Annotated in this window: 43 protein-coding genes (1 of these 43 running past the window's edge); 26 read left to right on the forward strand and 17 right to left on the reverse strand. The window is 51.4% G+C overall.

Annotated features, from left to right (window positions below):
• The 8 genes from KF749_11800 to glgA all read right to left on the reverse strand — a co-directional run.
• A partial coding sequence (locus KF749_11800; GenBank protein MBX2991834.1) for a polyprenyl synthetase family protein occupies positions 1 to 434 on the reverse strand: 434 nt, incomplete at its 3' end.
• A 139-nt stretch (positions 435 to 573) separates the two neighbouring features.
• Entirely contained in the window at positions 574 to 1,326 is a 753-nt protein-coding gene (gene tatC / locus KF749_11805) for a twin-arginine translocase subunit TatC (protein ID MBX2991835.1), read from the reverse strand.
• A gap of 66 nt (positions 1,327 to 1,392) precedes the next feature.
• Positions 1,393 to 2,547 (reverse strand): PorV/PorQ family protein, encoded by a 1,155-nt coding sequence (locus KF749_11810; protein MBX2991836.1) that lies wholly within the window; start codon positions 2,545 to 2,547, stop codon positions 1,393 to 1,395.
• A 24-nt stretch (positions 2,548 to 2,571) separates the two neighbouring features.
• Positions 2,572 to 3,870, reverse strand: a complete 1,299-nt coding sequence (locus KF749_11815) for a serine hydroxymethyltransferase (protein ID MBX2991837.1) — start codon at positions 3,868 to 3,870, stop codon at positions 2,572 to 2,574.
• Between the two features lie 62 nt (positions 3,871 to 3,932).
• Complete coding sequence (locus tag KF749_11820) at positions 3,933 to 5,195, reverse strand: hypothetical protein (protein MBX2991838.1); 1,263 nt, start codon at positions 5,193 to 5,195, stop codon at positions 3,933 to 3,935.
• Positions 5,196 to 5,203: 8 nt separating this feature from the next.
• A complete protein-coding gene (locus KF749_11825; GenBank protein ID MBX2991839.1) occupies positions 5,204 to 6,409 on the reverse strand; it encodes a DNRLRE domain-containing protein in 1,206 nt (401 codons plus the stop codon).
• Positions 6,402 to 6,992 (reverse strand): D-glycero-beta-D-manno-heptose 1,7-bisphosphate 7-phosphatase, encoded by a 591-nt coding sequence (gmhB, locus tag KF749_11830; protein ID MBX2991840.1) that lies wholly within the window; start codon positions 6,990 to 6,992, stop codon positions 6,402 to 6,404. Before gmhB ends, KF749_11825 begins: the two co-directional genes overlap by 8 nt.
• 1 nt (position 6,993) lies before the next feature.
• On the reverse strand, positions 6,994 to 8,469 hold the full coding sequence (gene glgA, locus KF749_11835) for a glycogen synthase GlgA (GenBank protein ID MBX2991841.1): 1,476 nt from the start codon (positions 8,467 to 8,469) through the stop codon (positions 6,994 to 6,996).
• A 410-nt stretch (positions 8,470 to 8,879) separates the two neighbouring features.
• Here glgA and porU point away from each other — a divergent pair, with 410 nt between their 5' ends.
• From porU to KF749_11865, 6 genes are all read left to right on the forward strand, one after another.
• A complete protein-coding gene (gene porU / locus KF749_11840) occupies positions 8,880 to 12,917 on the forward strand; it encodes a type IX secretion system sortase PorU (protein ID MBX2991842.1) in 4,038 nt (1,345 codons plus the stop codon).
• Positions 12,918 to 12,963: 46 nt separating this feature from the next.
• The gene (gene porV, locus KF749_11845; GenBank protein MBX2991843.1) at positions 12,964 to 14,115 is read left to right on the forward strand and encodes a type IX secretion system outer membrane channel protein PorV; all 1,152 of its coding nucleotides are present in this window, start codon (positions 12,964 to 12,966) and stop codon (positions 14,113 to 14,115) included.
• An 80-nt stretch (positions 14,116 to 14,195) separates the two neighbouring features.
• Positions 14,196 to 17,375, forward strand: a complete 3,180-nt coding sequence (locus tag KF749_11850) for a T9SS type A sorting domain-containing protein (protein ID MBX2991844.1) — start codon at positions 14,196 to 14,198, stop codon at positions 17,373 to 17,375.
• A 16-nt stretch (positions 17,376 to 17,391) separates the two neighbouring features.
• Positions 17,392 to 17,781 (forward strand): hypothetical protein, encoded by a 390-nt coding sequence (locus KF749_11855; GenBank protein ID MBX2991845.1) that lies wholly within the window; start codon positions 17,392 to 17,394, stop codon positions 17,779 to 17,781.
• 49 nt (positions 17,782 to 17,830) lie between these two features.
• Positions 17,831 to 21,040, forward strand: coding sequence for a PD40 domain-containing protein (locus KF749_11860; protein MBX2991846.1), 3,210 nt, complete (start codon positions 17,831 to 17,833; stop codon positions 21,038 to 21,040).
• Positions 21,041 to 21,059: 19 nt separating this feature from the next.
• On the forward strand, positions 21,060 to 22,001 hold the full coding sequence (locus KF749_11865) for a hypothetical protein (protein ID MBX2991847.1): 942 nt from the start codon (positions 21,060 to 21,062) through the stop codon (positions 21,999 to 22,001).
• A 45-nt stretch (positions 22,002 to 22,046) separates the two neighbouring features.
• Here the strand turns inward: KF749_11865 and lptG are convergent, their stop codons facing one another.
• Positions 22,047 to 23,132, reverse strand: coding sequence for an LPS export ABC transporter permease LptG (gene lptG / locus KF749_11870; GenBank protein ID MBX2991848.1), 1,086 nt, complete (start codon positions 23,130 to 23,132; stop codon positions 22,047 to 22,049).
• Positions 23,129 to 24,595 (reverse strand): LptF/LptG family permease, encoded by a 1,467-nt coding sequence (locus KF749_11875; GenBank protein MBX2991849.1) that lies wholly within the window; start codon positions 24,593 to 24,595, stop codon positions 23,129 to 23,131. Before KF749_11875 ends, lptG begins: the two co-directional genes overlap by 4 nt.
• A 373-nt stretch (positions 24,596 to 24,968) precedes the next feature.
• On the opposite strand from KF749_11875, the gene sprA reads away from it, so the two are divergent.
• The 14 genes from sprA to KF749_11945 all read left to right on the forward strand — a co-directional run bounded on the left by sprA (position 24,969) and on the right by KF749_11945 (position 41,771).
• Positions 24,969 to 30,143 (forward strand): cell surface protein SprA, encoded by a 5,175-nt coding sequence (sprA, locus tag KF749_11880; protein MBX2991850.1) that lies wholly within the window; start codon positions 24,969 to 24,971, stop codon positions 30,141 to 30,143.
• On the forward strand, positions 30,124 to 31,980 hold the full coding sequence (locus KF749_11885) for a hypothetical protein (protein MBX2991851.1): 1,857 nt from the start codon (positions 30,124 to 30,126) through the stop codon (positions 31,978 to 31,980). The genes sprA and KF749_11885 overlap by 20 nt, the downstream gene beginning before the upstream one ends.
• Before the next feature lie 80 nt (positions 31,981 to 32,060).
• On the forward strand, positions 32,061 to 33,629 hold the full coding sequence (locus KF749_11890; protein ID MBX2991852.1) for a response regulator: 1,569 nt from the start codon (positions 32,061 to 32,063) through the stop codon (positions 33,627 to 33,629).
• On the forward strand, positions 33,626 to 34,057 hold the full coding sequence (tsaE, locus tag KF749_11895; protein MBX2991853.1) for a tRNA (adenosine(37)-N6)-threonylcarbamoyltransferase complex ATPase subunit type 1 TsaE: 432 nt from the start codon (positions 33,626 to 33,628) through the stop codon (positions 34,055 to 34,057). The genes KF749_11890 and tsaE overlap by 4 nt, the downstream gene beginning before the upstream one ends.
• Positions 34,054 to 34,737 (forward strand): tRNA (adenosine(37)-N6)-threonylcarbamoyltransferase complex dimerization subunit type 1 TsaB, encoded by a 684-nt coding sequence (tsaB, locus tag KF749_11900; protein ID MBX2991854.1) that lies wholly within the window; start codon positions 34,054 to 34,056, stop codon positions 34,735 to 34,737. The genes tsaE and tsaB overlap by 4 nt, the downstream gene beginning before the upstream one ends.
• A gap of 14 nt (positions 34,738 to 34,751) precedes the next feature.
• Positions 34,752 to 35,591 carry an acetyl-CoA carboxylase, carboxyltransferase subunit beta gene (gene accD / locus KF749_11905; GenBank protein ID MBX2991855.1) on the forward strand — a complete coding sequence of 280 codons (840 nt, stop codon included), beginning with the start codon at positions 34,752 to 34,754 and terminating at the stop codon, positions 35,589 to 35,591.
• A 64-nt stretch (positions 35,592 to 35,655) separates the two neighbouring features.
• The gene (rocF, locus tag KF749_11910) at positions 35,656 to 36,561 is read left to right on the forward strand and encodes an arginase (protein MBX2991856.1); all 906 of its coding nucleotides are present in this window, start codon (positions 35,656 to 35,658) and stop codon (positions 36,559 to 36,561) included.
• A gap of 8 nt (positions 36,562 to 36,569) precedes the next feature.
• The gene (gene panC / locus KF749_11915; GenBank protein MBX2991857.1) at positions 36,570 to 37,418 is read left to right on the forward strand and encodes a pantoate--beta-alanine ligase; all 849 of its coding nucleotides are present in this window, start codon (positions 36,570 to 36,572) and stop codon (positions 37,416 to 37,418) included.
• A gap of 7 nt (positions 37,419 to 37,425) precedes the next feature.
• Positions 37,426 to 38,181, forward strand: coding sequence for an NTP transferase domain-containing protein (locus tag KF749_11920; GenBank protein ID MBX2991858.1), 756 nt, complete (start codon positions 37,426 to 37,428; stop codon positions 38,179 to 38,181).
• A 69-nt stretch (positions 38,182 to 38,250) separates the two neighbouring features.
• A complete protein-coding gene (locus tag KF749_11925; GenBank protein MBX2991859.1) occupies positions 38,251 to 38,757 on the forward strand; it encodes a hypothetical protein in 507 nt (168 codons plus the stop codon).
• Between the two features lie 190 nt (positions 38,758 to 38,947).
• Complete coding sequence (locus KF749_11930; GenBank protein ID MBX2991860.1) at positions 38,948 to 39,355, forward strand: LytR C-terminal domain-containing protein; 408 nt, start codon at positions 38,948 to 38,950, stop codon at positions 39,353 to 39,355.
• A gap of 35 nt (positions 39,356 to 39,390) precedes the next feature.
• Positions 39,391 to 39,831, forward strand: a complete 441-nt coding sequence (gene rsfS, locus KF749_11935; GenBank protein MBX2991861.1) for a ribosome silencing factor — start codon at positions 39,391 to 39,393, stop codon at positions 39,829 to 39,831.
• Positions 39,828 to 41,459: an arginine--tRNA ligase gene (locus KF749_11940; protein MBX2991862.1), complete on the forward strand. Its 1,632-nt coding sequence runs from the start codon at positions 39,828 to 39,830 to the stop codon at positions 41,457 to 41,459. Before rsfS ends, KF749_11940 begins: the two co-directional genes overlap by 4 nt.
• Positions 41,460 to 41,552: 93 nt before the next feature.
• The gene (locus tag KF749_11945; GenBank protein ID MBX2991863.1) at positions 41,553 to 41,771 is read left to right on the forward strand and encodes a DUF2283 domain-containing protein; all 219 of its coding nucleotides are present in this window, start codon (positions 41,553 to 41,555) and stop codon (positions 41,769 to 41,771) included.
• A gap of 37 nt (positions 41,772 to 41,808) precedes the next feature.
• Here the strand turns inward: KF749_11945 and KF749_11950 are convergent, their stop codons facing one another.
• Positions 41,809 to 42,729, reverse strand: coding sequence for a DUF72 domain-containing protein (locus KF749_11950; protein MBX2991864.1), 921 nt, complete (start codon positions 42,727 to 42,729; stop codon positions 41,809 to 41,811).
• Between the two features lie 252 nt (positions 42,730 to 42,981).
• On the opposite strand from KF749_11950, the gene KF749_11955 reads away from it, so the two are divergent.
• The 5 genes from KF749_11955 to KF749_11975 all read left to right on the forward strand — a co-directional run bounded on the left by KF749_11955 (position 42,982) and on the right by KF749_11975 (position 46,216).
• Positions 42,982 to 43,632, forward strand: a complete 651-nt coding sequence (locus KF749_11955; GenBank protein MBX2991865.1) for a helix-turn-helix domain-containing protein — start codon at positions 42,982 to 42,984, stop codon at positions 43,630 to 43,632.
• Positions 43,633 to 43,723: 91 nt separating this feature from the next.
• Positions 43,724 to 44,341, forward strand: coding sequence for a nucleotidyltransferase domain-containing protein (locus tag KF749_11960; protein ID MBX2991866.1), 618 nt, complete (start codon positions 43,724 to 43,726; stop codon positions 44,339 to 44,341).
• Positions 44,334 to 44,738 (forward strand): hypothetical protein, encoded by a 405-nt coding sequence (locus KF749_11965; protein MBX2991867.1) that lies wholly within the window; start codon positions 44,334 to 44,336, stop codon positions 44,736 to 44,738. The genes KF749_11960 and KF749_11965 overlap by 8 nt, the downstream gene beginning before the upstream one ends.
• Positions 44,739 to 44,786: 48 nt before the next feature.
• The gene (locus KF749_11970; protein MBX2991868.1) at positions 44,787 to 45,203 is read left to right on the forward strand and encodes a DUF3224 domain-containing protein; all 417 of its coding nucleotides are present in this window, start codon (positions 44,787 to 44,789) and stop codon (positions 45,201 to 45,203) included.
• A 197-nt stretch (positions 45,204 to 45,400) separates the two neighbouring features.
• Positions 45,401 to 46,216 (forward strand): hypothetical protein, encoded by an 816-nt coding sequence (locus KF749_11975; protein ID MBX2991869.1) that lies wholly within the window; start codon positions 45,401 to 45,403, stop codon positions 46,214 to 46,216.
• A 114-nt stretch (positions 46,217 to 46,330) separates the two neighbouring features.
• Here KF749_11975 and KF749_11980 read toward each other — a convergent pair whose 3' ends face one another.
• From KF749_11980 to KF749_12005, 6 genes are all read right to left on the reverse strand, one after another.
• A complete protein-coding gene (locus KF749_11980) occupies positions 46,331 to 47,341 on the reverse strand; it encodes a DUF72 domain-containing protein (GenBank protein MBX2991870.1) in 1,011 nt (336 codons plus the stop codon).
• 158 nt (positions 47,342 to 47,499) lie between these two features.
• Positions 47,500 to 48,741 (reverse strand): DUF1015 domain-containing protein, encoded by a 1,242-nt coding sequence (locus KF749_11985; protein MBX2991871.1) that lies wholly within the window; start codon positions 48,739 to 48,741, stop codon positions 47,500 to 47,502.
• Between the two features lie 138 nt (positions 48,742 to 48,879).
• Positions 48,880 to 52,800, reverse strand: a complete 3,921-nt coding sequence (locus KF749_11990; protein MBX2991872.1) for a T9SS type A sorting domain-containing protein — start codon at positions 52,798 to 52,800, stop codon at positions 48,880 to 48,882.
• A gap of 51 nt (positions 52,801 to 52,851) precedes the next feature.
• The gene (locus KF749_11995) at positions 52,852 to 54,465 is read right to left on the reverse strand and encodes a T9SS type A sorting domain-containing protein (protein MBX2991873.1); all 1,614 of its coding nucleotides are present in this window, start codon (positions 54,463 to 54,465) and stop codon (positions 52,852 to 52,854) included.
• A gap of 111 nt (positions 54,466 to 54,576) precedes the next feature.
• Positions 54,577 to 55,512 carry a D-2-hydroxyacid dehydrogenase gene (locus KF749_12000; GenBank protein MBX2991874.1) on the reverse strand — a complete coding sequence of 312 codons (936 nt, stop codon included), beginning with the start codon at positions 55,510 to 55,512 and terminating at the stop codon, positions 54,577 to 54,579.
• A gap of 42 nt (positions 55,513 to 55,554) precedes the next feature.
• Entirely contained in the window at positions 55,555 to 56,625 is a 1,071-nt protein-coding gene (locus KF749_12005; protein MBX2991875.1) for an alanine--glyoxylate aminotransferase family protein, read from the reverse strand.
• Positions 56,626 to 56,990: 365 nt separating this feature from the next.
• Here KF749_12005 and KF749_12010 point away from each other — a divergent pair, with 365 nt between their 5' ends.
• Positions 56,991 to 57,671, forward strand: the 5' portion of a protein-coding gene (locus KF749_12010; GenBank protein ID MBX2991876.1) for a hypothetical protein. 396 nt of this gene lie beyond the right edge of the window; only the first 681 of its 1,077 coding nucleotides appear in the window; the start codon lies at positions 56,991 to 56,993; its stop codon lies beyond the right edge, outside the window.

The raw sequence follows: 57,671 nt of genomic DNA on the forward strand, positions 1-57,671 counted from the left end.
GAGAGCAGAGAGGCCGTCTTATCGCCGATGATTTTCATATACGTCGACTCATCCATGTCGAGCTTGCGGCTTTTCAGGATTTGGTGGATTTCCCCCTCACTCATCCGCTTCACTGCCGTAGATGTAATCTTCAGGAATTCCACATCATCGTTGTCGAGCGAAAGCAGCAATCCCTTTGAGAGCAGATAATCTCCCATTAAAACGGCAATCTTATTCTTCCACACCGCATTGATGGAAGCGAGGCCGCGTCGTGTATCGGCATCATCAACAACATCATCGTGTACGAGCGTTGCCGTGTGAAGAATTTCGACAAGCGTCGCGCCGCGATAGGTTTTGGTATTGACTCCGCCGCACAGTTCCGCACTGAGCAGAACAAGTATGGGCCTGACACGCTTTCCTTTTTGTTTGATGATATATTTCGTGATGAAATCCATCAACACGATTTTGGATCTGATGGATTCGGCGAACACATCTTCAAACTGATCAAGATGGTGCTGTATGGGAGAGGATATCTGTTTAAGATCCAAGAATGAGATGTACTTTCAAGGGATGTGAATGATTGATTAGCCGGCGTTACTCTCCGGTTGCTGCACGTTTTCGCTTGCCGCGCCATGCAAGCGCCGAGATGCCGATGCTGAGTTCGTACAACACAATAAGCGGAACAGCGAGTAGAATTTGACTTACAGGATCGGTTCCCGGCGTGAGTACTGCGGCAAGCACAAACACTCCGACGATCGCATGTCGCCGGTAGTGCCGCATGAATGCCGGTGTGAGAATGCCCAATTGCGAAAGAAACCACGACACCATCGGCAGTTCAAACACAACTCCCGCCGCCAGCATAATACTGATGACGAAGTTCATGTACTCGTTGATGGCAATGTTGTTTTCGATCTCTGCCGAGCCGAAGCCTGCAAAGAACGACATCGCCGAAGGCATCATGATAAAATAGGCAAACGCAATTCCCGCAAGAAAACAGAACGATGAAAAGAATACAATGGACTTGATGTACCGCCGTTCTTTCGGCATCAGTCCCGGAGCAATGAAGGCCCATATCTGATACAAAATGTTCGGAATGCTGAGAATGACACCGCCCGCAATTGCCACTTGCATGTACAGGAACAACTGTCCGAACGGCTTCAGGTTCTGAAGATGTATCGGCTGCTGTCCTTCGGCGAGGTTGGCGTTCAGGTTCTTCACCGGCTGCAACAGGACTTTGTCCATGATGAAGTCTATGAAAATCCAGACAACGATTGTTGCAATCACCACTCCTGCCAACGCCCAGATCACACGCCAGCGCAATTCCTCGAGGTGGTCGAGGAATGTCATTTCTTTCTCTTCTCCTGCTTCGTTTTCTTGTGCAGGATTGTCGTACGCCGCTTCGTTCACGCGTGCTTAAAAGAGTTCATACTCGTATTGAATGCCGAGGGAGAATGCTGCAAGGGACTTCTTCTTCTGTGAAAAGAACGGAATGTCGTTGACCGGAATAGATGTGTAATCCGCATCAATCACGATCGGGATGCCGGCGCCAAGTTTCTTCAACGGTGCATGGAGGCCGAAGCCATACCTTGCTGCGGCTGCTCCCTCGTTTCCGTAAATGGAAGTGTATGGGTTAATCGTTCCACCAATTCGAACCGAAGCGATCTCGAACACCGTTACTCCGATGCCGAAGCCCCAATAGTCCTTGCGGGCATACCTGCTGTTGGCGGCATTTTTGTATTCCCCGGCGACATGCACACTAATGGGGTCAAGCGCTTCAAACGAATCGCCGTGCATCGAATAGCAATATGAGAATCCCAAGCGCAAGTAATGTGGCATTGTTATAGTGCTACGCGATGTTGCTTGCGTTGCGAGTATGGTTGTTTGCCGCTCTTGTTTGAGTGCCGATCCGATATTTTGAACGCTCAAGCCCAGATTCAATTGATGGAGAAAGCTGCTGTTCTCGTCGTTGAATGGGATGACATAGAGAATGCCGAAGTCGAACAAAACCGGCAACTGTGTTGTCTTGGCAAAAGCATTTGCGGAACCGGCACTTGGTCCTTGAACCTTTGCAATGGAGTTGAATGTTTTGACTGAAAGTCCGAAGCTCAGGTGATCATCATATTGCTTTGCCAGCCCTACGCCGATGGTGTGATCATACATTGATATTGTGGTACCGTCACCTTCAGGGTTCTGGTTTGTCGTGACCATCAGTTCTCCCATCGAAAATCGATTATACAACAAGCCGATGTTCACGAAGCTGGTAGGAATTGTTGCGGCAAAGGAATAGTACTTCATATCCATACCACTCAACCAATCCATCGCCCTGCGGGAATATGTGAAGGACACATGGGGCAGTCCGGCAAGCCCCGCTGGATTGTAAAACATTGCAGCATTGTTATTGGGTAGCGAGACAAATGATTCCCCCATGGCAATGCCGTGCGGGTCGGTTGGGACGTCAATGGAACGGCCTTTTTCCAGAATAATGTTGTTTTCAAGCTGCTGGGCGGAACTTTGACTGAACAGAGTAACGAGAAGCAGCGTCAGCGGAAACACAAATTTGCTGTTCATGATATTTCTCCAAGAGCAGATTCTTCATTTTGTGAGATCAGGGTACAACGGAAACTTCACGCACAATTCTTCCACCTTCTTCGCAACGGATTTGTACACATCCGGCTTGCCGATGTTGATGATGACTTCGTTAATGAGATCGCCGATGTATTCCATTTCGGCCTCTTTCATGCCGCGTGTCGTCAATGCCGGCGTGCCGATGCGGATGCCGCTGGTAATGAGCGGACTCTTGTCGTCGAAGGGGACGGCGTTTTTGTTGACGGTAATGCCCGCCTCGTCGAGTGCCTCCTGCGCATCTTTGCCCGTCACGCCCTTGCTCCGCAAATCAACCAACATCAAATGATTGTCCGTTCCGGCAGAGATGATGTAGAAGCCTAACTTCACGAGCTTTGCTGCAAGAGTCTGGGCATTCTTGATGATTTGCTGTGCATAGACCTTGAATTCAGGCTGCAGCGCTTCCTTGAAAGTAACCGCCTTTCCGGCAATCACATGCATCAGCGGCCCGCCTTGAATGCCGGGGATAACCATGGAATCGAGCAACTCACTCATCTTCTTCGTGCGTCCTGATTTTGGCGCCACAAGTCCGAACGGATTATCGAAATCCTTCCCCAACAAAATCAAACCGCCGCGTGGGCCACGGAGTGTTTTGTGTGTGGTAGATGTGACGACGTGGCAATGGGGAACCGGATCGTTCAACAAATCGGCGGCAATCAAACCTGCCGGGTGTGCGATATCTGCAAACAGAAATGCGCCGACCTTATCCGCAATCTCTCTGAAAATCTTATAATCGATGTTGCGTGAATAGGCGCTCGCACCGACGGTAATCATCTTCGGCTTCTCGCGCTTTGCAACATCTTCCACTTCGTTGTAGTCGATGTAGCCTGTATCTTTGTTGACGCCATATGCAACGAAGTTGTACATCTGCCCGGAGAAATTCACCGGTGAGCCGTGTGTCAAATGTCCGCCGTGGGAGAGATTCATTCCCATTAGCTTGTCGCCCGGCTTGACGAATGTGAAATACACCGCCATGTTTGCCTGCGAGCCTGAATGCGGCTGAACGTTTGCATACTCGGCGCCGAACAGTTGCTTTACACGGTTGCGTGCCAAATCTTCCACGACATCAACAAACTCGCATCCGCCGTAGTAGCGCTTTCCGGGATAGCCTTCGGCGTACTTGTTGGTGAGCGGGGTTCCTACCGCCTCCAGCACGGCACGGCTGACGAAATTTTCGGAGGCGATAAGTTCGAGTTTGGTGTTTTGGCGGTGGATTTCGTTACTGACTGCGGAAAAAACTTCGGGGTCGTACTTCTGTAGGTTGTTCATGGTGTCCTCAGCGATTGAAATAGAAAGGCTGCGATCTCAGGGAGAAATCGCAGCCGGCAAAGCTACTCTTCTTCGTAGCGGACAAACCACGGTTCGACGATCGTCAGAGAGAACGATACGCGAATGATGTTGTCCTTTACGAGATTTGTCGAAATGAGATTCGGTTGCACAACCGTCGACTTCGACCCGCGTTGGGCATACTCGATTCCAACATTCATACGCGTTTCGCCGGCGACAGGCATTGTAAATCCGCCCGTGAAAGCCCACTCATTGATCGGCTCGCCGTAGATTTGAAAATATGTTTGATTGTAGGAAAACCCGAGGCGATACGTGAGTTTGTCGAACCATCCGCTTGCATCTTTTATCGGCAGTTTCTCTGCGCCAATACCGAAGCGGTTGTTGTTGCGGATGTTGAGAAGCGGCTGTCCGTCATAACGGGCATTCTTCCAAGCCTGCGTGAAATAGTCGGCGGCGACGATCCACCGGTCGGAGAACTGGTACGCAATGCCGACTCCGATTGCCACGGGGATGCTCAACCGTTTCTCGGCGGTGGCAAACGTATCCGATTCGCTGGTGAAGATAATTCTGTTGCTGATGTCCAGCTTCAAGTTCGATTCTGTTGTCACGGCAAATCCGAGCGAAAGGGGTCGCAGGGCTTCGCCAAGTACGCCCAAGCCGTTGTACATGCCGCCAATCGTGAAACTCAATCCGCGTTTCTCCTCGTCGGAGTTGAGCGTACCACCGGACGTTCCCGAGGTAAGGGGGATGAATGTCCGCTCCACAGCGGTTTGCCCGAAAAAGTAATTCACTCCGAGTCCCAGAGAAATATCCTGATGCGGCGCGTACGATAACCCGACAATCGCTTTCGTCAGGCTGCCGCTGCCGATTTCGTTAATCCGGTAGTCAATATTCGCCTGCGAATTCCGGAACGATGTGTTATACCCGACGTAGCTGAATGGAGAAAAGCCGCCGACCAGAACAATTCCGTTTGCAGGAGAAATCGGAAACGCCAGCATCGCTCCGCTGAATAATCCTTTTGCCTGATACAAGGACTTGTTAGACTCTGCTGTGTTAATCCCTTCATAGACGCCGCCCGCTTCGATACGAACCCTGCTGATGCGGGCCCACGACGCCGGCGATAGTGTGTTGATGGTATTCCCTGAAGGCAATCCGAAGGAAGTATAGCCCATGCCTGTACTGCGAACTCCCGGATTATACCGGACATCGCCGATGCCGAACATCGTGTATGCCGAACCGCCGTTTCCCGCGAACACGCTTGTCGCGCAAAACAGCGCTGCACAAACACCCGCAAATACCTTTCTCACATTTCCTCCTAATTCTGAAACACTGAATACTTGATCAGGATACGCGGGCGCAATGCCTGATCGGTCACATTGCTGCTGTAGAATCCGAACAGATCGAGCGTACCGAATTCATTCACTGAAGGTTGTCGAAGGAGCAACCCGTAGTTGGTTCCCCCTTCCCAAATCTGTACCTGACGCCGCACGTCGAATGTGAACGTGTTGGCCGTTCCCGATTTGAGCGCGCCGGGTGAGGAGAAGGCTTCGAAATTGGTGGAATCATCGGTGAGGAGGGCATGAACAACCGGCGCCGGATCGGAAGTGAACTTGCTGACATTTGTTATCAAAGGATTCCGCTGCAACTGCAACTCCGCCGAGTTGATAATTGCGCCCCTCGGAATTTCCGACACGTCGAACCGCAACCTGCTTCGATAGGCAATCCCCGCCTGCGTAACCAGATGTTGCGGATCGAGAGGGAAGGGATCGATATCCGCCACATACGTATCCTGACCGATCTGGCTTTCAAATCGCAACCGGGTTGTGTCCGATACGGGAACATTTGCCCCGCGGGCAACCACTTCCAGCTTCGGCTGAAAATCGGAAGAGTCAAATCCGAATGCGTGAAATCCTCTGATAAGCGATGTGTTGGATGTCGGAACGAGGATGATGCCGTTGTTGGTTGTTGTGTTCGACCGGAACCAACTTGCGACCATTGCAGTATCAATATCAACCGCAATGTACTGCGTGTCCGGGCCAACCGTTCCTGAGTACGACCCCTTGATCGCTGCATCGTAGAAGTTTGTGGAGTCTGCTGTTGGCCACGTAAGTGTGGCCTCTGACCACGACGTGTTCACCCTGTGAACATTGAAGGCGAGCAATCCCGCAGAGTCTCCGCGCCAACTGACGAGCCGTAATGTTATTTTTGCGGAGAGAATATCGAGCGTGTCGATCGGCGAACCGAGCGTGAATCGCATAGCGGCATACGCCTTGTAGTTCCCGCTCTTGCCGACAAGATTCTGACGGAGCACGGTGAACAGACCATCGGGCGGAATGCGCTGCAAAAACGATGTATCACTTGTCGCATACAACACCGTGTCGCGGATGATGACATCCCGTGTCAGAAGCCCCGACCCGGGTGTGTCGGGATTTGTTATTGACTCGCTGCACGATGTGAGCGCGAGTGCTGTCAACAGGCAGCATACCATCAACCGGCCCCGCTGTTTCAACCCATCACTCATTATGATCTCTCACTCCTTTACGTTTGTCCAGTATAAATTCTGTTGCTTCAACAATCGACTCTGCTACGTGCTCTATCGGGATGTTCTGCTCACGGCAGGTGAGCAACGATTGCTTTCCGTATCCTGTTTGCACGAGAATCGTTGTCGCTCCCACGGCAATGCCGGCTTGTATATCCACAACACTGTCCCCCACTACGAAAGAACGCTTCAAATCGAGATTGAATTCCTTTGATGCTCTGATTAACATGCCGGGCTTCGGCTTCCGGCAATCGCAATCCACATTGTAGGGAGCAATACCTGCGGTCGGATGGTGAGGGCAGTAGTAAATGCCGTCGAGCGTTGCTCCCTCGTGTGCCAACTCGGCTCTTAGCTTTGCATGAATCGGCACAATGTCCGCCTCAGTCAGAAATCCCCGCGCAACTCCGGATTGATTCGAGATAACGCATGTTACGAGCCCCGCATTGTTCAGCCGCCGCACCGAAGCCGCTGCACCCTCGATCAGCCGCAACTCGTCCGGTGTGCGAAGATAGTCGACCTCGATGTTGAGTGTTCCATCGCGGTCGAGAAAGACGCCTGCCGCCATGCTAGTGCAGCAGTTTCTTGTACAGGTTAATGTACTTCTTTGCCGACGCCTCCCACGAAAAATCCTTGGTCATCGCGTTCTTCTGAATCTTCCTCCACAGCGTCTGATTGGCGAACTGTTGAACAGCAAGCTGAATAACGGACAGCAATGCCTTGCTATCGTACTCTGTGAACTTGAATCCCGTTCCGGTTCCTTTCGCCGGATCAACCTGTTCAACCGTTTCATCAAGGCCGCCGGTGGCGCGTACAATCGGGATTGTGCCGTACTTCATGCTGTAGAGTTGGTTCAGCCCGCACGGTTCATAGCGTGAGGGCATCAGAAACATATCGCTTCCCGCCTCGATCCAATGCGCCAACTCCTGATCGAAGCGGAGGCAAATGCCGAATTTCTCCGGATACTTCTTCGCTGCTCTTTCGAAGAGGGTGTGATATTTTTTTTCGCCTACTCCCAACAATACGACCTGCGCGTTGAGCTTTGCCAGCTTGTCGATGATCTCGCCGATCAAATCAAAACCCTTCTGGTCGGCGAGCCGTGAAATAATGCCGATGACCGGCGTTGATTCTTTGAACGGCATCTTCATCCGGGCAAGGAGGGCCTTCTTGTTTTCCACCTTCAGCTCGATCTTCTTGATGCTGTATTGCTGGGGAATCAGTTCATCCGTCTCGGGGTTCCATTTCTCGACATCCATTCCGTTCGTTATGCCGACGAGATGGCGCTTTCGCTTCTGGAGGACAGATTGAAGTCCGCAGCCGTATTCCTCTGTCGTGCGGATTTCTTCAGCATACTTTGTGCTGACGGCGGTAATAACGTCGGCGTGCAACAATCCTGCCTTGAGAAAATTAGTTCTCCCGTTGTGGAGAACGTCTTCTTCGAGTTCCGGCGGAAGAAGTGTCTTTGCGAATGAGGTTTTCGGGAAGTCGCCCTGGTACGCGAGATTATGAATGGTGAGAACGCTCTTGGTGTTTTTATAGAACTTATCGTCTTTATAAAGCGTTTTCAGATATGCGGGGATGAGAGCCGTGTGCCAGTCGTTGCAGTGAATAATATCCGGCTGCCATCCCATCTTCTTCAGCATTTCCAGAACGCCGCGGCAGAAGAAAATGAAGCGAATGTCGTTGTCAGGAAACGCTTTCTTGGAATCGGGATGAACGTACAACCCCGGCCGCCCGAACAGGTCGGGATTGTCGAGCAGATAAACCTGTACTTTGGTGAACGTTCCCAGAATGAAGGATGATTTCACATTTGCCTGGAGAACCTTGTCGCCAACGGGAATATCTATTCCTTGTAACCGGATCATGTCGTGCAATTTGGACGGAGAGTTCTTGATGCTTCCATATCGGGGAAGCATGATCCGAACTTCGAGGCCAAGATTGTAGATGGTGTGAGGTAAGGCGCCTGAAACGTCGGCGAGACCTCCGGTTTTTGCAAATGGCTCAACTTCGCTGGAAATGAACAACACCTGAATTGGTTTCGCCATGCGGGCCCGGGTTGTGGAACGTAATTGATTGTGTGATGAAAACAACACAAATCTAATCAAACGGCGGCTGAGAATCAATGAACGCACGAACAGCATGAACCAGACCCGATTACTCGCTCCCGGGCTCGAAACCGAAAATTCTCTTGACATTCAAGTCCACTCTGTCTATATTTTTTCAAATAATTGACGCATGTTCGACTGGAGTGCAGCCTATAGAGTTGTTCGGTAAAGGTTTCGGCAAGAGATGCAGTTAGGGCGTTACTCTTGCAAGAGGTTGGAGATTGACGGGGGGAACCTTTAATGAACACAAGAACCATGGCGGTAGCTCCATTTTTTGTTTGCCGCCGGGTGTTGCAGATTCCGTGTAACGTTCGGCTTTTTGTTTTTGTCAGATTTCGGAAGAGGACAGTATGATACTACGACTCGGAGTTTTTCTGGCGGCAGCGGTTTTCTTCGTGTCCGGGGGCGGAGCGGGAACGAATGAATCGAACGACGTGCGTATTGTGTTTTCGTCAGAACAATCCATTCAACTGGAGTATACCCCAAAACATTTTGCGCCAAACATCGTTAGGGAGAATGCGCGCGAATTTGTTGACTACTCCTTCGAAAACGCCATCCCCCTTGCAGGTATCAGGGAAGCGGGTGTGCCGGATTTGAAGTTCCGGTTGTTGCCGCTCGGTTTTCAATCGACCGGAAACAACTTCGTTCAGGTCGTTGCGGTCGAGTATGAGGATATTTCCAACGTGCTGCTGAAGCCCGTTCCGGCGCTCCATGTGGTGGATGACATGCTGACCGTCAAGGAATATCCAATCGACGCTGTACGATACGGTAGCAACGAATTTCTTCCCGCCGCCGTTGCGGAACTCTCGCCGGTTGAGCAGACCCGCAGTATGTACATTGGAGGAGTAAAGCTATTTCCCCTTCAATATAATCCGGTGACAAGAACCCTCAGGCGTTACAGTCGTATTGTTGTGGAGGTTGTCTACGGCACGGCATCAGGGCAACGGATCCGGAATGATGATGACATGCTGTTTAACGGACTTCTCATTAATAGAGAAACAGCACGGGCCTGGAAATTCGGCGAGCAGCGGGCACTGAACCGCACAACGGGCGCGCCGAGTGTGCTTGCAAGCGGAACGTGGTATCGTCTCACGGTTGCAGACGAAGGGATGTACATTCTCGATGCGAACTGGTTTACGGCCAGCGGCATCAACCTCTCAGGAGTCGACCCGCGCACAATGAAGATTTACGGCAACGGCGGCGAACAGCTTCCCGAGGGTCTTGTGGTTCCCCGGCCTGTTGATTTGGTCGAGAACGCCATCTTCGTGCAGGGTGAGGATGACGGCCAATTCAATCAGGGCGATCATCTGGTTTTCTACGGCAGGGGTGTGCAGGGGATCAAGTATGATGCAACCCGGAAAACCCTCCGGCACTACATCCACAATTACAGCAGAGTCAATTACTACTGGCTGACATTCGGCGGGCAGCCCGGAAAAAGGATGCAACTTCAGGCTTCCGTTACGGATCCGGCAACCGTCATGCCCAACATGTTCATGGATGCCGTATGGGTGGAACCCGACACCGTGAACCTGCTCAAGTCCGGGAAGAGTTGGCTCAGCTTTCCCATCAATCCCGGCGGAACGCAGTTGCGCATGTTTCCTCTCGCCGGTCTCGTCATCAGCGAGCCGAGAACATACCGCTTCACGCTCGTTGCAGGATCAAGCACGGGTTCAACGTTCAATGTGAGGGAAAGCGGAAACCTGATAGGCGCCTACAACATTTTCGGTGTTGGCGGAGAGACGATTGCACGCGATGCGTCGTTTGAACTCGCAGGCGATTTTCCGATTCAGAATAATACCAGCCAGCTCGGCTTCGAATTCAGATCCAACGATCCCGGCGCAAGCGGATGGTTGGATTGGGTCGAGATCGTGTACCGGCGACTGTTTGAGCCGGTGAACAACTACTTGCGCTTCCGTTCCCCCGATACAACCGGGATTGTAGAATACCAGCTTGGTCAGTTCACAGGCACGACGTCTGTATTTGATGTCACCGACTACGCAAATGTGAAACGAATCGGGGCGAGTGCCGGAGTGTTTCGTGCCCAACAATCAGCAGGAGGTGTTTCGGAATACATTGCGCTGGGAACCAACGCGTACAAAGTTCCCTCTGCGGTTGTTTCCATTCCGAACCAGAATCTCCGCGGCAATGCGCAACAGTATGATTTCATCATTATCACATCACAGGAGTTTGCCTCCGCTGCCAACAGGCTGAAGGCGCATCGTGAGAATCCGGCGTACGGTGGATTATCCACTATTGTCGTGGATGTGAATCAGATCTACAACGAATTCAATGCAGGCGTTCCCGACGTGACGGCGATCCGCGACTTTCTCAAGTACGCGTATGAAGAGTGGCCGGCGAATGCTCCGAAATTTGTGTGCTTCTTAGGCCAGGGTTCATACGATTACAAGAGCGTTCTTGGCACAAGAACAAACTACGTTCCGACCTGGCAACGGACGGAGAATCCATATGACGATGTGTATAGTTCTTCGTCCGACGACTTCTTTGTCCGGAATCTGAACAGCAGGCCTTTCATGGTTACCGGAAGACTGAACGCCCGCAACGTACAGCAGGCGGATCAGTTGGTGAACCGGGTGATTGCGTACGATACACAATCGGCGAGGGACAGTTGGAAGTTCCGCGCCTTGTTTGTGGGAGATGATGGATGGGTCGGAGGGGCAAACTCAGAGGGCGATATTCATACGCGAGGGGCCGAAAGCATTGCCAACCTTACGCCGTTGATTTTCGAAAAGAAGAAAGTCTATCTTGAAGAATATCCCACCGTCGTTTCGGCGTTGAGCCGTCGCAAGCCGGGTGCGTACCAGGATATCCTCGATGAAATCAACCGCGGCGTTCTGATTGTGAATTTTGTCGGTCACGGCAACCCGACGGTCTGGACGCACGAGTCTGTCTTCAGCACACAAACGTCGATTCCGCAACTATTTAATGCGAACAAGCTCTCGTACTTCTTCGGGGCAACCTGCAACTTCTCACAATTCGACGATCCAAGCCGGGAAACCGGCAGCGAACTTCTCATGAACAGGCTGGAGGGAGGCGCAATTGGAGTTGTGTCGGCATCCCGTAAAGTTTTCTCAAGCTCGAACGAAGCGTTGAACCGGGGAATCTTCGTCAACATGTTCCGGCAGGACATTCACGGTCGTGTGCTTGTCGATCGTGTAGCAACTGCGTTGTTTTTGTACAAAGCCGCGGGCGGGAGCTTTGACCTTCTTAATGATGAAAAATATCTCGTGTTGGGAGATCCGACACAACACCTGCAATTTCCCCGCGGATATGTCGCCATTGATACGATTAATTCCGAACCTGTTGATTTCGTCAACGGCATGCCGCGTACCTCGCCTATTCAATTGAAGTCGCTTGCCCGCATCAATGTCAAAGGGTCGATTCGGAACGAAGCGAACATTCTCGATTCACTGCGGCAAGGCCAGCTTACTTTGATTGTGAACGATGCTATGCGCTCGATTCTCATTCCTGCATACGGGTGGGGATACTCGACTGTAGGAAGCTTGATCTATCGGGGCCAGAATTCCGTTTCAAACGGAAGGTTCTCAGCCACATTCATTGTTCCAAAAGACATTGCATACGCCGATTCCACGACACGAGGGAGGCTTGTCGGGTATTTCCTGGGCTCTGACGCGAGTTCCGATGGAGTCGGATATACCTCCAACGTTGCGATCAGCGGAACCGACACAACTGCTCAACGCGATACCATCGGACCGACGATGCGGATCATGCTCGGCCACTCCTATGAGAGCAGCCTTTCATTCCGCGATGGCGATGTGGTGAATGAGAATCCGATTCTCTTTGTTGATTTGGAGGACTCAAGCGGTGTCAACACATCAACATCGGGGCTGGGGCATAGAATCGAGGCGTGGTTCAACGGAAGCGCACAAAGCAGGGATATGACGGAGTTCTACACGAGCAAGCTCGACAATTTCCAGGCCGGAACCGTGCGCTACCCCGTACGTGATTTGCAGCGGGGACAGAATTCTGTCAGGGTACGCGCATGGGATACGTACAATAATGCCCGGACGGGCGAGGCGTATTTCCAGGTTCTCTCGAACGAGCAATTACAGGTTGTCGATGTATTCAACTATCCCAATCCTTTAACAACCGGGACAGCATTCACATTCCGCCACAACCAACAGACGCCCGTCAATGCGACAATCAAGATCTACACTATTGCAGGACGGCTCATTCAAACGCTGGAGAGATTCGGTGCAGCCGACTCCTACGTGGCAATTCCATGGGACGGGCGGGATCGTGATGGTGATGTTCTGGCAAATGGTGTATATTTGTACAAAGTCCTTGTCCGTACAATCGACGGCAGGTACAGCAGCGAAACATTGGGCAAGCTCGCAATCGCAAAATAGGAATTGAAACGACGAAAGAACTATTTATCAGGAGGAGAGATAACTCATGAAGGCAATATTCAAAGCATCGTTTGTGTGCGCGTTGACATTTGTGCTTGGCATGCCTGTGCCGCAAGCGGCACAAGCACAGGGAGAATCGGCGGTGCCCTTTTTGCTGATTGCGCCAAACTCACGAGCCGCCGGAATCGGTGAAACAGGTACAGGCTCGGTTGACGATGCCTCGGCGGTGTTCTGGAATCCCGGGGCGTTGGCATTCATGGACGGGCAGGAAGTAACGCTCACGCATGCAAACTGGCTGCCGCAGTTCGGACTTTCCGATCTCTTTTATGAATATCTGAACTACCGCAATCGCATTGATGACATCGGCGGCACCATCGGTGTCAGCATTACGTATCTGAATCTCGGCGAATTCATCCGCACGAATTCCGCCGGACTTGAGGAGGGAAAATTCAAAGCATACGAATTTGCAGTAACCGCCGGTTATTCAACAAAGATCTTCGACGATCTCGGACTCGGTTTCAACGCGCGGTTTATCCGAAGTTCTCTCTCTCCGCTCGGAACAGCGGAAGAGCAAGGGTCAGGAATTGCCAACACCGTCAGCTTCGACATAGCCATGATGTGGCGGCCGTTTGATTTGGGTGTGGATTGGCTCGATAACATGCTCAGCATGGGCTTCAATCTCTCCAATCTCGGACCCAAAGTGACATATGTCGATGCTGCCCAGGCCGATCCGCTTCCGACGAATCTCCGTGTCGGGTTGGGCTACAAGGTGTTTGAAGATGAATACAACAGCCTGACCTACTCGGTGGATGCAAGCCGGTTGCTCGTACGTCGCAGGCCGGAAATCAAAGACAGTCTGGGAAATATCATCCAGGCCGCCTCCGTCGATCCGCTCCCGAAGTCACTCTTCACGGCGTGGGGTGACGGCAGCGGGTTGAAGAAGATCAATCTCAGCATGGGAGCCGAGTACTGGTACGGTTCTCCGCGACTGATTGCAATTCGTGTCGGCCACTTTTTTGAGGATCCGAGTTTCGGGAACAGGAACTTCTGGACGTTCGGCGCGGGCTTGCGCTACGATATTTTCGGTTTCGACTTCAGCTACATTTCCGCCGCAGAAGGGCATCCGCTTTCGGACACCATCCGTTTTTCACTGCTGATTGGCTGGGGCGCTTCAACGGCAGTGAACGTTCCACAATGAGTTCATATTCTGCATGTCGCAGACTGCAAGTCTGCGGCATGCTTGATGCAGCCTCCTCCTTATGTAGAATTTAAATCGCAATGACGTTGACGAAATATCTTCTCCCGCTTCTGCTTGTTTCGGGTTCCCTGTTTGCACAACAACTGAGTCATCCCGTGATGGTTTCGCGGGATGATGCGTTTTCATCACCTCGTCCGTATATCGTGCAACCCGAAACAGTGAATGTACTGGCCGTAATGGTTCAATTCCAGATCGATAACGACGCCGGCACCAGCGGCAACGGGCAGTTCGATCTTTCCACTCCCGCAAACCCGGGATTGGATGCTCCGCCGCGCAATCATCAGTATTTTCTTGACCATCTTACATTTCTTACCAACTACTATCGCAAGGCGTCAAAAGGCAAAGTGATTATACAGGCAACACTTGTCGATTCCGTGTTCACCCTCGGCAGCCAGATGGCGCGATACAGTCCGCCCAAAAGCGGACCCAACACGGCGGTCGGCGACCTTGCCCGCGATTCATGGCAGAAAGTTGACTCATCCGGCTTGGTTCCGGATTTCTCTGTGTACGATTGCTTTGTGGTGTTTCATGCGGGAGTGGGGAGGGATGTTGATGTTGCCGGAACGATCGGCTACGACCCGACGCCGCGCGATATTCCGTCTCTCTATCTTGGGTTGAATGCATTCAAGGAATTTTATGGCGGAACGTACGAGGGCATTCCGGTTCGCAACGGATTCCGAATTACGAACTCCATCATCATGCCCGAAACGGAAACGCGTGAACTTCCGGCAACGCCGACCAACTTCACTCTGACTCTCGGAATCAACGGCTTGCTGTGTGCATCGGTGGGCAATTTTCTCGGCCTGCCGGATTTGTTCGATACGAACACAGGACGTTCGGGCATCGGGAGATTCGGTTTGATGGACGGGCAGGCGATTTTCAGTTTTCGTGGCGCCTTCCCGCCCGAACCTTCCGCGTGGGAGAAATATTGGCTCGGCTGGATTCAACCCGTCACACTCGGCGCGGGCGAGCATGCAGTGAGTCTGCCGGCCGTCTCGACTGCCGATACGGTATACCGTATTCCTATCAGCGCTTCAGAATATTTTCTGGTGGAGAATAGAAACCGCGACGCCGGCCGTAACGGCCAGCGTATCACAACACGGTACGGCGGAACAATCCGCCAGTTGAGTTTTGCCCGCGATACGGCTGGGTTCGAAGCGTTCGACATTTCGGGTATCAGCGGCAACATTATTGATGTTGAGGATTTGGATTGGAGCCTGCCCGGTGGCGTGAACCGTGCCGGCACATTCTATGACGGCGGCGTTCTGATCTGGCATATTGACGAGACCGTGATTGCGCAGGGACTTGCAACAAACGGCGTCAACGCAAATCCGAGACGCCGCGGCGTGAATCTTATGGAGGCCGACGGCTCGCAAGATATAGGGCAGCAGTACGGGCAGCTTGAACCCGGAAGCGGAAGTGAAGAAGGCACAGCACTCGACTTCTGGTACCTCGGCAACGAATCGCCGGTGAACAAGAACGAATTCTCCGCCAAAACCTATCCTAACTCCAACAGCAACAGCGGAGCCAATAGTCACATCACGATTAAAGACTTCAGCGCCCGCGGTCCGCAGATGACGGCGCGGGTGATTGTGGGGGGTGATCAGATCATGCCGTTACCGGGATTTCCGAAAGCAACAGGTGAACGATTGTCGCTGAATTCGCTGACCATTGGCAACATAGTTGGCGGAAACTCACCTCAGCTCGTCGTGAGTACTGACGGCGTTGAAATTCCGCCGCTTGGTGGCGGGAGCTACTTCCTTGTTCCACAGAAGATATATGCTTGGCAAACGAACGGCAAAGGTGTCGTTCCAACCTCGCACTCCGGCCTGTTGGTATCCGACTCGGGCTTGTTAGCCCCGGCGTCACTAAGAGACATGAATGGAGATGGCTATGCTGACATTGTATTGAGAACCGGAAATCGAACTCGAACTCGTTCGGAGATTTCAGTATACTCAGCACCAACACTTGCTGGCGACAGCTTGGCGACGAAATCAGTTCTGAGCAATCCGTTTTTCCACTTCACTCGGGCGTTAGCAATCTCCGACTCTGTAATTGTTTCGGCCGGAGAAGTCACCTATTTCTTTCGTCATGATGGCAGCCTGATTGATAGCCTGCCTACAGCAGGAGCAACTGGGGTGGCAGTATTTACTAATCCGGATGCTTTTATTGTCACTTCGATCCATCAGACTATTCGCAAAGTAACGCTACGTCTGGGGGCAAACGCAGCGATTGCTGAGACTCTCTCTGCGAGTTTCTATGATAAGATTATTGTCGACCGAGCTGTTGTGGGAATTGTGGGGAGGGATCAGAAAAAGAAGATCGCCTTTACTACGACAGATGGTCTCTACCTTCTTGATGAGAATCTGAACGTAGCTCCTGGATTTCCAGTGAACATAGGTGTTGCAGGCACGGCCGTGATTCAGTCCCCAGTTGTTGCAGATATTGATGGGGACGGTATTCGTGATATAGTTGCCTTCTCATTCAATAGAATACATGCGATCAACTACGCAGGGGCTTCTCTCGACAACTTCCCGAAGCTCATTCCCTCGTCTGCTCATATTCGGTCGGTGCCGGTAGTGGCTGATGTGGATGGCGACGGGCTTGTTGATGTTGTTGCCGTAACGGGCGACGGGCTTGTTGTTGCATACAACAAGAATGGCGACATGGCCAGGGGATTTCCCCTTCTCGCCGGGAATGCTCAATACCCGGATTTCGGACAACAGTCCGTTGCTGCGTTTGCTTCAGGTGATACTATGATGCTTGCGGTCGCTTCATCTGAAGATGGTACGGTGTCGGCATGGCGAACGGGGTTTGCTCGGGGTGCGCCGATTATTCCGTGGGGTCAGTTTCAACGCGATGCCCAACACAGCGGTCTCGCCATCGAGCCGCTGACGGGGACGCCGCTCAGTTCTTCTTTCTTCCCTAAAGAACGTGCGTACAACTGGCCGAATCCTGTTTACGATGGCAGAACATTCATCCGCTATTTCGTGAGCGAGAATGCCACCGTGAAGATCAGGATTTTTGATCTGGCGGGAGATTTGGTGACGGAGTTCAACGGACCGGGCATTGCCGGAGTTGATAATGAAGTGGAATGGAATGTGCGAGATGTACAAAGCGGCGTGTATCTTGCACGCATCGAAGCAAGCGGTTCGGGAAAAAGCGAAACCGCTATCGTGAAGGTTGCCGTTGTGAAATAGAGATCATGGAGGTGTTATGGCTAAGACATCGATAAAAGCCCATTTTGACGGCAAGCAGATTGTGTTGGATGAGGCCGCTCACTTGGAGCCCGGTGAAAAAGTCATTGTTAGACGAATCTCGGCAGAATCGGGAAACACGTACTCGGTCAAGGAAACAAACCCCGCGTACGACTCCGCCAAGAGTTCACCCCCAGTAACGAAAGAGATCATCAAGGCGGAAATAGATATGATCCCTGATGAGGGTTTGCCTGAACTCCTCGACCTTATCAAGCGGATGGCTGCACAGGAAAGAGGACGGCAAGCGGATAGTCTTCTCCTAAGTCTTCAACAGATTGAGATAGAAGGTCCAAAGGATTTTTCAACCAACCTTGACGCATATCTCAATGGAGAAAAGGAACTTCCGTGAAGCAGGTTTTTCTTGTTTGCAATACTAATGAAACTGTAAACAATACCGAATGAACATTCGTAATCTGTACATTCTGATGCTTTTTCTGCCTTGTCTTCAAGGCGCTGCCCAAGACGTCTACCATCCCGAACTTGAGTGGAAGACCATCGAAACCGAGCATTTCCTGGTTCACTTTCATGAAGGGGCTGAACGGACGGGACAGGTCGTTGCCAAGATCGCCGAGGATATTTACGGCCCGGTAACCTCCCTTTACAATCACAAACCCGACCAGAAAGTCAGCTTCATCATCAAGGACTATGACGATTACTCCAACGGAGCGGCGTATTTCTACGACAATAAGATCGAAATCTGGGCGCCGAGCATGGACTTCGATTTCCGCGGCACGCACAACTGGCTGCGTAATGTCATCACGCATGAGTTCACGCACATCGTCCAGATTCAAACAACAATGAAGTTCGGCAGACGTATGCCGGGATTCTATCTGCAATGGCTCGGCTACGAATCAGAACGCCGCCCCGATGTGTTGTACGGTTTCCCGAATGTGATTGCCTCGTACCCGATTTCCGGATTTCTTGTGCCCGCATGGTTTGCCGAGGGCGTTGCGCAGTACAACCGCCCGCAACTCCGCTATGATTTCTGGGACACGCATCGTGACATGATTCTGCGCTCGTATGTTCTGCGGGATAGCATTCTCACGTGGGCGCAAATGGGCGTGTTCGGAAAAACGAGCCTCGGCAACGAATCGTCCTACAACTCCGGATTTGCCTTCGTACACTACATTGCCCAGCGGTACGGCATTGACAAACTGAACGAAATCTCGCGCAATCTCGCATCGTTCTCTGCCACGACAATCGATGGCGCCATCGAGAAAGCGTTGGGCAAGAACGGTGAGACCGTGTACAACGAATGGCGTGACGAACTCAAGCGTGACTATGCCCGTCGCGTCGCTGCAATCAAAGATAATGTGCAGGAGGGGGTGCCGTTTCTTTTTGTTGACGATGAGAAGAAATTCAAACAACTGCCTGAACCGATTGACGGCAAGCCTGTGTTTGCATTGACGCAAGGAGTCAGAGAAGCTCATCGTGACAAATGCGGATTGTTTGTTGATATGGGATTTGCCAACCGCTATCCCTCGTTTTCTCCCGATGGAAAGAGGATTGCGTTTGTCAGCACAATGGGCGCGCCGTACCTCGGACAGTCGCAGTTGATTATCGCGGAAATCGGGGGGAAGTACAAAGCCGTTGTGCAGGGCGTCGGGTCGGAAGTCAGTTGGTCGCCCGACGGCACCAAGCTGTACTATTCACGCATCACCAACCGCAATCCGAATTTCTCCATGCAATCGGACTTGTATGAGTACGATTTGACGAAAGAGGATGAGAAGAGACTAACGTACGGCAGACGTGCGATGAGCCCGAACGTGTCGCCGGATGGCCGGTCGCTGGTGTTCGTGGTTGGCGCCGACGGGACTTCGAATCTTGCATCAATGAACGTTGACACATCGGGCTTCAAATTACTTACCTCATTCAAACAGGGCGAGCAAGTCTACGCTCCAAAATGGAGTCCGAACGGGGATAGAATTGTGTTTGACTACTCGATTCGTGACGGACGCGATCTTGGATGGATTCGCCCCGATGGTAGCGATATAGAATTCCTGGTGACGGGCGACTTCGATTCACGCGGAGCAGTTTTTACGCCCGACGGTTCGGAGATTCTGTATTCGTCGGATGAGACCGGAATCTTCAACATATACTCGTACAATCCATCGTCAGGCACCTCTCAACAAATTACCAATGTACTCGGCGGGGCGTTCATGCCCACAGTCAACCGCGAAGGCTTGATCGTGTACTCGAACTACACGGCCGAAGGATACAAACTCTATGCGTTGAGCAATCCTGCGCCGCTTTCCGCGCACGCATCGTATCTTGGCTTGAGCAGCGAAGACACGGCTCTTCCGCAGCCCGTGTTAACCCGCATGGCGGGCGTTCCTTCGGATACGTTTGATTGGCAGGGCCTCCGTTCGTATGACGACACAGTGTTTCCTGAATCCGAGGCAAGGTCGTACAAGAATGTGTTTACGAATCTCGCATTCGTGCCGTTCGTGCGTTTCGATAACTACAACACGAAGAACAAAGCCATTGAATCCATCAAGGCGGGCGTGTATATGTTCTCCAACGAGGTTCTCGATAAGCTGAGCATGTTCGGAGGGGCCGCCTTCAATTCAAAGCTTGAGCGGGATTTATTTGTGATCTTCGAGTACCGGGGCAGACTGCCGCTGTTCTACCAACTTGGATTGGAACCCGTTGCATCGCTGGAGATGTATAATGTGACTCGCAAAACGGACAATGTCTTGACGTTGCCCGACCGTCCGCCTGTTCCGATTGATGTGACATACAATCTCACCGAGTTTGATGTTGTGCTGACACAGCCGTCGCATCTCGGGTCGTTTGAGTTTCGGTATGCGCACAGCCGCTACACATCCACCATCGAAACGTTCACCACCCGTGCCGATGATACGAGTCCGACACTGCTCATTCCGGGTTCAAGCGATTTGTATTTGATTGCGAATGACTTGACGCTAAAGTGGAATCTGAATATTCTTGCCCGCTCTAACACGATGGATATCAATCCGGTTGGGCGGAAGATTCAACTGTCGGTAAACCGTTCTCTTAACAAATTCAACGGCGACGGCGAGTACGATATCGGGCCGACGGGTTTGGTGCCGAAATATAAGAAAGTGAACTTCACACGCGTTGAGTTGAATTGGCGGGAACATATTCCATTCTTCTTCAAGAATCATACACTCACGGTCAAAGCCCGCGGGGGTACGATTCTGGAAAATACGGTTGATGACTTCTTCGATTTCTACATCGGTGGGTTGATTGGAATGAAGGGATACCCGTTCTACTCCATCGGCGGCAACGAAATGACGGTTGTCGGACTTGAGTATCGTTTTCCTCTCGTTTCAAATATTGATGTACGGTTCCTGCAATTCTACTTCGACAAATTCTACCTATCATTCTATGCGGATTTGGGCAACGCGTGGAGCAGCGCGAAACCGAAACTGAAAGAATTCAAGAGTGACGCGGGCATCGAGTTGCGCCTCGAATCATTCTCGTGGTATGCATACCCGACTCGCATTTTCTTCAATGCGTCGTACGGGTTTAGCGAGTTTGAGAAAGATGTACGCGGTACTCCCGTCAGATACGGGAAAGAGTGGCGCTTCTATTTCGGCGTGTTGTTTGGATTTGATTTCGATTGAGATTATGGAAGGATATGCGATGAGGCTTCTGAGGGTTGTCATTCTTTCAGTTCTGTTCGCGCAGAGTTCGTTTGGCGGAGATGGAGAACGGTCAGTTGTTCTTCAGCTTGCGACGCATCAACAAGCATTTACCGGAAACGTTCAGATTGATTTCTTTAATCCGCCGCAAGGGTTCTCTGAAGCGATGCAGATGCAATCTGATGCACCGCCGGTCGAAGTGTCGCGCAAATCGCCGTGGCTGGCTGCCGGACTTTCCGCGCTGTTGCCGGGAGCCGGCGAGTTCTATGCCGAAAGCTATTGGAAAGCTGCCGCGTTTCTCGCGATTGATATTGCTGCTTGGGGGCTTGCCTACCATTTCGACAAGAAGGGGGACCGGCAGACCGACTTTTTCCAGGATTACGCAAATCAGAACTGGGATCCTGAGAAGTACGCCCAGTTTTCGTTCGACCACTATCTGACAACGCAGCAGCAAGATGACTTCCGGAACCGGTTGTTCAAGCCGGGCGCAACTCCTCGCGAGAGAGTGAATTGGAATGTGCTGAACGAAATGGAACGCGTTATTGCGGCTACAGCAGAAGGCCGCTTCTATTCTCACACGCTGCCTCCCTTCGGCGATCAGCAGTACTACGAACTGATTGGAAAGTACCAGCAGTTTTATCAAGGTTGGAACGACGCCGATCCTTCGCTCACAACCTACGCACTTATCGAAGCAAAAATCAAGACCGACCACACGAACTTCAAGTACTATTCTCTTGAACGCGGCAAGGCGAACGATTTCTACACGACAGCAACAACGTACGTGACCATTGCGATTGTCAATCATGTGCTCAGTGCCGTTGACGCAGCCTGGACAGCCGCCAGCTACAACCGTAACCTTCATGCATCTGTTCGCATGCAACATGTTCCGACATACCGGGGGTACGCGTTGATACCTGTTGCGCGGGTTGAGTATTCCTTCTGAGGCTACCTGCAGGAAAGGACAACAAGGCGCAGAAATGCGCCTTTGCTATTTTTGCACGCGGATGATGATGAACGCAGCGCCGACTAAAAAAAGAAGGTTTGCCATCCAAGCGGTAAGCAACGGATTGACATCGCCGTTGTAACCGAACACCTGGCTTACTTTCATGAAGATAAGATAGATGAAACAAATCAGCAGGCTGATGCCGAGTTGCACGCCAATTCCTCCACGCCGTTTCACCGACGCAAACGGAACCCCGAACAATACCACAATCACCGACGCAAACGGAAACGAAATTTTGCTGTGATAATCCACCAACCAGCGCGAAACATCCTGCCCTGCACGGCGTTGATTGTCGATAAACTTCTCGAGAGCCCGATACTCCATTTCATCGGGTTGTTCCTGTTTCTTGCGCAAATCTTCGGGGTCGAAATGGATCTTCTCCAGAAAGTGAATCTCGAATGCTTCGTAATGCTCCTTGTCGTCGGCGAACCAGCGCCTGACGCCTGACCGCATCATCCACCGGTGGCCGGTGGAGTCCCATTCCATCGTCTGAGCATCGATGCGTCCAACCAGCATTGTGCGATTGGTGTCGTTGAAATCCTGAATACTCACGCGGCTTGCGGTCGAGCGGTATTCATCATAGTATCCTATGGAGAGAATGCGGGTCGGCGAGTCCTGAATGTAGATATTTGCCCCCGATCCGCTGACGGTGTTCTTCAGCAAATACACTCGCTCGAGCGTGAACTTGTGCTTGTTTGCTTTTGGAACGATCCAGCCGTTGAAGTACACGGACGCGATGCTGATGATGAATGCGACAACAAGATAGGGGATGACGATTCTGTATAAACTCATGCCACCTGCTTTCATTGCCGTCAGTTCGTTCTGTGTTGACATTCGGGCGGTGACAAAGAGGCTCGCCAGCAACAAGGCAACCGGCATGATCAGTTTGATGATCTCCGGCATGAAATACAGGTAGTACGTGAGGATGATTTGGACTGATGCGTTTCTGTCGATAAAATCATCCAGGTTTTCCATCGCATCAATAACGATGAAGACAACGAGAACGCCCAACAGCGAAAAGAGTGTAGTCGTGAGGAATTGCCTGATGATATAGCGATCGATCAACTTCATTCGGCAAACCGGGCATTGTACGATGCATCCTCCGGCATGTCCTTGCGCCAACGCTTCGGAATGAGTCTTCGCATAAAGCCCCAGTCGATAACCACGGCTTCTTTGCCGATACGCAGAGTCAGGTACACGCCGATGATGCCGAGTAGAATGTTGGCCGCCCACATGCCCCAGAATGGCGAGAGGAGATTGCGGTCGGCGAGTTTTTCTCCTCCAATCAGAAAAGCCCAGTACATCAGGAAAAATCCGAAGCTCAGGGTTGCGGCAATACCGAATCCTCCGCGCCGCGACATGATGCCCAGCGGTACACCCACCAGTACGAACACAATGCACGCAATCGGAATCGAGTACTTCTTGTGAATCTCCACTTTGTACTGGTCGATTCTTCTGTTTTCCATGTCGATACGCAGCAGCTCATTCTGCACAGTCGAGCTTGTGACACGAACGCGAGTCTCGGCTGATTCGGTTCCTCTGATGGTAGTCTGAAGAAGCTGTGCGGGCATGTTGAATGTGCCGAACGTGATTTGCCCCTCGGCAGGGGGTGCCGGTTTTTGGGGAACGAGGCCGGTGAGGAGGCGTTCCATATCCTGTGTCACAAGGTGCTGGAGGCCGGAGTCGAGCTTTTGTCTGGATTGTTGCAGGCTGTCAACAATACCCAGCATGACGTGTGCACTCAGCTCACGGTCGCCGCGCATCACCGTGCCTTCCTCGGTTCGCTCGAAATCGAATCCCTGTACATCTGTTACAATGCGGTGGTTCTCGAACCGGATGCGTTTGTACTCGACCATGTTCGCAAGGTTGAGTTCGTGGATCTCGCCCCTGTGCAAATCCATAATGAGCTTGCGGGTATCCTGGGAAAAGGAGATTGTTCCCCGTTCGGCAGTGATAACGACGTTGGAATTCGGATTCGTATAGTCGTACAGTGTGATCCCTTCAAGGTCGTTGCTCTTCTCGAACGTCTTCTTCACAAGCATGCTGTATCCCTGAATCTCCTGGGAGAACAGGCCTGCAACCATGCTGAACGTTGGTCGCTTGCGGCGGATATCCATCGTCAGCGTCTTGGCGCGGTGGTTTGCTTCCGGCAGAACGTCATTATTGAACACCACGAGCAATGTCGCCAGAATTCCCGCAGTCACAACTACAGGCGCCATCATCCGGTAAATGCTCACGCCGCTTGCTTTCATCGCAGTGATTTCGTTTCGTGATGAAAGATCGCCGAATGCCATGAGTACGGCAACCAATACGGACATTGGCACGGCAAGGACAAGCATCCAAGCAAGATTCAGTGTGATGAGTTCAAAGATCGTCCATGCGCTCAATCCCTTTCCCACAAGCTGATCGATAAACTTCATTACAAATTGAAGGAGAAACAGGAACATCAGCGTGCAAAGCGAGAAGAGAAACGGTCCGATGTGGGCGCGCAGGAGGTAGAATGAAAGATGTCGCGGAAAGACGTGAAGCTTCATGCATCAATATACTTGAGTAAGGAGTTTTTTCCAAGGAACAACCGGGGAAGGAAGGCTTGAAAGATATGCTCTGCCAAATCCCCGAACTTGTTCCCCCGCAGGAAGTTGTGGAGCATTTTATACACAACAAATGGCTTGATATTTAGACGACAATTCTCTACGTTAATGCAGCCGAGCCCGGTTTTTCGGTCCCACATCCAAGGAGGATTGACCATATCGATTGCTTTTGCTAATGCATGGAAACGCCCGTCTTCGGAGTGTTGCAGGTAGAGGACCGAAGCGTGGTTCATCCACAGATGCAGAGGTCGGACACCATCACCACTCCGCACAAACTTAGTCCACCGCTCAGGGCATATACATTTTGAGAATCGACGTGGTTTTTCTTTTCCGGAGTCTCCTTCGTGTTTTGCACGCGCATCCCGTCAGGGTTGTTGCGCTTTTCTTCTCGATTGTCTTTGCGGGGCTGGTGTTCCTTTCTCCCGATTCAACTTCGGGATTCTATCGTCCTGCCTCGCACTATGAGTCTCTGTTTCCTCCGCCGGATTCCATTCCCGGAGGTGTAGTGACAAAAACTCAACCCGGCGACCCGCAATTTCCTACTTCAATCCGATCAAGAACCGGAGGGAGAAGTATCGGCGGAGCAAGCGGACAGTTCTCCAGCCCGACCTCACGCACAAGTGAAACCCCGGCATTCGAGGATACCACCTGGGTTGTGTACCTGGATTCCACCGCACGGCTTGAGCATTGGAAGTACAAGCGCTACGATCCGCCGCAGGTGCAGCTTTTTCCGGACCGGGTGTATCCGTTGTTTACCAGCCCAACACAAACACCGGTACGCCATCAGGTTACTGCGGATTCAGCAGTATCGAGACTGTTTTTCAGCACGAAGATTGGTAATGAGGATGTGAAGATTCCCGTCAGTCTCACGCTCAAGGAATATATTGCCGAGCGGCAGAAATATGAACGCCGGAAGTTGTTCGCCGACGAGGCACGAAAGCCGAAAACTCTCGCGTTGAAGAAAGACATCGGCGACGTCTTTTCCAGCTTCACCAAGATTCAAATTCCGGTTCCGGCGAACCCGATCATGAGCATCTTCGGCAAGCCCGAAATCAATCTGCAAATCAGCGGCGCCGTTGATATTCGGGCAGGTTTCCGTTCCACGAAGAACGATCAGCAGACAATCAACGTTTTCGATCAAACACGGAACGAGCCGGATTTCAATCAGGAAGTGCAAGTGGCAGTCAACGGCACGATCGGAGACAAGCTGAATATCCTTGCCGACTGGAACACGCAGCGTACATTCGAGTTCGAGAATCAACTCAAAATCAAATATACAGGCTACGAAGACGAGATTGTGCAGAGCATTGAGGCCGGGAACGTTTCGCTTCAAACCCCCTCGGCGTTGATCGGTCAAAGCGCCGCGCTGTTCGGCATCAAAGCCAAATTGCAGACGGGCCCGCTGACCCTGACCACAATTGCGTCGCAAAAGAAAGGGCAAATCAAAGAGGTTGAAGCCAAAGGTGGCGCTCAAGAGAATCCGTTTTCGATTGATGCATACGACTATGCCACGAATTACTATTTTGTTGATACATCGTACCGTCCTCTTTTTGAGCCTTACTACCTGAATGATCCTGCGACCGTAAATTCCGGTAGCCAGATTCTCGAAGAGGAAGTGTGGGTGTTCTTCTCAGGCAACGATCAAACGCAAATTCTGAACTCGCGGCAGGCGTCCGTTCATATTGTGCTGGATCCGAGACCTGCCGGCGGTTACGGAGACTCGCTGCGGCTTGCTAACGATCCACCAGGAAGGGTGGAGAACCTTCGAATGCGTCGACTTCTTGCCAGTGAATATGAACTCATGGGGGATGGCTATATCGGTGTTATTGCCCTGAATGCCGTCAGCGACCAGCAAACCGTCGGTATTGCCTATCGCACGGCCGACGGCAGGCAGTACGGCGATTTGTCTCGCGATATCCCCGCGCAGGATACCTCGCGCACATTCGTTCTGAAGATGGTTAAACCAAAGAATCTGAATTCCGTCGGCCCGCGATACGATATTGCCTGGAGGCAGATGTTGAAGAACATCTACTCGCTCAGGCTGAGGAACATCCGCAAGGCCGGGTTTGAGTTGGATGTGTACCGGCGACAAGACGGTCAAGACCCGGTGAATATCATACAGAACGAGCGGCTTCTGCGTGTGTTGGGTGTTGACAGATTTAACGCTGATGATTCACCCGCACCAAACGGCGATAATGTGTTCGATTTTCGTCCCAACAGAACCGTAAAGGAATCGCGCGCCGAAATTATCTTCCCGTACCTCGAGCCCTTCGGCAGCGGGCTTGTCCAGTATTTTCTGTCGCTCAATCCTCCTGTTGCCATTGATCCGGAGGTGTATGGTTTTCGCGAAATTTACGACACAACAAAAACTGTTGCGCAGCAGAGCATCCGGAACAAGTACCTCATCCAGGGTAAAGCGACGGGTGAAACGAGTTCGAAATATAACTTGGGCTTCAACGTTGTGGAAGGAAGTGTTCGAGTCTACCTGCGTGACCGGCTTTTGACGCCCAACGTCGATTATTCGGTTGACTATATTCTCGGCGAGGTTGTTATTCGCAATCCCGAAGCGCTGGTACCGGGCGCACAGTTGCAAATCAAGTACGAGCAGAACGATTTGTTCCAGCTTGCTTCGAAAACGTTGTTTGGGGCGAGGGGCGACTTGTTTGTTTCGCAAAGCACGAATTTCGGGTTCACTGTTCTCAGTCTGAACCAACAATCCTTGAGCGACAAAGTACGGTTGGGGGAAGAGCCGAACAAGAACACCATTGTCGGGTTTGACGGGCAAACAACCATCAAACTTCCGTTTCTTACCAGTGCCATTGATGCGTTGCCGGGAATTCAAACCCGGGAACTTTCCGATTTCAAACTCGCGGCAGAGGCCGCCTATGTCTCTCCTGACCCGAACACAAGAAAGAGCACAATTTCCGGCGATGGTGGTTCGGGTATCGCGTACATCGACGACTTTGAAGGCTCACGTCGTACGATTCCGCTCGGAACCAACTATGCCCAGTGGTTTCAGGCGAGCCCGCCGGTTGATACCTCGTTAGGGGTGAATGATACTTCCAGGATGAATTATAAGGCAAAGACAATCTGGTACAACGTGTACAATCTGGTCCAACTGACCGACGTATATCCGGACAAACTTGCTGGAAGCGCGGCAAGCAACCGGCTGACCGTGATGGATGTGAAATACCACCCGACCCAGCGGGGCATGTACAACTACAATCGTGGTTCAATAGCCGATTCATTGCAGCTCAGAAACTGGGGCGGCATCATGAGGCCGATTTCCATCGCAGGTACGAACCTGATCACGGAGAACATCAATTTCATTGAAATCTGGATGATGGTGGGGGCAAATGGAGCGAGGCCTGGGATGGATCCAGGAAAAATGTACGTTGATCTTGGCTCAATTAGCGAAGATGCTATCCCGAACAGAATTTTGAATACAGAAGACAAAGTGTCACCACCCGGAACTAATAGGGAAGGGACGATAAACTACACTCTCCAACCGTGGGAAGATGTCGGCCTTGACATGCTTACGAATGCCGAAGAACTCGCCCTCTACGGCGACCTGAACGGAAATGGGGACCCGAGCGGCGACGATTACGCGTACACACCCAACTCCTTTGACTACAGTCGTGTCAACGGGACGGAAAACAACCGGACAAGCCAAAATGGATTGTATCCCGATACCGAAGATCTGAATTCAGACGGTACGTTAAACGAAGCCAATTCGTATTTTCGCTATGAAATCTCACTGGATACTGTGCGAGCACGAAACCCCAACATTGTTGGAGGGGGTATTGGAACGAGTGTCTACTACCAATTTAGAATTCCGATTCGTGAATACAATTCTGTAGTTGGATCACCGACATTTGAGAATGTTGAGTCTATCCGCCTTTCATTTCAGAATGAAGCAGATTCCGTTTTTCTACGCATTGCCGATTTCTCCCTTGTCGGAAACCAATGGCAGGAATTGGACAAAGAGGATCCGACGTTCGCGGTGAGCATAGTAGGTATCGAAGAAAACTCGAACATTTATGCATCGCCGCCGGGCGTTATCCGGGAACGGGACAAGACGCGTCCCGAGGAACAAATCTACGCTAACGAGCAATCCCTCGCCCTCATTCTGAGAGGGGTTCCCGACGGACAAGCGCGGCAAGCCGTAAAGTATTACACGACCCGTCCGCTGGATTTGTTCAACTACCGGACGATGAAGATGTACGTTCACGGCGATGAGCAATTCCACTACGTTGATGTGAACAATTATGATGCGGAATTCTTCTTCCGCTTCGGTGCCGATTCGCTGAACTACTACGAGTACCGGTCGCCGATTCATCCAGCGTCGCCGCTTCTGCCCGGCGACCCGGTCGAGGTGAAATCCGAGAAACTGTGGAATGCGCTCAACAATGTTGAGATTCGGTTTCAGGATCTTACCGCAATCAAGCAGGGAAGGGATTCACTCACGCAATTTGTAGAACGTGTCGTACCCGGAGGCCCTCCCGGTGCCGTGTACCGCGTACTGGGAAATCCGTCTCTCACACAAGTCCGTTACATGTCGGTCGGTGTTGCGAACCCGATGGGCAAAGGCACAGTTGATTCGTTATTCGGACAGGTGTGGGTGAACGAGCTGCGTCTTATTGACGTGGATGATTCGCCCGGCTGGGCATACAGGTTTGATGCAAGCGTGAAGCTTGCCGACCTCGGAATGGTGTCGTTCAACTACTCGAAGGTGGATCCCAATTTTCACTCCATTGAACAGCGGTTCGGATCTCGGCAAACGGGCACGAATTGGGGCATAGCGGCAAACGTTGACTTCGGCAAGTTTTTCCCGTCGAATTGGGCCGGGACAACTCTTCCCATTTCCTACTCACATACTGAGGGCCTCATCAGGCCGAAGTACCTGCCAAGTTCGGATGTGTTGGTGAGTGAAGCTGCCCGGCTTGAAAAGGAGCGCCTCATTGCGAAGGGATATTCAGAGGAATATGCGAGTGCGGCCGCGGCGCAACTTGTGCTTGACGCGGAGACGTACCGTACATCCGATTCATGGGCGGCGCCCAATTTCAGGATTGCACTTCCTTCTGACGAATGGTGGATTCGTGATACGTGGAACAAGCTGACTTTCGGATTCAACTACACGAAATCGAGAGAGAGAAATCCGACTACAGCGTACAGATTATCGTGGCAATGGAGTGCCCGGATTCAATACCAGCTTGCGTTCAGTCCCGATTACTTCATTCAGCCCTTCAAGAGTATTTTTGCGGGTCTCTGGTTTCTGGATGACTACAAGGATATGAAGATCTGGTTTGCGCCGCAAAGCTTCAGTTGGTCGTTGAGCGCAAACCGCTCTCGCGACAGGTCGCTACAGCGAACGGTGGGATCGCAGGAACAGATCAATCGCAATTTCAATACAACTCGATCATTGGGATTTGCCTGGAAGTTGACGGAAGGGGGTTTGCTGAACCTTTCCGGTGACTACAGGTTTTTTTGAATGTCGAGGCAAGCTTGTTGAATCTCGAAACCCGCTCACGAATCAACAGCGCAGATTCTCCAAGATTCTTGACGATATCTTCTTCAACAATTCGTTCATCAACTTCGGCCAGGATACACGCTATTCACAACGGAACAACTTCAGCACCCGGCCGAATATCCCGAACATCTTCAATATCAAAAAGTATTTGGATTTATCGTTCGGGTACAGCGTAGATTACAATTGGCAGAATACACTGATTCGCGGCGATCTTGGAAAATCGGCCGGTTGGGGGAACAACATTACCTTCTCACTCAACTTCAGGTTGAAGCAATTGTTCGACCCGCTCTTTGAATCCTCTGCCCAGTCATCAAGTGTCGGAGGCCCGATGAACAAAGGTGGCCGAAGGTCGGTTCAGGTGGAGGACGATGGCGGGGCCGGCGATACAACTGTCGTTGCCGCAAGCGATTCGACGGCTCCCGGAGGAGGCGGGCTTGACAAAGTGTTAGGTCAGTTGAAGGAAGTCGCCAGGCTGTTGATCAAAGTTCCGCTGCTCGATTACGAGACGGTGAGCATTACTTTTACGCAAACGAACAATGCTGCGAACAACGGCGTCATCGGCAGGCCGGGTTTTGTGAACTTCTGGGGAAGGGTTCCCTTCTTCCAGGAGTCCGATCCCCGGTACGGTCCCTCGCGCCTTTATCAACTCGGCTTGATTTCCGATCCGCACGGCAGGCTTACGAATTTCGGCACGCGCCCGAAATTTCCGTTCTTCGGCTGGGATGTTGAACCCGGCCCCCGGGCTGCGAGCGGAACTTTGCAAAACACGTTCAGGCAAACCAACCGCCTGTCGTTTAAGACCTCGCGGGGTTTGTGGGAAGGGGCACGACTCGATCTCAACTGGAACGTCGGCTGGTCGTACAGCAGCTCGGAGAATTTTACAACCGATTCACTCGGACGAATCATTTACAACGATCCTGCCCGCCCCTTTACAGCCAGCTCTTCGGGAAGTGTTGACAGGTCGTTCTTCACGTTGCCGGATTTTCTGTTCTTTGGCACGTTCAAGAGTAATCTGAAGGAAGTGGCGACCCGGTATGGCAATCTCTCCGAATCGCAAAGGAATGAGGAGGCGCTTGCAAAAGCATTCGAAGAGGGATTTGAAGCGCTTCCCTTCTTCAGAAAAATCTTCGGACCGTTCACTCCGCGTGTAAATTGGAGTTTGCGGTGGGATGGGCTTGAGCGCATTCCGATGTTCGAGAGTTTCGTCAGCAGGCTCTCGTTCGATCATTCCTACGCGTCGAATTACACACGATCGTTTGCCAACAGGCCCGGCGGCGGCGGTGAGCGGACGGAAGGCCAGCGGGTGACATACGGATTCGCGCCGCTGGTTGGGTTGAATTTTACGTTCAAGGACTTGCTGAAAGGGGCGATGGGTGCCAACATCAGGTACAACACAAACACAACGTACGACCTTGCCGTGTCGTCGCGGAATATTGTCGAGACGCTTTCACAGGAAATATCCTTCACGGCATCCTATTCACGGCGTGGGTTTGAGATTCCGTTCTTCGGACTTTCGTTGAACAACGATCTCGAAATCAATGCATCATACTCGCTGACGAGAAATTCCCGCAAGCAGTTTGAAGTAGCGCGACTGACGATCGGCAATGTGGATGGCGTTCCGCTCGAGGGTTCGACACGCACGATTCTTGAGCCGCGCATCAAATACGTGTTGAGTCAGCGCGTCAATGCATCGGTGTATTATCGTCTTACAAAGATCACCCCCGATGCACAAGGTTCGGCGATTCCCGGCAGCACAACAAACGAAGCGGGACTTGATATTCATATCTCGATTCAGTGAGTGAGGTGAGGAGATTTTCGTCTGTTTGAATCTGGCTGTTGATTTGGTTATCATTTTCTTGAATCCGGAACACGAAAGTTATGGAAGAGTATAAAGGAAGAATTCTGTGGGTTGACGACGAGATTGATTTACTGCGTTCCCACATCCGCCTCCTGTCGGAAAAAGGCTATACAGTTGACACGGCGACAAACGGAGAAGATGCGGTGAGCATGGTGAAGGATCGGAATTTCGATCTTGTCTTTCTCGATGAAATGATGGCGGGGATGGGCGGATTGCGCACACTCGGCGAAATCAAAGACATTCGCCCCAATCTTCCCGTCGTGATGGTGACGAAGAACGAAGAAGAAACGCTGATGGAGGAGGCGATCGGCGTCAAGATCAGCGACTATCTGACCAAGCCTGTCAATCCCAGCCAGATTTTGATGGCGTGCAAGAAGTTCTTGGAGGGAAAGAAGATTACCGGGGCGACGGTTTCGCGGGACTATGTCAGGGATTTCAACGAAATCACGATGGCGTTGATGGGCCCGCTTGATCACGCGGATTGGGTGGATATGTATGCGCGTCTTGTCAATCGCTCAATGGAATTGGACGCTCATCCCGAACTCGGATTGCAACAGACACTTAATGATCAGTTTCGGGAATGCAACCTTGCCTTCGGCAAGTACGTTGAAAATAATTACCGGGATTGGGTGGAGCAGGCGAAAAACCGGCCCGTCTTGTCGCACGAGGTGGTTGATCGGTTTCTGATTCCCGAATTGCGTGAGAACAGGTCGGTGTTCTTTTTCGTGATTGATTGTCTGCGCCTCGATCAATGGCTGATGATGGAAAGTCTGCTGCACGAGTATTTCAACATCTCCAAAGAATACTACTACAGCATTCTTCCAACGGCAACACCGTATTCGCGCAATGCTATCTTCAGCGGCTCCTTTCCGAGCGATGTTGAGTTGCGATATCCCGAGTTGTGGGAGAAAAATGAAGACGACGAGAACAGTCGCAATCGGTATGAACGGCAATTTCTCGACGGCCTTCTTGAACGCAGGAAAGTCCAACTCAAACCGGAGGCAAAGTACGTCAAGATTCTTGACGCGGAATTCGGGCGAAGCATTGAAAACACGATCAACTCCTATACGAACGCACGGTTGACGTCCATTGTCGTGAATTTTGTCGATATGCTCGCACACGGCCGTTCGGATTCGCATCTTCTGAAGGAAATTGCGCCGGATGAGTCGGCATACAGGCTTCTTACGAAGTCCTGGTTCATTCACTCGTCCTTGTTCGGCATGTTGAAGATCCTCTCGAAAAATAAGAATGTGCGGATTGTTTTGACAACGGATCACGGAAGTATCCGCAGCTTGCGGGGATCGAAAGTACTTGGCGATCGTGAGGCTTCAACCAATCTCCGCTACAAGTACGGGCGCAATTTGAAAGCGGACGACAAAGCGGCCGTTTTCATCAAGAATCCGTTGGAGTACAAACTGCCGAAACGCGGCGTGGCAACAAACTACATTATCGCGAAAGAAGACTACTACTTCGTCTATCCGACGGACTACCACAAATACCTCAACCAGTATCGTGACAGCTTCCAGCACGGCGGCATTTCCATGGAGGAGATGATTCTGCCTGTTATCAAGCTTGAGCCGAGGGGATGAAAAAGTTCCTTTCAGGATCGGCGGATGAAACAGCAGCTCTCGGCAAGACGTTTGCTCAAGAGTTGAGGCCGGGCGATGTTGTCACGCTGTCCGGAAACCTCGGGAGCGGAAAAACCCGCTTTGTCGTCGGGATGTGTGAGGGATTGCATGCACACGGCCATGTTGCCAGTCCGACCTTCACGATCATCAACGAATACGAAGCCCCGTTCGGGAAAGTAATTCACATCGATCTCTACCGCATCAACAGGCGAACGGAAATACGGGAACTCGGCATTGAGGAGTACTTCACCGACAGATGCATTTGCATGATAGAATGGCCCGAGCTTGTTTCCGATCTGCTTCCTTCGAAACGTTTTGAGGTTGTGATCGACTTCGGAACGGGGGAGAACGACAGAGTGATTTCGGTAAAGGAGAGTGTTCCCGCGTGAAGATTCTCGGTATCGAAACCGCGACGACTGTGTGTGGGGCGGCTCTTAGTGTCAACGGCACTGTGTCGGGAGAAGCTGAAATTCATGAGAAGAACGCCCATGCCGAGCGCATCATGGACCTCATCGACGCGGTTGTCAAACAATCGGGAATGCACTTGTCAGGCCTCGATGCCATAGCAGTTTCTATCGGTCCCGGCTCGTTCACAGGATTGCGGATCGGCCTGAGCATCGCGAAGGGGCTCTGCTTTTCACTCGATAAACCCCTTGTTGCCGTTTCGACGCTTCATGCGTTGGCGTATCGGGCCGTGGCAGTGAATAGTGGAAGAACTCCGTATATTCTTGCAGCAATAGATGCACGAAGAGACGAAGTGTACTGCCAGTTGTTTCGCGTAAACGGAACAACTGTGCATCCTGAATGGAAAGAGCGGGACTCCACACTCGATGCGTTGTTCAAGGGTGTCATGAATGAGAGTGTCACCCTAACAGGGGATGCGGCTGTAAAATTTGCCGCGCATCCCGACGGAGCGGCAGTTATGCACGTTTCCGCAGAGGATGCACACTGCAGCGCTGCAACCATCGCGTTGTTGGGAGAGCAATTGGCTCGGGAAGGCACATTTGCCGATATCAAAACCCTCGAGCCGAAATATGTCAAGGAATTTTACACCAACGTTGCGAACTGAGAAGGTTATCAGAAATGGCCTGGTTTAAACGATCAAAAGAGAACATAGCGCCGGCAACGGCAAAGAAGGAAATGCCGGATGGCATGTGGACGAAATGTGACAAGTGTGATGAAATCATCCACAAGATGGAACTTGAGCAGCACATGTACACGTGCCCGAAATGCAACAGACATTTCCGGATCGGCAGCAAGGAGTACTTCAAGATTCTTTTTGATGATGGAACATTCAAAGAATACGACCACAAGATGCGGTCTGTCGATCCGCTGAAATTCAAGGATACGAAACGGTATCGTGAACGCATACCGGATGCAATAAAGAAAACAGGATTGTACGACGCAGTCCGTTGGGGAACCGGAAAAATGAACGAACGCAGCGCCGTCGTTGCCTGCATGGATTTTGGATTCATCGGTGGAAGTATGGGTTCGGTTGTGGGCGAAAAAATCGGCCGGGCGATTGACCGCGGCTGGAAGACGAAAACGCCTGTCATTATTGTTTCCTCGAGCGGCGGCGCCCGCATGATGGAAGGCGCATACTCATTGATGCAAATGGCGAAAACCAGCGCAAAACTGGCGCGGCTTGGCGATGCGGGCATTCCCTTCATTTCCATTCTTACCGATCCGACAACCGGCGGCGTGACAGCGAGCTACTCCATGCTTGGCGACGTGAATCTCGCCGAACCCGGCGCATTGATCGGGTTTGCGGGGCCTCGCGTTATCAAGCAGACAATCGGGAAGGATTTGCCGCCGGGCTTCCAGCGATCGGAGTTTTTGCTCGAGCACGGGTTCGTCGATATGATTGTGCATCGGAAGGAAATGAAGGACACCGTATCAAAGTTACTCGCCTTGATGATGTAATGAACGCCTTACGTACCGACGAGAGTATGTCGGGTTGCTGCATCATGTTCTTTCGAAGAATGGTATGACTATTCACTTGCTTGGTGTTCCCATGGATTTGGGTTCCGGTCGGCGCGGAGTCGATATGGGACCGTCAGCCATCCGAATTGCCGGGCTTAGCGACCGGTTGAAGGAACTCGGCCACAAGATAGTTGATGATGGGGATATCGACATTAAGAATATGGAAGAACTCCGTGTCGGCGATGTTCGGGCACGCTATCTGAAGGAGATCTCCCGCGCCTCGACAATTCTTGCCCGCCATACGGAGGGCATCATGAACAACGGACGCTTTCCTTTGATTGCCGGTGGCGATCATTCTATTGCGATCGGGTCGATTTCCGGCATTGCTGCCTTTGCAAGAAAGAAGAGAAAGAAACTCGGTGTACTGTGGGTTGATGCGCATGGCGATATGAATACGCCGGGAACATCTCCTTCAGGCAATGTTCACGGTATGCCTTTGGCATGCCTTCTCGGGTACGGTCCCGGTGACTTGAAGAAAGTTGGTGGAGATTTCGACAAGATAAAACCTGATAACGTAGCCCTCGTTGGGGTTCGCAGTCTCGATGACGGTGAGCGCAAGTTCATCGAGCAAACAGGCGTTCACGTCTTCACGATGTCGGATATCGACAGGCAGGGAATTCATCGTGTTATGAAGAAGGCGATCTCGAAAGTGACGAACGGAACAAGCTATGTTCACGTCAGCTTCGATCTCGATGCCGTTGATCCGACGATAGCGCCTGGAGTCGGAACGCCTGTGAAGGGGGGACTCGACTACCGCGAGGCTCATCTCATAATGGAATCATTGTACGAAGCGAAAGCAATGACATCATTGGAGATCGTGGAAGTCAATCCAATACTTGATGAACAAAATACATCGGCTGAGTTTGCGGTTGAGATAGTTCAGTCGGCTTTCGGCAAGAGGATTTTGTAGAAGACCCCATGGTAATCAGAGATATTCGGGAAATGAGGCAAACGGCCGAGCGCATGCGCCTCACCGGCAAGCGCATAAGCGTCGTGCCAACAATGGGCTATCTGCATGAAGGGCATCTATCGCTGATTCGCATAGCGAAAAAAAAATCCGACGTTACGATTACAACCCTGTTCGTGAATCCTGCGCAATTCGGCCAGAACGAAGATTTCTCCCGTTATCCGCGATCGTTTGAGCGGGATCTTTCTCTTGCTCATGCCGCGGGCACGGATTATCTGTTTGCGCCGGAAACGTCTCAAATATATCCAACCGGATATTCAACGTACGTGAATGTTGAGGGAATCACAGACGTACTGGAAGGGAAATCACGGCCGGGACATTTCCGCGGCGTTGCAACGGTTGTTACAAAACTCCTTAATCTCACCAAACCCCACATTGCAGTGTTTGGTCAGAAGGATGCACAACAAGTGGCGGTAATCCGGAGATTGGTAAGGGACTTGAACATTGATGTCGAAGTGCTGGTCGTGCCGATAGTACGTGAGCCCGATGGACTGGCGATGAGTTCCCGCAACACCTATCTCAATGCAGAACAGCGTCGTCAGGCAACAGTGTTATATCAAGCTCTTGTACTGGCTGAGCAACGCATCAAGCAGGGCGTTCGTGAGTGTAGCAAGATTATCGATGAGATGCAGAGCCTCATTACGACCAACTCGTCGGGACAAATCGATTACATTTCGATTGCGGATAACAACTCACTCCAGGAGCTGGCAACGCTTCAACTCAGACAGTCGGTTCTGGTCTCGCTGGCAGTGAAGTTCGGAACAACCCGGCTGATTGACAATATCGTCCTTCTCGTTTGAAACAGGAATGAAACGACCTCTTGCGGTAATTATCATGGCGGCGGGAAAAGGAACCCGCATGAACAATCCCGACATGGCAAAAGTCATGTTTCCGATTAATGGCAAGCCGATGGTCGAGCATGTTGTGGACCTTGCCCTCAAACTCGAAGCGCAGCCGGTGGTAGTGATTGTGGGATGGCAGAAAGACTCGGTCATCAAACATCTCAAGAAATTCACAAGCCGGAAAGTCGAATGTGTCGAACAAAATCCCCAACAGGGAACTGGTCACGCCGTCATGCAGGCGGAGTATTCCCTTCGCAATTTTGAGGGGGATGTACTTGTTCTTTCGGGCGACGTTCCGATGATGACATATGAAACCGCGACGTCTCTGATCGAACTCCATTACTCGACAGGCGCCCGCGCAACCGTTCTCACTGCAGTACTTGATGACGCAACCGGATACGGACGAATTCTCCGCAACACGGATGGAAGCGTGTTCGGCATAGTCGAGCACAAGGATGCAACACCCGAACAGCGTGAAATCAGAGAGATCAATTCCGGAATCTACGTCTTTGACGCAAAATTGTTGTTCGAAAGCCTGAAACATATCACCCCGACAAACGCCCAGAAAGAATACTACTTGACGGATGTCTTCCACTACTTCTGGCTTCATCAATACAAAGTCAGCGCCAGCGTGGCAGGAAATCCATTGGAGACTCAAGGCATCAACACGGTTGCCCAACTCGAAGCGGCAAGGGAACTTATGCAGAGTTCCGGCAGTTGACAATCATGAGTGTTTTTGGTATCATTTTCATAGAAATAGCGTGTGCTGAAAGGTCATAAGGAGAACATCATGAAGAAACTGGCTTTGTTGTTTGCTCTGGTTGCCGTTGGATTCGGGATTGCATCAGCGCAACTTAAGTCCCAGGTTGCGCAGGAGACGCAAGTCTCGATAACCCGGCTTGGTGGCGATTCATCGCCGTTGTCGTACTTGTTCGGCTGGTTCGACCCCGACAAGTTCACGATGCGCCACTCGTTCGATATGTCGTTCATGACAGCCGGCGGACATGGCCTTTCCCTCGGCACGTACACCAACACGATGATGTACCAGTTCGACGACAACTTGAATGCCCGAGCCGATATTGCGTTCAGCTTCTCGCCGTACAGTTCGTTCTCGACTTTTGACAAGAAGGATCTTAGCCAGGTGTATTTGAAGAACGCCGAGGTAAACTACAAACCGTGGGACAATACAAAGATCTCACTTTCGTTCAGACAGATGCCGTACGGAACAGGCTATTACTATTCGCCGTTTTACAGTCCATATTACTACAACCCATTTTACAGAGAAGCAGGATTCTGATAAAGGGATTTTCACGCCGTTGTGAATTGCTGCAGTATTCAGCAGAGCCGGACTTCTCTTGCAGGCAATGCAAGAAGGGGATCGGCTTTCGTATTTTCCTGCCTGCATCTTCATATCACCTAAGCGTACTTTGAATTTGCGAACTTTCGTTTCCGACGCAAAAACAATTCGTAGAACAGCGGTTACCACTTTGATTGTACTGCTGATGATTGTGGTTGGCTTCCTCGGCTACTCATTTGTCTCACGCAATTTCATCGAGCCTCCGGTTGATTCCACCAAAGGCGATGTCCAACCCGGACAAGTCATCCAGATTGATTTACTCAACGGTTGCGGCGAGCGAGGGGCAGCCTCCAAGTTTACCAACTACCTTCGCGCTCGCGGATATGATGTGGTGGAGATGAAGAACTACAAGACATTCGACGTAAAAGAGTCGCTTGTTATCGACCGGAGCGGCAATGTAGAGATTGCGCGTAAGGTAGCGTACGCCCTCGGCGTCAGCGAGAAGAATATCATTCAACAAATCAACCATGACTATTTTGTCGATGTTTCCGTTGTCGTCGGAAAGGACTTTGCACTCTTGAAACCTTATACCCGCTAATCATTCCAGGAGGAGATGCGTTGAAATCATCTGCATTGGCAAATGCAATTGCGAAACTGGCACTCACAAAGAAGGCTCAAGAAGTTGTGATTATGGATCTGCGCCCGCTGACATCGATGACGGATTTCTTTGTTGTCTGTTCAGCCGATTCTGACATCCAGGTGAAAGCAATTGCTGATGCCGTACTTGGGGGGACCGAGGAGAAGGGGATCGGCCCCTGGCACAAAGAGACGAAAAGTCACAATTGGATGCTGCTTGATTTCTCGGATGTTGTTCTTCACATCTTCCACAGGACGGCGCGGAGTTTCTACAACCTTGAGAAACTGTGGGGTGATGCGAAGATGAAGTACATTCGTGATGAAAAGCCGGCGGGCAAGCAGCCGAAACCGGTTTCACCAAAGAGTGCGAAGCCGAAGAAGAAATCGATTGTTCGAAGCACAAAAGGCAAGCCTGCCCGGAAGAAAACTGCTAAATGAAAAACTACCTGCACGGGAAAATCTCCTTATCACTCCAATCACTCGGAATTGACCCGGGCACACTCATTGGTTTCGAAAAACCCCGCCAGGCAGAACATGGCGATCTGACGACAAATATCGCGATGGTGTTGGCAAAGTCGCAAAAAAAGAACCCCCGCCAGCTTGCCTCGGATATTGTCAATTCGCTTCAGCTCGACTCATTACTTGTCAGCAAAGTCGAAATTGCAGGACCCGGTTTCATCAATTTTACCCTCACTCCGAAATTCTACCGGCAGCAACTTGGCACATTACTTTCCGCCGAACGATCGTTCGGCCGCTCGAATGTCGGCAACGGGAAGAAGACGCAGGTCGAGTTCGTGAGCGCGAATCCGACCGGGCCGCTGACCGTCGGTCACGGGCGCGGTGCTGTGTACGGTGATACCGTTTCCAATCTGCTGGAATGGACGGGCCATGATGTAACGCGAGAGTATTACTTCAACAACGCCGGCAGGCAGATGCGCGTGTTGGGCGATTCTGTTCGTCTCCGGTACTTGCAGTTGCTGGGCGAGAGAGTCGAGTTTCCGGAAGACTACTACCAGGGCGAATACATCAAAGACATCGCATCACACCTCAAAGATGGGTTCGGGGATTCGCTGAGAAATGAACCGGCGGAAGGGAAGTTCAAAGCTCAGGCGGAAAAGGAAATCTTTGAGGATATCAAGAAGACGTTGAAGTCGCTCGGCATCATTCACAAGACCTTCTTCAATGAGAACTCTTTGTATGAAGATGGGAAGATCAAGGAGGTGTTGGAAGAGTTCAAGAAGCGGGACTTGTCATACGAAAGCGAAGGGGCCGTCTGGCTGAAAACCAGCGCGCTCGGCAGCGAGAAGGACAAGGTGATTGTGAAGAACACGGGCGAACCGACGTACCGCCTTCCTGATATTGCCTACCACGTTGACAAGTTTCGGCGTAGGTTTGAGTTGATTGTAGATATTTTCGGCTCGGACCATATTGCTACTTATCCCGACGTACTTGCGGGCGTCAAGGCACTCGGCTACGACGACACGAAAGTGAGAGTGCTGATTCACCAGTTCGTCACCATCATGCAGGGAACGGAAGTGGTGAAGATGTCCACCCGCAAAGCAAACTACATTACTCTTGACGAGTTGATTGCCGAAGTCGGCCCCGATGTTGTGCGCTACTTCTTCCTCATGCGAAGTATGACAGCGCATTTGAATTTTGACTTGAATCTCGCGAAACAGCAGTCGGATGAAAATCCGGTGTACTATCTGCAGTACGCCCACGCCCGCATTTGCAGCATCATGCGGAAGGCGGAAGAAGAAGGGAAGAAGGGAGCCACATCGCCGAATCTCGACTTGCTGAAAGAGCAGGAAGAGCTTGAACTCATCAAGATGTTGCTGGAATTTCCTGAGACGGTCGAGTACTGTGCAGAGACGTTTGAAATTCACCGGTTAGCCGAATACTTGCAGGACGTCGCAACAGCATTCCACAAATTCTACCACAATTGCCGCGTCGTCAGCGAAGATTCTGACTTGACGCATGCCCGGCTTGCACTCTGCGATGCGACGAAGGCCGTCCTTCGCAACGGATTTGCCGTACTCGGCATTTCGGCGCCGGAGAAGATGTAGCGCTTTTGTTGCAAACCTCACCTTTTGTATATTCTTCCAATGAAAGTCACATCACAACGCGTTTCCGGACAGAAATTTTAGAGAGGTAGAAAAATGAAATTCAACTATTATCCTGAAACTGACTCACTTTACATTGACCTTTCGGAGGAACAGAGTGTTGATTCGAAAGAAGTTGCTGAAGGGGTCGTCGTTGATTTTGATGAGAATGGGGCAATCGTCGGCATTGACATTGACCACGCAAGCAAAATTGTCAATCTGGAACGCATTGAATCTGCATCGTTGCCGATTAGCTCCTTCTCGATTGCCTCGTAGAGGGTCACATCACTCGCAGAGTTGTTCAACTATTCATCTACCCCGCCCTCCGGTACACCTTCTCGTCCGCAAACAATCCCGTATCCACGACACCGTTCACAGTCTGCAATAAATCGGGGAACGCCTGCGCGGCAGCCTGCGGAACAAGAACCGGCTTCCCATCCCGCAACGACGACATCAGTTGCAGCGCATTGGCAATCGCTTTGCCTTCGGTTGTGTTGTTGAAGATGATATTAATGTTCTCGCATTTCTCTTCAAGCGCGGACAACCTTCGCTTCAGCTCACGCAGTTCCTTGGCGTTGTACAGATAGTCATACCGGGTATCCATGCCGTTCAGCAGCCATCCCTTCTCATTTCTTCCATGAAGACGAACATAAGCCGTCTTTCCAATCACTTCCGTCACAAAGGGCATCAATCTGTTGATGCGGGGAAGGTCGGCGTTGACGACTCCCAACCCGCTCTCACGAAGAAAACTCCTGAGGAAGTGGACATCATTCCATGACTCATTTCTGAACTCTACATACAGCGGAAATCCCCTGAACGTGCCGCTGAGCTTTTCGAGATGGTAGCGGTTTGCGCCCGTATTCGTGAATGAGTAGGGAAGCTGCACCAGCGCGGCCCCGAGACGGTCATTCTTCTGCAATTCCTGCAGAAGTCCGCGCACACGCGTTGCCCGTTCGGGCCTGATTTCTTTTCCGTGCACAAACGACTTGTGCAGCTTCACGTTAAACCGGAAGCGCTTGTTCCCGGCCACTGCGGCAATCCACTGCAAGGCATCCGCCATTCCTAACGAATCATCCCAGAATGTCGCCCGTACTTCCACTGTATCAAAATACCGGGAGTAAACGCGGAGCTTGGCGTCCGACTCTTCCATCGGCACGCTGTACAGACATTGATTGAAGCACTCGTGTTCCCATCCCCCGATGCCGATTGAGTACTGAACCTGTTTCCTGTTCATAACGCCTCCGCTAAAAAAGTTCTTGACACAACGCTTGTAATTCCGTATAATTGCTGCAGCAAGATACGACATAATTGTCGTCTTGTCAAGTCCACAAGCGACATAATTGACAATTGACCATTGTCTGTTGACCATTGACCGTTATGAAACAGCATCCACGAACGTACGCGCACAGCAAGGAACGCCTTTGTGCTCCTTGTGTGCTTGTGACTTCGTGTTGAAATCTCTCTTCATCAGTAACCAGAGGCGACTATGAAATCCACCATTGGCGACCGCATACGTGAGGCGAGGGAGAACAAGGAACTCGATCAGGCGACCCTCGCGCACAAGGCCAACATCGTGACACGCACGCTGCAACGTTGGGAGAAAGGCGAGCAAATCCCCGACGGCATTTCGATTACCAAAATCGCCAAAGCGACCGGCGCGCATCCCCATTGGCTTCTGACCGGCGAAGGGGAGATGTACGACGCGCCTGCCCGGCCATCGAATGTCTTTCAGCTTCCGAACACATTCCGGCGGAACGCAAAGTTGGTTGAGCTGCCTATCATGTCCGCCGTACCCGCCGGGAAACTCGCTACCAATTTCCACCCCGATTATGTTGACGACTACATTGCCGTTGACGACGTACGCGACCCGCAGGCGTTTGCGCTCAAAGTCAAAGGCAACAGTATGGCGCCCCGCATTGAAGATGGCGATACCGTTGTCGTCAGCCCGGCGCAAGAGGCACACAACGGCGATATCTGCGTCGTGCGAGTCAACGGCGAGGACACGTTGAAGAAGGTGAAGTTCGAAGGCAACTACATCCACCTCATACCTCTCAATCCGGATTTCGAGCCGGTAACGGTACGAAAGAAGGACGTGAACTTCTGCTGGAAGGTGGTGAAGATGGTGAAGGAGTTGTAGGGGGAGATTTGCAATCGCGGCTACTCCTTTTGTATATTGGATACAAAAGTATCCATACGGATACAAAAGTATCCAAATGAGGATTTCGCCGATGGCCGTTCACAATGTGCTCGATTACGTATTTGCAGCATGGTCACATGTTGCTGTCCTTCGTGTTGTTCAAGATTCGGCGGTTGGGATGACAGGCCGTGAGATTGCCCGCCTTGCCCAAATGAGTCACCGCTCATGTTTGAAAGCCCTCACAACGTTGGAACAGCTTGCCATCATTCAGCGACAACGAGGTGGAAGGGACCATCGATTTCTATTAAACAGGGATCATGTTCTCGTGAAGCACGGGGTACTACCACTGCTCAAGTCGGAACGTAGTTTCTTGAATGAGCTGACACAGACACTTGTCAGAGGTTTGGGAACGCAGGCGCGTTCTGTTGTGCTGTATGGGAGCGCTGCCCGCAAAGAAGACCGGCTCGATAGTGACTTGGATATTTGCGTTGTGGTGGCTACGGAACGCGATGTCGAACAAGTGCAATCTTCTCTCCAAGATCTTGCGTCACTTATACTGCGAAGGTTCGGTGCCCGCCTTGCGCCTCTGCTTATGACTTCTAAAGACTTTGTAACGAAAGTGAAGAATAACAAAGCGCCAGTGTCCAGTATTCTCAAGGAAGGAATCGTGTTGCACGGACGCTCACTGCGGGAGCTTGCACGTGGCTAGGAGCAGGCGTGTCAGTGTATCGCGTGAACGCTCGTCAGACTACATGAACGTAGCGGAAAACTTCTATCAGGGTGCCGGGCTTGCCCGTGAATTCGAATACTGGAACGCAGCCGGTGTACTCATAGTTCATGCTGCCATTGCACTCCCGGACGCTGTTGCGATCAGGTTCGGAGGCGTGAAAAGTCAAGGGGAAGACCATCACGATGCAGCGACTCTGCTGGATGAACTTGTTGCCGGGGATGACATGAAGAAGACTGCGTTGGGCCAATTGCGGCGCATCATCGATCACAAGACTTCGGTTTCTTACAGCGGGGAGGTGTATAATCGGAAAGACGTGGAACAACTCTGGAAGCAACTTGAGAGGTTCCGATTGTGGGCAAAGTCGATTCTCCAATAGATGTGAAACAATATTCTGTGCATCTTCAATATACGAAGCGAGATGACCATGAAAGCCACCGCCACCTACTCCGTCAAGAAATGGGAAGAGAGCACGCTGCAACAAATCCCTCCCGACATGAAAACAACCAGAGCCTCCGTCGAGTACGAACTCAAAGGCGACCTCGAAGGCAAAGCAACCGTTGAGTACCTGATGTTCTACGTTCACGCCGACGAGAAAGATCAGCACAACTCCACCGCCGTGTACACCGGACTCATCCGCTTTGAGGGGAAGCTCAACGGCCGCGCCGGGAGTTTCGTGATGAAGGATGACGGCAAGTTTGCTGGCGGTGCCGCTGAGTCGTCATTGAAGATTCTCGATGGTTCGGGAACGGGGGAACTGAAAGGCATCAGCGGCACAGGCATGTATCGGGCGGATAGGGAAGGGGCGAGGATGGAGGTAGACGCCAATGCAAACAAGGGGTAGCTTTCTGAAAAATCTGTTTCTGCTGAATCAGCCGAAAGGTGGTATTTGTGGGCTCACATGATGGTCGACCCTTTATTCCGGATACAACAGAATGGCAACCGAGATATAGTGCTGCGGGCACTCTTAAATCGGGATTTGTGAAGAGATGCAAGGCATTAGAGCAGGGAATCTGTTTGAGAGTCGAATCCGAGAAGACTATGAATATTGATGACTATGATTCACGCTTAGGAGTAGAAGACATACTCAGAGATGAACTTGGAAAGATCCTTCCCGCCCGATATAGCGTGAAGGCAGGAGTTGTTAACGACAGGAGCGGAAATACAGCAGGGGATATCGATATAGTTGTATTCAATGATATTTGGTTCCCATCACTAAAGGCTGGAGCGACTAGTCAGTCGCGACGAGTTCACTTGCCAATTGACGGCGTCTATGCCGTCTGTGAAGTCAAGCAAACAATAGACTTCAAGGTTCTTGACGAGGCTATGAAAAAACTTGTGATGTGCCACCGACTCCAGCGGCCAATGACCCATGCTCAAAGGCTCGTTGAGAATCGTGAGGTCAGTCATTGTGTTCACGGCCTGTCGAATCCGCTATATTCAGCAATCATAGCAACGAATCTAAAGGCTGGTATAGATATCAATGAAATGGTTGACAGATTCTTTTTGATAAACAAAACGCTTAAACGTCTGGAGGTAGTTCGGGCATTTTGCGTATTAGGACATGGAACAGTGACTTGGGCATTTAAGGACGAGAAGAACGAAATCCGTCCAGCACTTTTTATGATGGAGGATCTTCTTCAGCCGATCTTTCCTGCCTTTCATAGAATTCCGCAAACTGAATCACCTTTGTACGCTCTGGTTTCAGATCTGATGCTGCATCTCTATCATTCGGTTTTGGCGCCGGAGGACATCGCACCGAGCTATGGTCCTGTGTCGCCGACTATCAGCGTTCCGATGTCGAATAAAACTATCTTGGCTCCTGACAATGAGATACCTTCCCGGATGGAGCAGTAGTCCGGTGGGCGGAACAAGAAGATGAACGGAAGGATTCTCAACAGACAAACATACGATGAAATGCCCGAACGCTTCAGTCGGGAAGTGGCGCTGTAATCCGCAATCCCCAATCTCTCACAACTTCTCCACCGGATACTCATCCAACATATCCAATATCCCCTCAATCGTCTTCGGCGAATTTCCCTCCGCACGGTTGTTGATGTAGGCGTAGAGCGAGCGGCCCTCGGCAATACAACGGTGGACTGCCTCAACGATGCCTAATCTCAGCTCGGGGTTCTCTTCTTTGATTTCCGTGTAGGGCTGAAACAGCCGCACGGCATCTTCGTACTTTCTTCCTGCTTTGAGCAATGCTCGCGACACGCTGAACTTCGTTGTGAGAATGCCGCCAATCTTCAGTTGCTCGATAATCGGCGGCATGCGGGTCCAGTTGTTCAAGACATGGGCGACATCGTGCGCTTGCAACATCTTCAAATACTCTTCCGTCAAAAAATTCTCGTTGCGCAGCTCGATGGCGAAATCAAATCCCTTCGGCAGACGGTGAAGAAAATCGTCTATCATCTCTACAAATTTGTCATAGTTGATTCCCGAGTTCGGATGAAATGTCGAGAACTCGAAGATAATCACGCCCCGCTTTTTCTGCAGGTGTTCAAGCGGTTTGAGAAACTGCTGTTGAAACAACTCAACATTGAGGAAATCCGGATTCTCCGTTCCGGCCTTCGGGCCGAAGCGGGGAATATTCGGATAGCGTTTGATCGTGATGCGGTCGGTGACTTTGAGCGAGAGCTTGAATTCATCCGTCGTTTGGTCGTGGATGAATTTCATTTTGTCGGGATCGGGGAAGTCGTACAGAGCAAAGTCGGCGCAGACGGTCGGGAAGAGTTCTGAGTACTCGGCGAGGGCGTTGTCGTTGAACGTCTTTTTCGATTTGTACTCTTTGTTGTAGATGTGCCCGCGCCAGCCGGGATATTTCCACGACGACCCTCCGAAGTAAATGCCCTTGCTCGCCCATCGCTTGATGCGAGGTCTATTCTTCTCCACGTACTCGGATGTTGCCTTCACTTTCTTCGGCGGAGGGTTGTCTCCGAAGAGTGAAAGAGTGGTATCTTGTTTCTTTTTCTTACCCATACATACTCTGCCAAAATACAAAGCCCGTTGTCGAAGCAACGGGCAGAGAGTCGTGTGAAAATTCAGCCACTAAGACTCAAAGATCTCGAAGGTTTCACCAAGTCACTCTTCGTGAATCCTCTGTGACCTCTGTGACTTTGTGGCGTTCTTTCTTTGTCCTAGCTCAAAAAATGCACAACCACCCCATCCCGCAGCTTTGGCTCGAACCACGTGGATTTCGGCGGCATGATCTTCCCCGCGTCAGCAATTGTGAGCAACTCTTCAATTGATGTGGGGTAGAGGGCAAACGCAACGGCCATCTCGCCTGAATTCACCCGCCTCTCCAACTCTTTCGTGCCGCGGATCCCGCCGACGAAATCAATGCGCTTGTTCGTGCGCGGGTCGTCAATGCCGAGAATGGGGGCAAGAATGTTCTTCTGCAAAATCGAAACGTCGAGCTTTTCAACAGGGTCGGGATTGGTGAGATACGAAAGATCGGCTTTCAGCGTATACCAGTGGCCGTTCAGATACATGCCGTACTCGCCTTTGGCTTTCGGCTCTGCTTGTCCCGACTTCTGTACCGTAAACTTGTGCTTCTTGATCTCATCCAGGAAGGCCTCTTCGTTCAGGCCGTTCAAATCCTTCACGACTCTGTTGTATTCCATGATCCGAAGCTGATTATGCGGGAAGAGAACGGCAAGAAAGAAGTTGTATTCTTCATCTCCTTTGTGATTCGGATTGGCGTCAGCGATTTCCTTTCCGACTCGTGCCGCTGCCGCCGAGCGATGATGCCCGTCTGCAACGTACAGGTTGTTCACACGACCGAAATGCTCGACGAGATGGCGGATCGTCTTCTCGTCCGAAATCACCCACAACTGGTGACGGATGCCGTCGTCTGCGACGAAGTTGTACACTGGATCGGCAAGTCGTACGCGATCCACAATCTCATCGATGCGCGGCTCGGCGTGATAGGTCAGGAATATCGGGCCGGTATGGGCGTTCGTTACTTTCACGTGCCGTGTCCGGTCGTCTTCCTTATCCTTACGCGTCAGCTCGTGCTTCTTGATCGTGTCGTTGAGATATTCCTGCACCGAAGCGCAACCGATGATGCCGTATTGCGTATGCGTGCCCATCGTCTGCGCGTAGACATAGAAATAGGGATGCGGGTCTTCCTTCAGAATTCCGTCACGAATCAGCTTCTGCAAATTCTCCTTCCCCTTTTCATACACAGCCGGGTCGTACAAATCCGTGCCGCGAGGCAGATCAATTTCCGGTTTGCCGACATGCAGAAACGAAAGAGGCTTGCCTTGCGCTTCGATGCGGGCCTCTTCGGAACTCAAAACATCATACGGATTTGCCGCAACCTGAGCGGCATATTGGGGGAGAGGACGAAATCCCTTAAACGGTCGAACTGTTGCCATGGACTATCTCACAATTTTGTTGGGTGAAGAATGAAGAAAAAAGTGCACGGACGAGAAGATCATTCTGGATTTCCGTGCACTTTGAGATTACGACTTTGCAGCGAGAGAAGCAACCAGCCGCTCGGCAGGTGGTTGCATTTACCTGAGAAGCACGAGCTTGTGCGTTTGCGTGAATGAGCCGGCTTGCCCGTCCCTTCGGGACGAGGTCTCGCCTACGGCGGAGATGCGATAGAAGTAGATGCCGCTGGCAAGCTGCCCTGCGTTGAGAGTTGCTTGGTGAGAACCAGCCTCCTTGACTTCATCCACCAGGCTCATCACTTCCCTTCCCAAGATGTCGAACAGTTTCAACGAGACATGAGCAGTAACGGGGAGCTCGTACTTGATTGTTGTTGTCGGGTTGAACGGGTTGGGGTAGTTTTGGTTTAATACAAACTCCTGAGGTAGTAGCGTCGTTCCTTGTGTAGTTGTTGTTACATTGCCGGCCTTCGCAAGGGAAGTCCGGTTTCTATTGCTTTGCGCAATCTGAAGTTGCCTCACAGCCAACTTGGTTTCCGGAGTGCGGCTGTGCCTTTGCATTAAGGTACCGAGAATCGAAGCTGCATCCGTTGTGCTCTGTTCAACATAAAGCTTGTCCAGAAATGTCTCATACAACGCAGTTCGCTCCAACGGGCTATTAGGATTCTCGAGTATGTTCTTGTTGAAGAAAGCGAGCGCGGCACTTCTTCTTCGTTCGTGCAAGTACATACTCGGCAAAACGGACCGTATCTGATGATCGAGTTCACGATGTTGGGCCGCCAAACCAAGAAGATATGATGAAGTGTGAACGTCAGAAAGTTGTTGCCCTACTGCAAGCATCTGCCGAACTGCCCACCTGCGGAGCCAGCCCGGTTTAGTCCGCTGGCTAACAATCTCACGCAGAGTCTGCAGTGCCTCAGCATAGCGCTCTTCTGTTCTCATCTCTATTACGCGTACGAGGTCGTCTTCCCCCGGTGTTGTGCGCCCACCGCGAACTCCGCCCTTTTCTACATCTTCCATTGTGAGGCGCACCTTCGGATCAGCTTGCGTCAACGGTCTGTACGATTCGTTGGGATCACGATCAAGCCACGGAGAGGGATCGATCTTTGATTCTTCGTCTACCAAGAACTTCTCTGATGGGTCTTCGTCCTTACCCCACCAGTCGTTTGCTGCTAAGACTTCGCTTCCTCCTGATATGATTGCCTCCACATTGCCATTGACGAAACTGTTCTGCCCGCCATCGGGATTGTGTGTCGTGATTGACCCGAGAATGGCATCGGACTGATCGCAGGCGAACCCCACTTCGTTCTCTGTAAACACGTTATTTCCACCTCGAAAGACCCCTTGCAGTATCGGCGAACTGTTGCTGACGTTTACCATCGCATAGTGAAAGCCATGTATGCGGTTTTCAAGAAGCGCCGGGGATGCGTTGTTGCAGAGGATTCCGTACCGATCTTCGGTGCATTCTATGCAGCTGCCTTCGATTGCGTTACGCTCAAGTGAAATATTGGAGTAGTCGTTTATAATGATTCCAAATGATCGAATATTGACGAGATGGTTGTCAGAGATGTTTATGTGAGGGGGAGCTACCGGACACTGCTGAGCGGATGGCGCAAACTCAATCCCGATCTCTGCATCATCAATTACGGAGTTTGTGAGGGTGAGTCTCGTGTTTGTAGCGATGCGAACCGCAGTGCTTGCGTGCTCGATACGAGCATAGTCGAGAGTACTTACGCTTAACGGACTGCAGTTAGTGGCCGCAATGCCGTTCCAACTTCCCGACGTTCCCGTTCGGGTAAAGAGCACAGGTTGATTTGAGGTTCCTTCTGCAAAAAGAGAGCCCCCGATTAGAACGCCGTGTCCATCAGCGAACTCCAGCGTGGTGCTTGGACTAAGGATTAGGGTTGAACTTGGAGAGACCTCCAAACCAGTGAGGAACCTGAACGTATTGCCGGTCAACTTGAGTTCCGAGACGATGTTCAGTTGCCCGTATATATTCACATGACGATTATCCGCCTGAAGCGTCGCTATCGTTCCTTGTGCACCAGGATAAAAGGTTGCGGTGGTTCCGGTCTGCAGAGTGAAGTCCGCCATAGCCACTTTGACCTTGCCAAAGATATGAAGGTTCGTGAACCAATTGCTGTCCAATCCTGAAATGTCGACTGGTGGTACAGTGCGCGCTGCACCCGACACATGTATGTCATTGTCACAGTCAATAAAGGAGCACAGCCGAACCTTGGCAAGGGGATTCCCGTCAAGGGATACCCCTATGGTGGCGTTTTTGATTTGGCAATAGCGCAAACGTGCGGTAGAGGTCAACTCGCGAAATGAATACCCACCATGAACCCGTTGCGTACCGTAACCTGGACCGTCAAATAGGATTGGGAATTGTGCGGTCCCAACTGCTTCAAATGGGCCTCTCAGCGATCCTGCGGCGTCGACAACGCTTCCTGGGAGAATCTGAACTTGAGCCGCGGTATTCTGTACATAGATCCTCCCCGAAATTGGAGCTTGAGGTAGATTGCTCATGCCAGAGTAGACTACATGATCGTACGTTGGTTGCGGTCCTCGTTGATAAGAAACAGAAAATGTCAGATTGTTGCCGCTGATAGAGAAACTCTGCAACGAAAGACCTGTGACCAAGTTTGCTGCTGAGTTTGAGTTGGGATCCGTCGACGCAGAATCTAAAACTTGACCAGCGGAATAGAAAAAGTGGGAAGGGCTGCCAGAATTGCCCGCAAAATTCAGTTCTGGAAATGGGAAGAAGCCCGGTGCTTTAAGCGCAATGTTGTATCCGGCATTAAACCCCAATTGGAATGGGTAAAAGGAATAATGCCAGATCAAACCTCCACCCCCAAACCCGCCTGACGGACTTACGCCTCCGGAGAATCGATTGAATCCTTCGCGGGTACGATACTCAATCATTAAGTACTCACCATGGCTCCAATTTGAATCGCGCCCTGCATCGCCATACACAGTTACAAGAGCTATAAGATAGCTTGGGGCGGTGGGCAATGTATGAATTGGTATCAGCCCAACTGTGCTATCGGTTCGCACTTTAGCAACTTTCGAATCGGGAATCCAGCCGGCGGCCCACTTTAACAACGGGTTGAAATGCGGCGGACAATACAGGTGTTGATTCCAAGTGTTCCGAAATGTGAAGTTCATCGGGTCATACGATCCATGGACCATGTGCTCGAATCTCAAGGTATGACCGAATTCATGTACTGGTATCCAGATGCCATCGAACGTGCTAATACTTTCGTGGTTTCTATATCTCTTTTCCCTCACTCCAATAAACCGCCTCTCTTCCGCAACTCCTCCCACGCCACCACCTGCCGTAACAACCAGGATTTTACCAGTATAAGACAGCCTGTTGAACTGTATAGCTCCATTCCGGTAAAGCGAGTCAAGCACTGGCAACACTGCAGTAGGCTCGCCGTTCGGGTGATAGTGACTCTTTGGGTGCGGCATCATTATCCAGCGCACGTATTTCTTTCCGTTGGCCGTATCAATAGCGTTCACGATTCCGGTGTTGTACTTTGTAGGCTCCACGCTTATGTTCCATGTTCGAAATGGATTGATCGTGAGATTGCCGTAGCTTACTTCGGCGTAGTATTCCTTCAGACTTCCGTACGCCAATATGCCATGAGAGGTCGAATCTGGGTGTCGAGGTCCGTAATACTCGCCTTCGGAGAATATCCAATCCCAATAATCCTCGTAGGTGTATTTTCGAGCCTTTTTGCGAAGTGAGTCGGGAAAAACTTCATCACGAACCCAGCCCATCCCTCCAACAGCATCAATGTTCTCGACAGAATCAAGATGTGAATCGAGAATGGGAACGAGACTTCCCGGTTGCATTCTTCCATCGGGGAAATCGACAAAGACGAGAACGAGATCTTGGGTAGAATTGATTAGCTGTTGAATCTCTGCCAGTGGATTTCCAGAGGTCGCATCAACTGTACCGCAACGCCCTTCTTCTTCCTGAGCAAAACCTCTAGCAATGTGAAACAAGGCAACAAGAATACAGATTGTTGATTTCATGCGTAACCTCATGCGGCTGTAATTCGGTTATATGGTGCACCAGGCGGTGATTCACTTGATCAACATCATTGATTTTGAAGAAACTGTCTTGTAATTGAACCTCAAACGACAAATGTATACCCCGCTGGACCACTTCGATACGTCAGTGAGTAGGTGGTATATCCCCGGCTCTTGATACTGATCAACCAACGTCACAATGTTCCTCCCAACAATGTCAAAAACCTCAAGTTGAACGTTACCGCTTTCGAACAATGAATAGCTGATCGTGGTCTTGTTGTTAAAAGGATTCGGAAAATTCTGGAACAGTCGTATTCTGTCCGCCAGGAATTGTTCAATCGCAACCTCAGTTATAATGCCAACAGATCCCTCGCGACCAGTATGCTGCGCGTATATGCCCCCTTGTGTTCTCCAAAAGGCAACAACCACTCCCCCATTCTTGTCTCCTTCAAATACATCGAAGTACGTATTGCCTGCATTTTGTATGTACAGAACCGGGTTAGCCCACCTTCGGTTACCCGTAAAATCATATCGCTGAGCTATACCAGCTTCATTTGCTAGAACCAATCCGCCGTTACCATCAGAAAAAGCATAGCCGCCAACTTGAGAGGCAATCTCTGGGAACAAAATACGCGTATACTGTCCAAGATGGTCAAAGTGGTATATCGTATCCTGACATGCGTACAAGTAGTATACGCCGCCGTTTCCATCTGGGGTCAGCGCCCCACGTCGGAAAGGAATTACACCTTCGCATCCCGACCGAATGCTGAATTGAGCGTTCCACACAGTGTCACCCATACTATTAAGTTTCAATATTCTCAATCCGGTTTCACCGCTCAGGACAAATACAGCGCTGTCTCTGTCGGAGACCATGAACGCGTAGCCTCCGATAGGCGTCTGAGTAGAAAGTAGTCCGCTATGCGTCAGAACGCGCGTACCCGCAGATGACGTGAAGAAAATACGTTCTTGTGTCCGTAGCAGGTTCTTATATTGCAGGGTATGCTGTGCGTAGCTTGAATCAAGGATTCGTTCCCAAACCATCGCGCCCAAGTTGGAAATATGCTGTATCCTTGTACGCTCTCTTCCCTGTGCACCTGGAAAACCAAACTCGGACTCGCTCCACGCAATGACACATCCCCCTTGTCCGTCATTCACTATTCCACCTTTTTTAATCCCCGTCTCAGGTCCTTTCACCAACACACCACCGTATGCCCATCGAACTACACCAAGCCTATCGACTCGCTGCACGTAAATGGCGTTATTTGCCCAGTCCGGTCCGTTGATGTGTGCGCCCCTGTGGTCGTACCAAAAAAGTATCACCCCCCCGTCCCCATCGCTTATCCAACCTCCCCAGTCTCCTATCAGCGGAGCTTCCGTGATGTAGCTGCTGTCGTGGTGCATCACTTGCACGGGGGGCCATAGGTAATAGCCACGCTCATCAAGCTTGCGCGCGTAAATGTAGCTATCCAATGCGCCTAGCACAATTGAGCTACCGTTATCAAATGTGACGATACCCGGATAGAATCCCGGACAAACATACAAGGCGCTCTCAGCGAGGGTACTGGTGCTCCACTGAGCGACGAGCGGCGACACCCAAAAAAGGGTAATGCCGAGAATGAACATTCTGAGGCGGTACTGTCTCATCGGCGAGGGAATGCGGCTTGTCATAAGATCATCTCCGCAAGTTTGGGCTGTAAAGCGAAGTAAGTGCACGGAAGAGAAGGCCTCGATTTCCGTGCACTTTGAGATTACGACTTTGGACTCAGAGAAGCAACTACACTACACGAGAACTTCTCCCTTCTTGTATTCGCCGAGCGCCGCGACAACTTTTTCTGCAATCTCCACGCCGACCCTGTCCTGTGCCTCCTTCGTCGAGCCGCCGATGTGAGGCGTAACGGAGACGCGGGGATGGTTGATGAGTTCGAATTCCTCCTGCGTCGGGGGCTCATGCTCGAACACGTCAAGCGCGGCATACAATACTTTGTGGCTGTTCAGTGCCTCGAGCAAATCACGCTCGTTCACCACTCCGCCGCGGGCGCAGTTGATGAGGATGACGCCGTTCTTCATCTTCTCAAAATCATTCTTTGCAATGAGCGGCCCGCCGGCTTTGTCAAACGGTACATGCAGTGTTACATAGTCGGAGATGCGGAGGAGTTCTTCCTTTGATACCATCTTCACGCCTTTGATGTCCGTGTCCTTGATGTACATGTCATAGGCCACGACGTTCATCATCAAGCCCATTGCGCGCTTGGCGACTTCCGTTCCGATGTTGCCGAAGCCGATGATGCCGAGCGTCTTGCCCGTCACTTCGATGCCCTTGCTGAATTCCTTCTTCGGCCATTCACGATGCCGCATCGCAATGTTGCTCATCGGCACGAACCGCCCGATTGCAAGCAGATGCGCAATCGTCAGCTCCGCCACCGAAATGGATGATGCCTTCGGCGTGTTGAGGACTTTGATCTGCTTCATCTTCGCATATTCAACATCAATATTGTCAACGCCCACGCCCCCGCGGGCAATGACCTTCAGATTCGTGCCGGCGTCAATCACCGCCTTCGTTACCTTCGTTGCCGAGCGGACGATGATGGCGTCGTATTCGGGGATTGTTGCTAACAATTCGTCCGGAGTGAGTGTTTTCTGCGTCAGCTCGAAACCCGCCTTCAACAGAATGTCGGCACCGGATTTTTCGATTCCGTCTGTGATAAGGATTTTCATGGTCGTCCCTTTCATATTGTAGAGCGGAACTCCAGTTCCGCTTTAGAGTTTAAGAATGCTTTCGATAGCTGCTGTTACTTCCTTCACATCATTCAACGTCAGTTCGCCCATATGCGCAATGCGGAATGTCTTCTCCTTCAAATCGCCGTAGCCGTTGGAGATTTGCAGCCCGACTTTTGCAAGCTCGCTGTTCAATCCCGCGACGTTGATGTTCCGCGTGTTGGTGATTGTTGTGAGAGTCTGCGACGCATACTTCTCGACCGGGAAGAGAGCGAAATGTTTCTTCGCCCAGGCGCGGGTGAACTCGGCCATTTCCTTGTGGCGGGCAAAGCGGTTGTCAAGGCCTTCGGCGAGAATCCGATCCAACTGGAAGTTCAGCGCAAACATATGCGGCAGCGACGGGGTTGCATGATATTGGTGGTCCTTCGTCTCGATGTATTTGTAGATTTCGAGAAGATCGAGATACCAGCCGCGATGCTTCACTTGCTTGCCGTGTTCGAGCGCCTTGCGGGAGATCGAGCAGATTGCCATACCGGGTGGCAGCGCCAGCGCTTTTTGCGTGGAGGTGATGCAGACATCGATGCCTAACCTGTCCACTTCCACCTTGGCGCCGCTCAATGCGCTGACGGAATCGACAAGCCACATCACGTCGGGGTATTTCTTGCGGACTTCGGCAATCTCCTCCAACGGATTCATGATGCCGGTGCTTGTTTCGTTGTGCGTGATGGTGAAGACGTCGTACTTGCCGGTGGAGAGGTACTGGTCGACGATTTCCGGCGTCGTCGGCTCGCCCCATTTTGCTTCATGTTTGTCAGCGGGGATGTTGTTCACTTCCGCCATCTTAAACCAACGGTTGCCGAACGCCCCGACGGAGAACACAACGGCGCGCTTCGCCGTCAGCGAGCGAATGGAGCCTTCCATCAATCCCGAACCGGAGCTTGTCGAGAGGAGGATGGGATTTTCCGTGTACATCACTTTCCGCAACTTCTCCGAAATCTCCTTCTGCATCTTCGATGCATCCTTGCTGCGATGCCCGATCATCGGAGTTGCGAGTTTGGCCAACACCTCGGGCGCAACTTCGGTGGGGCCGGGGATGAAGAGTTTCTTGTGCATGATTGCCTCGGTAGTTATCGTGTAGGTGAACGCGTAGTAATACTCTTCTAAAGAAGGCAACCGTTGTGCCACGCCGGACTGTGAGAACTGTTTGAATTTCACGTCTAAACGTTGGATTGATGTTGCGCTTTCCTACAAATCGGAGGAGAGAGACACGGGTTTTTCAAAAGTGGGAATGAGGAAGTGATGAATGTTTCAACAGACGCTTGGAGCGAAAACAGCCTGCATTTCGTGTAAGGAATTTCGAAGGCAGAGTCAGGGAATCCCTGATTGACAAGGGCCGAACGGAGAAGTATATTGAGGCAACCCTGAAGATAGGCTTTCCATTCTTCGCATTTCAGGCAATCCTGTACCTTGAAGATAAAATGAAAAGAACCACACTGCTGCTGCTCGTTCTTGCTGTTGGTTTCAACTGCAAGAAAGAACCCCCCGTTGTGCCCCCCAACGGCGGACCGGATACGACCTCGCACCAGTTCTCGTTTGTTCTCGACACACTCGGCGACGGGAATTCGAGTGTGCTGAACGACGTGTTCATCATTTCGGAGAGCAACGTCTGGGCAGTCGGTGAAGTATATCTACGAGACTCGACGGGACAGATCGATCCGACGCGCTACAATCTAGCACAATGGGATGGTGCAGCATGGAGATTTCTCCGGGTTCTTTTTCCTGTTTGCAATAGCAGTGGACAAGAGATTGGGACATTTCCGTTTGCTGCGACCAGCATCTTCGCCTTTGCGGCGAATGATGTTTGGATCGCGTCGCTCGGCACAGTAGTTCGTTGGAATGGTCAGGTGTTTCAGAGAATATGTTTGCCACCGGGTTCGGCACAGGGAAGTTTCAAGAAAATATGGGGCCACGCCGGAAAGCTGTACTTGGTAGGAACGAACGGGAACATCACGTACTTCTCTGGAACCAATTGGCAGCGCCTTGAAAGCGGCACGACGGTAGATATCCAGGACATTTACGGTGCGGTGGATGGGCGGACGGGGGAGACCGAGATTCTGGCGGTGGCGTCACTACAGAACTATGGGCGTGGGCTTGAAATC

Source organism: Bacteroidota bacterium, assembly GCA_019637975.1.
GTDB lineage: Bacteria > Bacteroidota > Ignavibacteria > UBA10030 > UBA6906 > CAADGV01.

Bases quoted from the DNA above. Each gene is read 5' to 3' on its own strand.
- tatC (MBX2991835.1), bottom strand. From the start codon at position 1,326: ATGACATTCCTCGACCACCTCGAGGAATTGCGCTGGCGTGTGATCTGG.
- KF749_11810 (MBX2991836.1), bottom strand. From the start codon at position 2,547: ATGAACAGCAAATTTGTGTTTCCGCTGACGCTGCTTCTCGTTACTCTG.
- KF749_11815 (MBX2991837.1), bottom strand. From the start codon at position 3,870: ATGAACAACCTACAGAAGTACGACCCCGAAGTTTTTTCCGCAGTCAGT.
- KF749_11825 (MBX2991839.1), bottom strand. From the start codon at position 6,409: ATGAGTGATGGGTTGAAACAGCGGGGCCGGTTGATGGTATGCTGCCTG.
- gmhB (MBX2991840.1), bottom strand. From the start codon at position 6,992: ATGGCGGCAGGCGTCTTTCTCGACCGCGATGGAACACTCAACATCGAG.
- glgA (MBX2991841.1), bottom strand. From the start codon at position 8,469: ATGGCGAAACCAATTCAGGTGTTGTTCATTTCCAGCGAAGTTGAGCCA.
- porU (MBX2991842.1), top strand. From the start codon at position 8,880: ATGATACTACGACTCGGAGTTTTTCTGGCGGCAGCGGTTTTCTTCGTG.
- porV (MBX2991843.1), top strand. From the start codon at position 12,964: ATGAAGGCAATATTCAAAGCATCGTTTGTGTGCGCGTTGACATTTGTG.
- KF749_11850 (MBX2991844.1), top strand. From the start codon at position 14,196: ATGACGTTGACGAAATATCTTCTCCCGCTTCTGCTTGTTTCGGGTTCC.
- KF749_11855 (MBX2991845.1), top strand. From the start codon at position 17,392: ATGGCTAAGACATCGATAAAAGCCCATTTTGACGGCAAGCAGATTGTG.
- KF749_11860 (MBX2991846.1), top strand. From the start codon at position 17,831: ATGAACATTCGTAATCTGTACATTCTGATGCTTTTTCTGCCTTGTCTT.
- KF749_11865 (MBX2991847.1), top strand. From the start codon at position 21,060: ATGAGGCTTCTGAGGGTTGTCATTCTTTCAGTTCTGTTCGCGCAGAGT.
- lptG (MBX2991848.1), bottom strand. From the start codon at position 23,132: ATGAAGTTGATCGATCGCTATATCATCAGGCAATTCCTCACGACTACA.
- KF749_11875 (MBX2991849.1), bottom strand. From the start codon at position 24,595: ATGAAGCTTCACGTCTTTCCGCGACATCTTTCATTCTACCTCCTGCGC.
- KF749_11890 (MBX2991852.1), top strand. From the start codon at position 32,061: ATGGAAGAGTATAAAGGAAGAATTCTGTGGGTTGACGACGAGATTGAT.
- tsaE (MBX2991853.1), top strand. From the start codon at position 33,626: ATGAAAAAGTTCCTTTCAGGATCGGCGGATGAAACAGCAGCTCTCGGC.
- accD (MBX2991855.1), top strand. From the start codon at position 34,752: ATGGCCTGGTTTAAACGATCAAAAGAGAACATAGCGCCGGCAACGGCA.
- rocF (MBX2991856.1), top strand. From the start codon at position 35,656: ATGACTATTCACTTGCTTGGTGTTCCCATGGATTTGGGTTCCGGTCGG.
- panC (MBX2991857.1), top strand. From the start codon at position 36,570: ATGGTAATCAGAGATATTCGGGAAATGAGGCAAACGGCCGAGCGCATG.
- KF749_11920 (MBX2991858.1), top strand. From the start codon at position 37,426: ATGAAACGACCTCTTGCGGTAATTATCATGGCGGCGGGAAAAGGAACC.
- KF749_11925 (MBX2991859.1), top strand. From the start codon at position 38,251: ATGAAGAAACTGGCTTTGTTGTTTGCTCTGGTTGCCGTTGGATTCGGG.
- KF749_11940 (MBX2991862.1), top strand. From the start codon at position 39,828: ATGAAAAACTACCTGCACGGGAAAATCTCCTTATCACTCCAATCACTC.
- KF749_11945 (MBX2991863.1), top strand. From the start codon at position 41,553: ATGAAATTCAACTATTATCCTGAAACTGACTCACTTTACATTGACCTT.
- KF749_11950 (MBX2991864.1), bottom strand. From the start codon at position 42,729: ATGAACAGGAAACAGGTTCAGTACTCAATCGGCATCGGGGGATGGGAA.
- KF749_11955 (MBX2991865.1), top strand. From the start codon at position 42,982: ATGAAATCCACCATTGGCGACCGCATACGTGAGGCGAGGGAGAACAAG.
- KF749_11960 (MBX2991866.1), top strand. From the start codon at position 43,724: ATGGCCGTTCACAATGTGCTCGATTACGTATTTGCAGCATGGTCACAT.
- KF749_11970 (MBX2991868.1), top strand. From the start codon at position 44,787: ATGAAAGCCACCGCCACCTACTCCGTCAAGAAATGGGAAGAGAGCACG.
- KF749_11975 (MBX2991869.1), top strand. From the start codon at position 45,401: ATGAATATTGATGACTATGATTCACGCTTAGGAGTAGAAGACATACTC.
- KF749_11980 (MBX2991870.1), bottom strand. From the start codon at position 47,341: ATGGGTAAGAAAAAGAAACAAGATACCACTCTTTCACTCTTCGGAGAC.
- KF749_11985 (MBX2991871.1), bottom strand. From the start codon at position 48,741: ATGGCAACAGTTCGACCGTTTAAGGGATTTCGTCCTCTCCCCCAATAT.
- KF749_11990 (MBX2991872.1), bottom strand. From the start codon at position 52,800: ATGAAATCAACAATCTGTATTCTTGTTGCCTTGTTTCACATTGCTAGA.
- KF749_11995 (MBX2991873.1), bottom strand. From the start codon at position 54,465: ATGACAAGCCGCATTCCCTCGCCGATGAGACAGTACCGCCTCAGAATG.
- KF749_12000 (MBX2991874.1), bottom strand. From the start codon at position 55,512: ATGAAAATCCTTATCACAGACGGAATCGAAAAATCCGGTGCCGACATT.
- KF749_12005 (MBX2991875.1), bottom strand. From the start codon at position 56,625: ATGCACAAGAAACTCTTCATCCCCGGCCCCACCGAAGTTGCGCCCGAG.